General features: G+C 61.4%; 53 protein-coding genes (1 of these 53 running past the window's edge). 38 read left to right on the forward strand and 15 right to left on the reverse strand.

What is annotated here, in order from left to right; genetic code table 11:
- Positions 1-209 precede the first annotated feature (209 nt).
- From rpsT to PWJ82_RS01075, 3 genes are all read right to left on the reverse strand, one after another.
- Entirely contained in the window at positions 210-476 is a 267-nt protein-coding gene (rpsT, locus tag PWJ82_RS01065) for a 30S ribosomal protein S20 (protein ID WP_016442875.1), read from the reverse strand.
- 160 nt (positions 477-636) lie between these two features.
- On the reverse strand, positions 637-1,149 hold the full coding sequence (locus PWJ82_RS01070) for a PH domain-containing protein (protein WP_274734910.1): 513 nt from the start codon (positions 1,147-1,149) through the stop codon (positions 637-639).
- A 123-nt stretch (positions 1,150-1,272) separates the two neighbouring features.
- The gene (locus PWJ82_RS01075; RefSeq protein WP_274734912.1) at positions 1,273-2,301 is read right to left on the reverse strand and encodes an LLM class flavin-dependent oxidoreductase; all 1,029 of its coding nucleotides are present in this window, start codon (positions 2,299-2,301) and stop codon (positions 1,273-1,275) included.
- Positions 2,302-2,349: 48 nt separating this feature from the next.
- Between PWJ82_RS01075 and lepA the strand changes: the two genes are divergently transcribed.
- Genes lepA through hemW form a run of 3 tightly spaced genes read left to right on the forward strand, consistent with a single transcriptional unit; the run spans position 2,350 to position 6,389 of the window.
- A complete protein-coding gene (lepA, locus tag PWJ82_RS01080; RefSeq protein ID WP_274734913.1) occupies positions 2,350-4,203 on the forward strand; it encodes a translation elongation factor 4 in 1,854 nt (617 codons plus the stop codon).
- 2 nt (positions 4,204-4,205) lie between these two features.
- On the forward strand, positions 4,206-5,114 hold the full coding sequence (gene trmB, locus PWJ82_RS01085; protein ID WP_274734914.1) for a tRNA (guanine(46)-N(7))-methyltransferase TrmB: 909 nt from the start codon (positions 4,206-4,208) through the stop codon (positions 5,112-5,114).
- 6 nt (positions 5,115-5,120) lie between these two features.
- Positions 5,121-6,389, forward strand: a complete 1,269-nt coding sequence (gene hemW, locus PWJ82_RS01090) for a radical SAM family heme chaperone HemW (RefSeq protein WP_274734915.1) — start codon at positions 5,121-5,123, stop codon at positions 6,387-6,389.
- A gap of 31 nt (positions 6,390-6,420) precedes the next feature.
- Here the strand turns inward: hemW and PWJ82_RS01095 are convergent, their stop codons facing one another.
- From PWJ82_RS01095 to PWJ82_RS01105, 3 genes are all read right to left on the reverse strand, one after another.
- A complete protein-coding gene (locus PWJ82_RS01095) occupies positions 6,421-7,209 on the reverse strand; it encodes an SDR family NAD(P)-dependent oxidoreductase (RefSeq protein ID WP_274734916.1) in 789 nt (262 codons plus the stop codon).
- Positions 7,210-7,286: 77 nt separating this feature from the next.
- Positions 7,287-8,249, reverse strand: a complete 963-nt coding sequence (locus PWJ82_RS01100; RefSeq protein ID WP_274734917.1) for a DMT family transporter — start codon at positions 8,247-8,249, stop codon at positions 7,287-7,289.
- 225 nt (positions 8,250-8,474) lie between these two features.
- Complete coding sequence (locus tag PWJ82_RS01105) at positions 8,475-9,332, reverse strand: DUF3097 family protein (protein WP_274734982.1); 858 nt, start codon at positions 9,330-9,332, stop codon at positions 8,475-8,477.
- A 133-nt stretch (positions 9,333-9,465) separates the two neighbouring features.
- On the opposite strand from PWJ82_RS01105, the gene hrcA reads away from it, so the two are divergent.
- The 19 genes from hrcA to PWJ82_RS01200 all read left to right on the forward strand — a co-directional run bounded on the left by hrcA (position 9,466) and on the right by PWJ82_RS01200 (position 26,874).
- The gene (gene hrcA, locus PWJ82_RS01110; protein WP_016442866.1) at positions 9,466-10,485 is read left to right on the forward strand and encodes a heat-inducible transcriptional repressor HrcA; all 1,020 of its coding nucleotides are present in this window, start codon (positions 9,466-9,468) and stop codon (positions 10,483-10,485) included.
- A 110-nt stretch (positions 10,486-10,595) separates the two neighbouring features.
- Positions 10,596-11,708 carry a J domain-containing protein gene (locus PWJ82_RS01115; protein ID WP_274734919.1) on the forward strand — a complete coding sequence of 371 codons (1,113 nt, stop codon included), beginning with the start codon at positions 10,596-10,598 and terminating at the stop codon, positions 11,706-11,708.
- A complete protein-coding gene (locus PWJ82_RS01120; RefSeq protein WP_274734921.1) occupies positions 11,705-12,490 on the forward strand; it encodes a 16S rRNA (uracil(1498)-N(3))-methyltransferase in 786 nt (261 codons plus the stop codon). The genes PWJ82_RS01115 and PWJ82_RS01120 overlap by 4 nt, the downstream gene beginning before the upstream one ends.
- Before the next feature lie 6 nt (positions 12,491-12,496).
- The gene (locus PWJ82_RS01125) at positions 12,497-13,468 is read left to right on the forward strand and encodes a PhoH family protein (protein WP_274734923.1); all 972 of its coding nucleotides are present in this window, start codon (positions 12,497-12,499) and stop codon (positions 13,466-13,468) included.
- A 97-nt stretch (positions 13,469-13,565) separates the two neighbouring features.
- Complete coding sequence (ybeY, locus tag PWJ82_RS01130; protein ID WP_274733039.1) at positions 13,566-14,051, forward strand: rRNA maturation RNase YbeY; 486 nt, start codon at positions 13,566-13,568, stop codon at positions 14,049-14,051.
- Between the two features lie 6 nt (positions 14,052-14,057).
- Entirely contained in the window at positions 14,058-15,338 is a 1,281-nt protein-coding gene (locus tag PWJ82_RS01135; protein ID WP_016442861.1) for a hemolysin family protein, read from the forward strand.
- Between the two features lie 6 nt (positions 15,339-15,344).
- Complete coding sequence (gene era, locus PWJ82_RS01140; RefSeq protein ID WP_274734925.1) at positions 15,345-16,253, forward strand: GTPase Era; 909 nt, start codon at positions 15,345-15,347, stop codon at positions 16,251-16,253.
- Positions 16,254-16,256: 3 nt separating this feature from the next.
- Positions 16,257-17,870: an alpha/beta hydrolase family protein gene (locus tag PWJ82_RS01145; protein WP_274734927.1), complete on the forward strand. Its 1,614-nt coding sequence runs from the start codon at positions 16,257-16,259 to the stop codon at positions 17,868-17,870.
- A gap of 183 nt (positions 17,871-18,053) precedes the next feature.
- Positions 18,054-19,934, forward strand: coding sequence for a 2-isopropylmalate synthase (locus PWJ82_RS01150; protein WP_274734930.1), 1,881 nt, complete (start codon positions 18,054-18,056; stop codon positions 19,932-19,934).
- An 11-nt stretch (positions 19,935-19,945) separates the two neighbouring features.
- Positions 19,946-20,677, forward strand: coding sequence for a DNA repair protein RecO (gene recO, locus PWJ82_RS01155; protein WP_274733046.1), 732 nt, complete (start codon positions 19,946-19,948; stop codon positions 20,675-20,677).
- The gene (uppS, locus tag PWJ82_RS01160; protein ID WP_274733047.1) at positions 20,674-21,576 is read left to right on the forward strand and encodes a polyprenyl diphosphate synthase; all 903 of its coding nucleotides are present in this window, start codon (positions 20,674-20,676) and stop codon (positions 21,574-21,576) included. Before recO ends, uppS begins: the two co-directional genes overlap by 4 nt.
- A 74-nt stretch (positions 21,577-21,650) precedes the next feature.
- Positions 21,651-22,172, forward strand: a complete 522-nt coding sequence (locus PWJ82_RS01165) for a YbhB/YbcL family Raf kinase inhibitor-like protein (RefSeq protein ID WP_016442855.1) — start codon at positions 21,651-21,653, stop codon at positions 22,170-22,172.
- Between the two features lie 31 nt (positions 22,173-22,203).
- Complete coding sequence (locus PWJ82_RS01170; RefSeq protein WP_274734933.1) at positions 22,204-22,806, forward strand: hypothetical protein; 603 nt, start codon at positions 22,204-22,206, stop codon at positions 22,804-22,806.
- Positions 22,803-23,540, forward strand: a complete 738-nt coding sequence (locus tag PWJ82_RS01175) for a HisA/HisF-related TIM barrel protein (protein WP_274734935.1) — start codon at positions 22,803-22,805, stop codon at positions 23,538-23,540. Before PWJ82_RS01170 ends, PWJ82_RS01175 begins: the two co-directional genes overlap by 4 nt.
- A gap of 285 nt (positions 23,541-23,825) precedes the next feature.
- A complete protein-coding gene (gene infC / locus PWJ82_RS01180; RefSeq protein WP_081637319.1) occupies positions 23,826-24,494 on the forward strand; it encodes a translation initiation factor IF-3 in 669 nt (222 codons plus the stop codon).
- Between the two features lie 90 nt (positions 24,495-24,584).
- Positions 24,585-24,770, forward strand: a complete 186-nt coding sequence (rpmI, locus tag PWJ82_RS01185; protein ID WP_274734936.1) for a 50S ribosomal protein L35 — start codon at positions 24,585-24,587, stop codon at positions 24,768-24,770.
- Positions 24,771-24,807: 37 nt separating this feature from the next.
- Positions 24,808-25,191, forward strand: coding sequence for a 50S ribosomal protein L20 (gene rplT / locus PWJ82_RS01190; protein WP_016442850.1), 384 nt, complete (start codon positions 24,808-24,810; stop codon positions 25,189-25,191).
- A 77-nt stretch (positions 25,192-25,268) separates the two neighbouring features.
- Positions 25,269-25,982: a glycerophosphodiester phosphodiesterase family protein gene (locus tag PWJ82_RS01195; RefSeq protein WP_274734937.1), complete on the forward strand. Its 714-nt coding sequence runs from the start codon at positions 25,269-25,271 to the stop codon at positions 25,980-25,982.
- Positions 25,983-26,031: 49 nt separating this feature from the next.
- Complete coding sequence (locus PWJ82_RS01200; RefSeq protein ID WP_274734939.1) at positions 26,032-26,874, forward strand: TrmH family RNA methyltransferase; 843 nt, start codon at positions 26,032-26,034, stop codon at positions 26,872-26,874.
- Positions 26,875-26,991: 117 nt separating this feature from the next.
- Here PWJ82_RS01200 and PWJ82_RS01205 read toward each other — a convergent pair whose 3' ends face one another.
- Entirely contained in the window at positions 26,992-27,300 is a 309-nt protein-coding gene (locus tag PWJ82_RS01205) for a hypothetical protein (protein ID WP_274734941.1), read from the reverse strand.
- Positions 27,301-27,439: 139 nt separating this feature from the next.
- A complete protein-coding gene (uxaC, locus tag PWJ82_RS01210) occupies positions 27,440-28,891 on the reverse strand; it encodes a glucuronate isomerase (RefSeq protein WP_274734942.1) in 1,452 nt (483 codons plus the stop codon).
- 520 nt (positions 28,892-29,411) lie between these two features.
- Here uxaC and PWJ82_RS01215 point away from each other — a divergent pair.
- The 4 genes from PWJ82_RS01215 to PWJ82_RS01230 all read left to right on the forward strand — a co-directional run bounded on the left by PWJ82_RS01215 (position 29,412) and on the right by PWJ82_RS01230 (position 35,704).
- On the forward strand, positions 29,412-31,079 hold the full coding sequence (locus PWJ82_RS01215) for an MFS transporter (protein WP_126134496.1): 1,668 nt from the start codon (positions 29,412-29,414) through the stop codon (positions 31,077-31,079).
- Between the two features lie 148 nt (positions 31,080-31,227).
- Positions 31,228-32,307, forward strand: coding sequence for a phenylalanine--tRNA ligase subunit alpha (pheS, locus tag PWJ82_RS01220; RefSeq protein ID WP_126134495.1), 1,080 nt, complete (start codon positions 31,228-31,230; stop codon positions 32,305-32,307).
- A complete protein-coding gene (gene pheT, locus PWJ82_RS01225; RefSeq protein ID WP_274733065.1) occupies positions 32,307-34,850 on the forward strand; it encodes a phenylalanine--tRNA ligase subunit beta in 2,544 nt (847 codons plus the stop codon). The genes pheS and pheT overlap by 1 nt, the downstream gene beginning before the upstream one ends.
- Positions 34,850-35,704 (forward strand): SDR family NAD(P)-dependent oxidoreductase, encoded by an 855-nt coding sequence (locus tag PWJ82_RS01230; RefSeq protein WP_274733067.1) that lies wholly within the window; start codon positions 34,850-34,852, stop codon positions 35,702-35,704. Before pheT ends, PWJ82_RS01230 begins: the two co-directional genes overlap by 1 nt.
- Positions 35,705-35,811: 107 nt before the next feature.
- Here the strand turns inward: PWJ82_RS01230 and PWJ82_RS01235 are convergent, their stop codons facing one another.
- The 4 genes from PWJ82_RS01235 to PWJ82_RS01250 form a co-directional block, all read right to left on the reverse strand.
- Positions 35,812-36,291: a hypothetical protein gene (locus PWJ82_RS01235; protein WP_274733069.1), complete on the reverse strand. Its 480-nt coding sequence runs from the start codon at positions 36,289-36,291 to the stop codon at positions 35,812-35,814.
- A gap of 128 nt (positions 36,292-36,419) precedes the next feature.
- On the reverse strand, positions 36,420-36,791 hold the full coding sequence (locus PWJ82_RS01240) for a hypothetical protein (RefSeq protein ID WP_274733071.1): 372 nt from the start codon (positions 36,789-36,791) through the stop codon (positions 36,420-36,422).
- 101 nt (positions 36,792-36,892) lie between these two features.
- Positions 36,893-38,902, reverse strand: a complete 2,010-nt coding sequence (locus PWJ82_RS01245) for a DEAD/DEAH box helicase (RefSeq protein WP_274733073.1) — start codon at positions 38,900-38,902, stop codon at positions 36,893-36,895.
- A gap of 100 nt (positions 38,903-39,002) precedes the next feature.
- Positions 39,003-40,457 (reverse strand): MFS transporter, encoded by a 1,455-nt coding sequence (locus tag PWJ82_RS01250; RefSeq protein WP_016442838.1) that lies wholly within the window; start codon positions 40,455-40,457, stop codon positions 39,003-39,005.
- 207 nt (positions 40,458-40,664) lie between these two features.
- Between PWJ82_RS01250 and aspS the strand changes: the two genes are divergently transcribed.
- Positions 40,665-42,509 carry an aspartate--tRNA ligase gene (gene aspS / locus PWJ82_RS01255; protein WP_274734943.1) on the forward strand — a complete coding sequence of 615 codons (1,845 nt, stop codon included), beginning with the start codon at positions 40,665-40,667 and terminating at the stop codon, positions 42,507-42,509.
- Positions 42,510-42,574: 65 nt separating this feature from the next.
- Here aspS and PWJ82_RS01260 read toward each other — a convergent pair whose 3' ends face one another.
- Both PWJ82_RS01260 and PWJ82_RS01265 read right to left on the reverse strand, forming a co-directional pair.
- Positions 42,575-43,123 carry a DUF421 domain-containing protein gene (locus tag PWJ82_RS01260; RefSeq protein WP_016442836.1) on the reverse strand — a complete coding sequence of 183 codons (549 nt, stop codon included), beginning with the start codon at positions 43,121-43,123 and terminating at the stop codon, positions 42,575-42,577.
- Between the two features lie 7 nt (positions 43,124-43,130).
- The gene (locus tag PWJ82_RS01265; protein ID WP_274734946.1) at positions 43,131-45,758 is read right to left on the reverse strand and encodes an MMPL family transporter; all 2,628 of its coding nucleotides are present in this window, start codon (positions 45,756-45,758) and stop codon (positions 43,131-43,133) included.
- 131 nt (positions 45,759-45,889) lie between these two features.
- Between PWJ82_RS01265 and PWJ82_RS01270 the strand changes: the two genes are divergently transcribed.
- The 10 genes from PWJ82_RS01270 (at position 45,890) to PWJ82_RS01315 (ending at position 56,666) form a co-directional block, all read left to right on the forward strand.
- The gene (locus PWJ82_RS01270) at positions 45,890-47,233 is read left to right on the forward strand and encodes a replication-associated recombination protein A (RefSeq protein ID WP_274734948.1); all 1,344 of its coding nucleotides are present in this window, start codon (positions 45,890-45,892) and stop codon (positions 47,231-47,233) included.
- A gap of 111 nt (positions 47,234-47,344) precedes the next feature.
- On the forward strand, positions 47,345-47,965 hold the full coding sequence (gene rpsD, locus PWJ82_RS01275) for a 30S ribosomal protein S4 (RefSeq protein ID WP_016442833.1): 621 nt from the start codon (positions 47,345-47,347) through the stop codon (positions 47,963-47,965).
- 236 nt (positions 47,966-48,201) lie between these two features.
- On the forward strand, positions 48,202-50,883 hold the full coding sequence (gene alaS / locus PWJ82_RS01280; protein ID WP_274734949.1) for an alanine--tRNA ligase: 2,682 nt from the start codon (positions 48,202-48,204) through the stop codon (positions 50,881-50,883).
- Positions 50,883-51,374: a Holliday junction resolvase RuvX gene (gene ruvX, locus PWJ82_RS01285; RefSeq protein ID WP_016442831.1), complete on the forward strand. Its 492-nt coding sequence runs from the start codon at positions 50,883-50,885 to the stop codon at positions 51,372-51,374. The genes alaS and ruvX overlap by 1 nt, the downstream gene beginning before the upstream one ends.
- Positions 51,367-52,713, forward strand: coding sequence for an endolytic transglycosylase MltG (mltG, locus tag PWJ82_RS01290; protein ID WP_274734952.1), 1,347 nt, complete (start codon positions 51,367-51,369; stop codon positions 52,711-52,713). The genes ruvX and mltG overlap by 8 nt, the downstream gene beginning before the upstream one ends.
- A 155-nt stretch (positions 52,714-52,868) precedes the next feature.
- On the forward strand, positions 52,869-53,498 hold the full coding sequence (locus PWJ82_RS01295) for a prepilin peptidase (RefSeq protein ID WP_274734953.1): 630 nt from the start codon (positions 52,869-52,871) through the stop codon (positions 53,496-53,498).
- Between the two features lie 132 nt (positions 53,499-53,630).
- Positions 53,631-54,842, forward strand: a complete 1,212-nt coding sequence (gene aroC / locus PWJ82_RS01300; RefSeq protein ID WP_274734954.1) for a chorismate synthase — start codon at positions 53,631-53,633, stop codon at positions 54,840-54,842.
- Complete coding sequence (locus PWJ82_RS01305) at positions 54,839-55,369, forward strand: shikimate kinase (RefSeq protein ID WP_016442827.1); 531 nt, start codon at positions 54,839-54,841, stop codon at positions 55,367-55,369. The genes aroC and PWJ82_RS01305 overlap by 4 nt, the downstream gene beginning before the upstream one ends.
- Positions 55,370-55,497: 128 nt before the next feature.
- Positions 55,498-56,061, forward strand: a complete 564-nt coding sequence (gene efp / locus PWJ82_RS01310; RefSeq protein WP_016442826.1) for an elongation factor P — start codon at positions 55,498-55,500, stop codon at positions 56,059-56,061.
- Positions 56,061-56,666 (forward strand): transcription antitermination protein NusB, encoded by a 606-nt coding sequence (locus PWJ82_RS01315; RefSeq protein WP_274734956.1) that lies wholly within the window; start codon positions 56,061-56,063, stop codon positions 56,664-56,666. The genes efp and PWJ82_RS01315 overlap by 1 nt, the downstream gene beginning before the upstream one ends.
- A 131-nt stretch (positions 56,667-56,797) precedes the next feature.
- Here PWJ82_RS01315 and PWJ82_RS01320 read toward each other — a convergent pair whose 3' ends face one another.
- Positions 56,798-57,175, reverse strand: coding sequence for an RNA-binding S4 domain-containing protein (locus tag PWJ82_RS01320; RefSeq protein WP_274734957.1), 378 nt, complete (start codon positions 57,173-57,175; stop codon positions 56,798-56,800).
- 239 nt (positions 57,176-57,414) lie between these two features.
- Here PWJ82_RS01320 and mihF point away from each other — a divergent pair, with 239 nt between their 5' ends.
- Positions 57,415-57,671, forward strand: the 5' portion of a protein-coding gene (gene mihF / locus PWJ82_RS01325; RefSeq protein ID WP_016442823.1) for an integration host factor, actinobacterial type. Its footprint extends 52 nt past the window's final position; 257 of the gene's 309 nt are visible here — the first part of the coding sequence; its start codon is at positions 57,415-57,417; its stop codon lies beyond the right edge, outside the window.

Genomic DNA, 57,671 nt, shown 5'->3' on the forward strand with positions numbered 1-57,671 from the left:
TGGCCGGGGTGTTTTTATATGTGAATAAACAAGCTAAGGGCGGTGGGGGTAACATACCCCCCCCATTAAATAAAAATATTTTTAAAAAAACCACCCCCCACCGGCGCGCCCCCCCCGGGGCCCCCCCCCCCTTTTCTCTAAGCATCAGCGCGGTGGATATAACAGATACAGCCGCGCCGGAGGTACGGCCTGCACGGCCGGAGCACAGCCTACTTGGCCAGTGCGTTCACGCGCTTAGCGAGCTTCGACTTGCGGTTCGCCGCCTGGTTGCGGTGGATAACGCCCTTGGACACAGCCTTGTCCAGCTTGCGGGAGGCCGCCGCCAGGAGGGTTTCCGCCTCTTCGGCATTGCCGGCTTCCACGGCAAGGCGAGTCTTACGGATGTAGGTCTTCAGTTCCGACTTAACGGCCTGGTTGCGAAGGCGACGCTTCTCGTTCGTCAGAACGCGCTTCTTCTGCTGCTTGATATTAGCCAATGAAATATCTCTTTCGGTCAATCGCTAGGCGATAGATGAATATGGTCGGAGAGGGAAGCGTTCCTCGTAGGACTGCGGGCGTGGGGCACCCGTGGTTGTTACGAAAGAACAAGGACTTGCCACCCGACCGGTGAAAGTCCATCTCCAAACACTACCAGAATCAGGCGGTTTCGCGCGAGGTCCCGGTGTGAATCCCCTCTCCCGCACGCTTGTCCAATAGCGTATTCAGAAACGTGGTGACAGCGGGAAGATTCGCAATGCGGCGCAGAGTGACTGTGGTACCTGACGTCGTCGTCACAAGAAGGGAACCGGAGGTCCCGGTACCCGCAGGTTGCGCATCCACCCGTGCCACCGCGGCGAGCGGAAGATCGTGCCCGAGCTTCGTGAACACCCCGCGCCGGGTAATAATCCGGCGGTTGGTAATACTCACCGTGCTCATATACCACTGCAGCCACGGCCACCCGGCAATCGCAATAAGCGCGAGAACCCCGGCCGCCACCACCAGCCACCCGGCCAGCGGCTGCCACCTACCCGGCAGCGCTACCACCCCGAGCACCGCGAGGAACACCACCGCCGCGGCACCGAGCGCCCGCGGCAGCAAATGCCGGGCATCGGGGTGCATATGGACAAGGAGTTCTTCGCCGGTTCCGAGTAGTTTTTGCGACAGAGGCATACTCACCATCGTGCCACAAAGAAAACGCGGGCGTGCGAGGCGGCTGATAGCGTGGGGGAAAAGAAACGCGAAGCTGCGCGATATGGTACGACGCCGGGCCTAGCTGCCAGCTCCGTGCCTTCCTCAGCTATCCAAGCCGTAGCCACGCGCGGTGAGCTCCAAGCACGCCAGTGATTCTTCATGCGAGGTAGCCTGCACCGAGATCATCAGTTCATCGGCCTGTGCATCGCGGGCAAACTTTTGCAGGTAGTCACCTACCTCGGCCGCGTCCCCCACCGCGGTGTAGCGGAGCATATCGAGGATTTGGCGGGCCTGCGCACTGTCCATGACCGCATCAAGATCCGCATCGGATACATCGCGGCTCGGCGCCCCGCGCAGCAGCATATTCCGGACCCGGGCCCGCTTGACCCGCTCAAATTCGCGGGCGGCTGCCTCTGAAGTTTCTGCCGCCGTCACATTCACCGCCGCAATCACATAGGGCTTGGCCAGCTCCTCCGAGGGTTGGAAATTCTCCCGGTAGTGGGCGATAGCCTCGTGGAGCAGGCGCGGAGCGAAATGGGATGCAAAAGAATAGGGCAGGCCCAGTTGCGCGGCCAGATCCGCCCCGAAAAGCGAAGAACCCAGAATGATGAGGGGCACGTGGGTGCCCTGGCCCGGATAGGCCGCCACCCCCGGCACCCGGGAAGCATCCCCGAGGAAACCCTGGAGTTCCACCACATCACGCGGGAAATTCTCATAGGCGCTGGCATCGCGGCGCAGCGCGTAGAGGGTACGGCTATCGGTGCCCGGCGCTCGCCCGAGTCCTAAATCAATACGCCCCGGATACATTTCCGCCAGCGCCCCGAATTGTTCAGCAATGACGAGCGGGGAATGGTTAGGGAGCATCACCCCGCCCGCACCCAGCCGAATTCGGGAGGTATGCGAGGCAACGTAGCCGATGATAATCGCGGGGGAGGAGGAGATCACCGTGGGCATATTGTGATGCTCGGTGTACCACACCCGGGTGTAACCGGCGGCTTCGGCACGCCTAGCGAGGTCCACGCAGCGGTGCAGGGCCGCGGCCGGAGCTTCGCCGTCGTACCGCGTAGCGAAATCTAACACTGACAAAGGAACATTCATGGCAACTCCCGTGACCGATATATCCATATCCATTATGGTCCAAGGACTATACTTGAGCAGAGTTTATTGTGAAGGAGAGACGTGCCTATTTCTTCCGCTGAGGAATCGCGCGCCATTATTCCGGGCGCGACGGCGCCCGAGCGTATCCGAAATTTTTGCATTATTGCGCATATTGATCACGGAAAGTCCACGCTGGCTGACCGGATGCTCCAGCTCACCGGGATTGTGGAGCAGCGCGAAATGCGTGATCAATACCTGGACCGGATGGATATTGAGCGTGAGCGCGGCATCACCATCAAATCGCAGGCCGTGCGTTTGCCGTGGTCGGTGGAGGGGAAAGCCTACGCTCTCAATATGATTGACACCCCGGGCCACGTGGACTTTTCTTATGAGGTCAACCGTTCGCTGGCGGCCTGCGAAGGCGCGGTGCTGCTCGTGGATGCCACCCAGGGAATTGAAGCGCAGACCCTGGCCAATTTGTATATGGCCATGGAAAACGATCTCACGATTATTCCCGTCCTCAATAAAATCGATTTGCCTTCCGCGCAGCCGGAAAAGATCGCGGAAGAAGTGGCTTCCCTCCTCGGCGTAGAACCGGAGGAATGCCTAGCCGTTTCCGGGAAAACGGGGGAGGGCGTGCCCGAGCTCCTCGATCGGATCGTCGCGGAGATTCCCGCGCCCTCCGGGCGTTCGGACGGGCCGGCTCGTGCCATGATTTTCGATTCTGTTTACGATATTTATCGCGGGGTCGTTACCTATGTGCGTGTGGTTGATGGTGAGCTGACCACCCGCTCGAAGGTGCGTACCATGGCCACCCGCACTGAACACGAACTCCTGGAACTGGGCGTGATTTCCCCCGAGCCTACGCCCACCACCGCGCTGGGCGCCGGGGAGGTCGGCTACCTTATTACCGGTGTGAAGGACGTACGCCAAACCCGCGTGGGGGATACCGTGACCGGTGCGCGCGAGAGCGCTACGGAAGCCCTGCCCGGCTACCTCGATCCGAAACCGATGGTGTATTCCGGAATTTACCCGATGGACGGCTCCGATTTCCCGAACCTGCGCGAGGCCCTGGAAAAACTCAAGCTCAATGATGCTTCGCTGGTTTACGAACCGGAAAGCTCGGTGGCCCTCGGTTTCGGGTTCCGCTGCGGCTTCCTGGGCCTGCTCCACCTGGAGATTATTCGCGAACGACTCGAGCGGGAATTCGACCTGGATATTATTGCCACCGCGCCTTCGGTGATCTACCGGGTCATCACGGATGCCGGTGAAGAACTCACGGTTACGAACCCCTCGGAATTCCCGGAAGGGAAAATTCGGGAGATTTACGAGCCGACCGTGCGTGCCACGATCCTGGCTCCCTCCGATTACGTGGGTTCCATTATGGAGCTGTGCCAGGAACGCCGCGGGGCGCTCCAGGGCATGGATTACCTCACCGCCGAACGCGTGGAGATTCACTACGTGCTACCGCTGGCGGAGATCGTCACCGATTTCTTTGACCAGCTCAAATCCCGCACGAAGGGCTATGCCTCCCTCGATTACGATATTTCCGGCGAACAGCCCTCCGATCTGGTCAAGGTGGATGTGCTGCTCAATCACGAACAGGTCGATGCTTTCTCCGCCATCGTCCACAAGGACAAGGCCTACTCCTACGGCAATGAGATGACGAAGAAACTCAAGACCCTTATCCCGCGCCAGCAATTCGAGATCCCGGTGCAGGCCGCGGTAGGTTCGCGCATTATTGCCCGCGAAACTATCAAGGCTCTGCGTAAGGACGTGCTTTCCAAGTGCTACGGCGGCGACGTCTCGCGTAAACGCAAACTGCTCGAGAAGCAGAAGGAAGGTAAGAAGCGCATGAAATCCATCGGGCGCGTGGACGTGCCCCAGGAAGCTTTCGTTGCGGCCCTCACCTCCGAAGCACCCACCGGGAAGTAAATATGTCCGAGCGTCCCGAAGATTTACGCGCGGCTCGCCCGGATGCCGCACCGCAGCAGCACGACGGCGCAGCCGGGCCCTCCGCACCCGACCGCTCCCAATGGCGCATCCGCTCTTTCTCCCTGCGCGGTTCGCGCCTGGGTGCGCGCCACGAAGAAACGGTGGCCCGCCACCCCGAGCTTTTCGTGCCGCTGGCCCCCGGACCCCAGGCCACCACGGTAGCCCTGGATGCCCGCTGTGACCTCGGGCAAGTTTTCGGCCGCCAGGCCCCGCTCGCCGTGGAAATCGGTCCCGGTTCGGGCGAGCACGGTGTCTCCTTCGCCCAGCGCCACCCCGAATATAATGTGCTGCTCGTGGAAGCCTGGGCTCCCGGTGCGGCGCGCTGCGTGGCCAGTATTCTGCGGGCGGACGTCACCAACGTGCGGGTGCTGGAAGCTGACGCCGCCCAGGCCCTCCCGGTCCTCTTTGGCTTGGAATGCGCGGGCTTGGTTCGCGGGGAAGATGTGACTGCCTGCGGGCCGGCGCGCAGCGCCACCCACCCCAATGCCGCGAATCCGCGCGCCGAGCAGGTGTGGACATTCTTCCCCGATCCCTGGCGCAAAGCCCGCCACCACAAGCGCCGCCTGGTTGCCGCGCCTTTTGCCACGGTGGTGGCCGGGATGCTCCGGGAAGGGGGCACCTGGCGACTGGCCACGGATTGGGATAATTACGCCTGGCAGATGCGCGACGTCGTCGAAACATCCCCGTATTTCACGAATCCGCACGCCGGTGAACGCCCCGACCCCACGGATCCCACCCCGGAACGTGGCGGTTTCGCACCGCGCTGGGAAGAACGCGTCCTCACCCGTTTTGAGGAACGCGGTATCGCGGCCGGGCGCACCATTCACGATATTCTCGCGGTGCGGGCCTAGGCTCCGATGGCGTCCCTCCCGCACGGCGAGCCGGCTCCGGCCTCCGGCGCACTCCCAAACCCGGATGTGAGCGCCGGTTTTTCCGCCTACGTTCATATTCCTTTTTGCACGGTGCGCTGCGGTTATTGCGATTTCAACACCTACACTAAGGCGAGCTTCGGGCCAGGTGCGGGCCGCGATGATTTTCCAGCTACTCTCGCCCGTGAAATAGCGCTTTCACGGGAGGTTCTCGACACCGGCACCAACCGCGCCGCGCTGCGCACCGTTTTTTTCGGGGGCGGTACTCCCACCCTGTTGGATGCCGAGCAGCTCGTCGCGGTACTCGCGGAGCTGGAGTGCGCTTTCGGTCTAGCCGAGGGCGCCGAAATCACCACGGAATGCAATCCGGAATCCGTGGACCGCGAGGCCCTCGCCACCCTGCGTGCCGGCGGTTTCACCCGCATCTCTTTTGGGATGCAATCAGCTGTGCCCGAGGTGCTGCGCACCCTTGACCGCCAACACAGTCCCGGCCAGGTGGAACGCGTCACCGGCTGGGCCCGCGAGCTTGGTTTGGAGTATTCTCTCGATCTTATTTACGGGGCGCCGGGGGAGACGATGGCGCAGTGGCGCACCTCCCTCGCGGCCGCCCTCACCCTCGAACCCGCGCATATCAGCGCCTACGGGCTCATGGTGGAGCCCGGCACTAAAATGGGAATGCAGGCCCGCCGCGGTCTCATTAGCCTCCCCGATCCGGACGAGCTCGCCGATAAATACGAGGTCGCGGATGATATCCTCAGCGCGGCTGGCTACCGCTGGTACGAAATTTCGAATTGGGCCCGACCCGGTCACGAATGCCGCCACAATTGCTATTACTGGGAGAACGCGAATTGGTGGGGTTACGGCCCCGGCGCGCACTCGCATATTAATGGGGTGCGGTTTTGGAACGTTAAACATCCGAGCGCGTATGCGGATCGGGTCTGGGCGCGCGGAATAGGGAACAACGACGGCGCCGCCGCGCCACGCGCGGCGGGCGGGATAGCAGCGAGCCAGCCGGCCATTACGTCGCCGGCCCTGGAGCGAGAAATTCTCAGCCCGGCCGAACAACGCGAAGAAAAAATCATGCTCGGTATCCGGATGCATAGCGGAATTGATATCCCGCGGGGCGTGGACGCCGCGGTGGTGGAGGGCCTGGTCCGGGATGGTCTAGTCGAGGCAGAAACCGCGCGCGCCGGGCGCCTCGTTCTGACCCGGCGCGGGCGGCTCCTGGCTGATACCGTGACCCGGGCTCTTTGGTAGAGCTGATCCTGGTATGTGAAACGGATAGGCTTTAGCGGCCGGTGTAACCGGCATCCACGGCGATTACGGTACTCGTCACGTAAGAAGCCGCGTCGGAGAGCAACCACAGGGCCGGTTGCGCGATTTCGCGCGGGCTACCAAAACGGTTGAGTAAGGAAATCATGGGTGCGTATTCCTCACCGCTAGTTCCAAGAGCTTCTAAGGCGTCATGCAACATTGGTGTATCAATAGCACCCGGGGCAATGGCGTTAACGCGGATATTATGCGGGCCGTTCTCCACTGCTGCTACCTTGGTTAGGCCAATTACTCCATGTTTGGCAGAAACATAAGCAGGATTAAATGGTTGGGGTCGAATGCCGGAAACCGAAGCGGTATTGACGATAGCACCTCCATCACCTTGTGCGAGGAATTGCTTAATTTCGTACTTCATGCACAGCGCCACACCTTTGAGATCGACTTTCATGAGCTTATCCCAGTAGTCTTCATCGAATTCGGAGGTGAGTGCATTATCGGGCGCAGCAGCTGCATTATTGAAAGCTCCATCCAGGCGTCCGTAGGTTTCTACCGCGGTCGCAACCATATTTTGGACGGATTCGGAATCTGAGACATCTGTACATACCGCAATAGCTTTGCCACCAGCCTGCTTGATGGTAGCGACGGTTTCTTCAGCGCCGTCTAGATTGTAATCAGCGACGATGACCTTAGCGCCGGCTTCAGCAAAAAGAATCGATGCTTCGCGCCCGAGCCCGGAGGCTCCTCCCGTGACGATAACGCTCTTATCGGAGAGAACCGGGAAAGTGGTGACATTGTTAGTCCGCATAGCTACTCCTTCGTGATAAGGGACCTTAGTCGCAATCTATCGAAGGGTGGCTGCAGTGGTCGTCCGGCACGGAGTTTTTACGCTACGGGCCTACGCCGAATGCGTAGTGACGGCCGTTTGATGCCGAGCCGGTAGCGGCGCTTGGGTGCCCGCCCGATGAGGAAAATTCCGAGCAGCATAATAATGGCGCCCAGCCATTGCAGAGTGGAGAGCCGTTCGCCAACCAGCACCGCGGAAAAAATGATGGCGCTCAGCGGCTGAATCAAAATAAGGGTAGCGGCCACCGAAGGATTAACCAGCGGCATACTTGCCTGGCAGAACAACCACCCCAGCACCTGACTGGAGAGCGCAATAAGAATCATCCAGCCCCAGGAACTAGCTGAGAGCGCGAGGGTGAGGGGACCATGGGTGACAATGAGCAGCGGGGTGGACACCACCGTGGTTACTAGGCAGACGATCGCCATAGCGGTGCCCTGATGGTGCGGAGAATTAGTGCGCCCGGTGAGGACCACGTACACGGTATAGGTGAGGCCCGCGAGTGCAGAGAGGATAATGCCGCGTATCAGATCGGATCCGCCGGCGCCGTCGAGGATGCCCGAAAGCAAGAAAATCCCGCCGAGGGAAAAAGGCGCTGCCACGAAAAACATCCACGGGACCCGGTTGCGGAAGAAAATCCAGGCGACCAGAGGTACCGCGAGGGCCTGCACGTAATTGACCACCACCGCGGAAACCGACGGGCCGGCCAGCAGCACCGAAGGCGTCCACAAGGCCATATCCACCCCGAAGCACACTCCGCATACCGCGTAGAGCAGTAGATCAGTGCGCCGCATTGGCCCGTACTGGCGCCATTCGTGGATGACCATGGGCAGCAGGGCAAGGAAAGCTAAGCCGAAGCGGAAGAATACAACCGTGGTGGCATTTTCTCCCGATAGCGTGATAAAGGGAGAGACAAGTCCCACGAGAACCGAAGCAACGGCGAGGGTGCCGCGCGGGGACGCAACCGCGATTTTGTCCACGAGTGAGCGGCGCTGGAGGGCCACGTGATCACAACTCCTGATAGGGGTGCAGAAGAACCGAAACAACGAGGGCAGCGGCTCCGGTCGGGACCAGATAGGCGCCACGCAGCAAGGATATACCCTGAGGGCCTCAGGATTGTAGCTAGGTTCGCGCAGCGGTTCCGGAAGGGGTGCTAATCGCGCTTATTGCCGGGATCGGAGAGGTGTAGTTTGTGGCTCCACCCGGGCGTGGGCGGGTGCTTCTTCCCCCTACCGGGTGCCGGCAGCGGTGACGAAATCGATGAGTTCTTCCATGCGACCCAGCAGTGCGGGTTCAATGTCTTTATACGAATGCACGCAGGCGAGAATACGGGACCAGGCCCGGCCAATATCCTCGGGGGTCTCGTGGGGCCAACCGAGGCGGCGCAGGGTGCCGATCTTAATATCTTCCCCGCGCGGTACCTCCGGCCAGGCCCGCAAGCCCACGGTGGTAGGTTTAATCGCTTGCCACACATCAATATAGGGGTGTCCTAGTACCAGTACTCCCGGGCCGGCCACCCGCGCCGCGATCCGCGATTCCTTAGAGCCGGGAACCAGGTGATCCACCAGCGCCCCCAGGCGGTGCTCATTGTCAGGGGCAGTTTCCTTTACCACGGCCTCCAGATTATCCACCCCGAGTAATTCTTCGACCACCACTCCTTCGAGGGCTAGATCTTCACCCCAGATCTTGGCCACCAGTTCGGCGTCGTGCTTACCTTCCACCCAGATACGTGAGGCGCGCGCGACGCGTGCCCGTGCCTGCACGTGAAAAGAACCGGAGGCGGTCAGGAGCCGGCCGCGCGGAATCTCCACTTTCGGGACGGTGATCTCCACTGGCTCCCCCTCGATCCAATAGCCTTTGCCCAACGGGAAGGAACGGCGCACCCCGCCGCGGCCCTCCAGTTCCATCTGCCAGCGCCCGGCAACTTTCCCCACCGAGAGCACTTCGCCCACAAAACCGGAGGCCACGTCTTCAATGAGGAGGCCGGGCGCGGCCGGGACGGGGCGGGAGGTGCGGCGGTGGTCGTGCGGATCGCGAGCGAGCACGTCGTCGCCGTAGCGATCAGGCATTCCGGTAGCAGAGAACATCACGCTCTAAGGGTATGCGCTCAGGGTCCGCCCCGCGTAGAATTAGCACTCGAAGGTATAGAGTGCTGAGTGGGGCTCGGGGTAAGGCTACGGGCAACGCCGCGGTTCCACGGCACAGGGAGGAAGGATACAGGTGGCGGCAGAAGATCGGCGCGGGCGCGTTCTTGAGGCGATTGTGCGCGATTACGTCACCACCCGCGAACCGGTGGGGTCCAAGGCTCTCGTGGAACGCTACGCTCTGGGAGTTTCCCCGGCCACCGTCCGCAATGATATGGCGGTCCTGGAAGAAGCTGGGCTGCTCACCCATCCGCATACCTCGGCCGGGCGCATCCCTACCGATGCTGGCTACCGGGCTTTCGTGGACTCCCTCACCACCGTCAAACCGCTCTCCCGGGCAGAACGGCGCGCTATTAGCCAAATCCTGGATGCCGCTGTGGATCTTGATGATGTGCTGGATCGCGCCGCGCGCTTGCTGTCCCACCTCACCCAGCAGGTCGCGGTTATCCAATACCCGGCCCTGGATAAAGCTCTTTTGCGCCACCTGGAACTTATTTGGCTCGGCGCTACCCGCATTCTCCTCGTGGTTATTACCAGCGCGGGGCGGGTAGAGCAGCGCGTTATTGCGGTGCCTGCACACCTGGAGGGCCTGGATGTGGATGCGGTAAGCCGGGAGGTGACCGCCCGCTGTAACGGTCAGCCGCTCACCACCGCAGTTGGAGTGCTCGCGGAGATCGCCGAGCGGAGTGAACCGGAAGTCTCCGCAGCTCTGCGTGATATTGCGGCGGCGCTCACCACCGCGGTGCATACCGGCGCGGAGGATCGCCTCACCATGGCCGGAACCGCCAATCTTTCCCGCCATTCGGTGGATTTCCTCCACTCGATTTCCCCGGTGCTGGATGCCCTGGAAGAACAGGTAGTGCTCTTGCGCCTCCTCGCCGCGATGGAAACTGATGTGGCAGTATCCATCGGAGTGGAAAATGACCATGAAAACCTGAGCGAAACGTCGGTGGTTTCCTCAAGTTACGAAGTAGCCGGGCATGAAGTGGCCCGGGTGGGCGTGGTTGGTCCTACCCGGATGGACTATCCCGGGAATATCGCGGCGGTGCGCGCCGTTGCTCACTATCTATCCGGTATTCTATCCGGGCAGTCATAAGTGCGGTGGTACCACAGCAGCTGGGAGCACGGCCTTTGAACGGGCACTCATCAGCTAGGTAGCACGCCGGGGCGCAGGCGGGCGCAGAACATAACAAAGACGGGAGAAATGTGGCTGATTTTTACGAAACCCTCGGGGTGGAACGTGATGCGAGCCAGGAGCAAATCCGCAAAGCGTACCTGCGCCTTTCGCGCAAATTACACCCGGATCACGCCGGTCCGGAAGCCGCTGAACGCTATAAGGAAGTCAATGAAGCGTATACGGTGCTTTCCAACCCGGACTCGCGCCGTCAATATGACCTGGGCGGGCGCGGCGGGGGAGCCGGAGCCGGCGGTTTTGGTTTCGATATGAACGACATCTTCTCCACCTTCTTCGGGGGAGCGGGTATGCGCGCCGGCGGCCCGACCCCGCGAGGGGAACGTGGGCGTGATGCACTTCTCGGTTTGAGCATCGAACTCTCCGACGTGGTCTTCGGTGCCCAGCGCCAGATAAGTGACTCTTTCTTCGCTGTATGCCCTACATGTGCGGGCCGCGGTTGCGCGGCCGGCTCCCAGCCGGTGACCTGCGGGGCCTGCCAAGGCCAGGGGATGGTCCAGCAAGTCACGAATTCTCTCTTCGGTCAAATGGTGACCCAGGTGCCCTGCCACACTTGCGAAGGCCACGGTACCATCATTGCCGACACCTGCCGTCCCTGCCACGGCACCGGGCGCATTCGCCAAGAAAAAACCCTCACCGTAGATATCCCGGCTGGCATCGAGAACGGCATGCGCATCCGCCTGCGCGGCCAGGGCGATGCCGGAACCTTCGGCGCCCCGGCCGGCGATATTTTCGTGGAAATCCGGGTGGAAGAACACCCCATTTTCCAGCGGGTGGGCGATGAACTCCTCGGCGAGGTCCAGGTGCCCATGACTTTCGCGGCCCTGGGCGGCAACGTCACCATACCCACCCTGGATGGGGACCGGGAGTTGGAGATTCCCGCCGGGACCTCCTCCGGCGTAGTCCTCACCCTCAAAGGCCTGGGCGTGGCTCGCTTGCGCGGTAAGGGCCGCGGGGATATGCGGATTACAGTCGCGGTGAAAACCCCCACCGACCTGGATGAACGCCAGCGCGAACTGCTGCGCGAACTGGCCGAACTGCGCGGGGAAAGTGTGCAGGATGCCCAGCTATCCGAGCAGGGCAAATCCTTCTTCGATAAATTGCGCGAAAGGTTGAGTTCGCTGTGACGCTCCCGCTTTTCTTCGCCGACTTCCCCGCCACCCGGCCCGGGGGCGGAGCCGGCGCCTGTCTCCGGGTGGGCCAGGAACTGAGCCTCACCGGTGAAGAAGCTCGCCACGCCAGCGTGATGCGGATCCGGGTTGGCGAGGAAATCCTGCTCTCCGATGGGGAGGGCCGGCGGGCCCGCTGCACGGTGAGCGTCGTCGCCAAAAATGATGTGCGCGCCCGTGTTGAAGAAGTGAGCGCGGAGCCGAAACCGGCCGGGCCCATCACCCTGGTGCAGGCCCTCGCGAAGGGCGGCCGCGACGAACAAGCGGTGGAAACCTGCACCGAATACGGGGTGTGGGATATCGTCCCGTGGGAAGCGGCCCGCTGCGTCGCTTCTTGGAAAAATAAAGAGGAGAAGGGCCGAGCCCGCTGGCAGGCGACGGCACGCGCCGCGGCGAAACAATCACGGCGCAGCTACATTCCGCGTATCCGTTCTTTAAGCACGACGGCGCAGCTGCCCCAGGCCCTTACCGGGAACACCGTGTTAATCTGTCATGAGGAAGCCGACGTTACCCTGGCTGAGGCGGTGGCCCGCGGAACGGTGAGCTTCGCGCAAGTGGCCGGACCCGTGGCCGTGATTATCGGTCCGGAAGGCGGAATCGCGCCGGAAGAGATGGAGTCCTTGCAGGCGGCGGGCGCTATCCCGGTGCTCCTGGGCGCGCATGTGCTGCGCAGCGCCTCCGCCGGGGCTTACGCCCTGGCAAGTATTGCCACCGTGCGCGCGCTGGGCGCGCTACTATAGGACGTAATGACGCACACAGAACACAGCCAGCGCACCATTGTTGTGCCGGACCGAGTTTCCATGATTCAGCTGCTCGGGCATCGTGATGACGTCCTGCGGACCTTGGAAGAACGGCTGGCCCCCACCACTATTCACGTGCTTGGCCACCGGATCACCCTGACCGGCTCGGCTGCCGAGCTTGATTTTGCCGAATCACTCATCGGGGAATTAATCGACGTCGTCGCCGAAGGTGAAATCCTCACCCGGGACGCAGTCGCCCGCGCAGTTGATATTGCGCGCGCCGGCGTAGCGCATCCCACCACGCTGCTGCACACCGATATTTTATCTAACCGCGGCAAAACCATCCGGCCGAAAAGCCTGGGCCAGAAGGCGTACGTGGACGCCATCGACACCCACGATATTACTTTCGGGATCGGCCCGGCCGGCACCGGGAAAACCTATCTTGCCATGGCCAAAGCGGTGGTGGCTCTCAATGAGGGGCAGGTCAAACGTATTATTTTGACGCGCCCGGCGGTGGAAGCCGGAGAATCCCTCGGTTTTTTGCCCGGATCCCTCACCGATAAAATCGATCCGTATCTGCGCCCGCTTTACGACGCCATGTATGACATGCTCGACGTGGATTCCATCCCGAAACTCATGGCCGCGGGCACCATTGAGGTGGCGCCGTTGGCATATATGCGTGGGCGCACCCTCAACGATGCTTTCGTGATTTTGGACGAGGCGCAGAACACCACACCCGAACAGATGAAGATGTTCCTCACCCGGCTCGGCTTCAACTCTAAGATGGTGGTGACAGGCGATATCACCCAGGTTGATCTCGGTGCGAATAAAGTGTCCGGATTGCAGGTGGTGCGTCGGATTCTACGTGATGTTCCGGGGATTCATTTCTCGGAGCTGAGCTCGGCGGACGTGGTGCGCCACCGCCTGGTTGCCGAAATTATCGATGCTTATGCTCGCTGGGATTCCCGGCAGCGTTAGCGCGGGTGATAGGTGTGAGTAGTGGCGTGCGTTGCAACTCTAGTAGCGGTAGAACTGTTTCGAGGAAATTTAGGGAACGGTTGTCAGGAAAGACCACATGATTGAAGTAAATGACGAATCGAGTTTTAGTCCGGCTGCGGATCTGGAAGAAATATCGGAGCTAGCTACCTACGTCCTCGATAAGATGCGGGTGCATCCCATGGCGGATCTATCTATCGTGCTCCTCGATGAGGATGCCATGGCGGATCTTCACGTCACGTGGATGGATCTGGAAGGTCCCACCGATGTGATGTCCTTCCCGATGGATGAGGTGCGCCCGGCCCCACCGGGTGAAGAACCGCGCCCGGGGATGCTCGGCGATATTGCGGTATGCCCGCAGGTCGCCAGCCGCCAGGCCCACGCCATGGGGCACTCCACCGCGGAAGAAATTCTCCTCCTCGTCACCCACGGGATCTTGCATCTGCTCGGCTACGACCACGCAACCCCGGAAGAAAAAGACACCATGTTTGCTTTGCAACGCCAACTCCTCCTCGTGTTCCTATCGGAACGCGGGGGAGGCGATCCGCGCCCCACGGAGGTGTAAGAAAGGATGGATCACTTACCCGTGGCAGCGGGAACGCTGCCCTCCGCCCCGTTTTATATCGCCGCAGGCCTGTGCCTTCTGCTTTCCTTGTGGTGCACGGTTGTCGGCGCCGCCCTCGGGCGCATGACCCGCACCGAAGCCGCGGAAATGTACGCGCATAAGGAACGCGGTTCGGCACGTGTGGTGGCAATTATGGCTCGCCGCCCAGCCGCCTCCATGGGCATCGCGGTGGTGCGGGCCCTGCTCATGGCCAGCTACGGAATCTGCTTTACTTTTGCCCTGGGAACGGATGTAGCTGCCTGGTGGCAGATCTTCCCTATTTTCTTCGGCGTGACGGTGCTTGCTCTCCTCGCTTTTGCTTTCTTCAACCCCCTGAGTTTCGGGGTGGAACGCCACCAGCGGGTACTGCGCAAAGCCACCTGGTGGCTTTCCCCGCTCACCTGGTTGCTCTCACTACTCATCAGGGAACGCGAATTTTCACCCGAGGAAGCCGAACAACGGCAAGAAGACCAGCTCGCGGTTATGGTGGAACGCGTGGCTGAATCCGAGGCCTTGGATGATGCCGAACGCGATATCCTGCAATCGCTTTTCGATATGGGGAACACCCTGGTGCGGGAGGTTATGGTCCCGCGTACCGATATGATCGCGGTGGAGGCGGATGAAACCCTCGACCGCGCCATCTCATTGTTTACTCGCTCCGGATTCTCGCGGGTGCCCGTGTACCGGGAATCCATTGATGACGTTATCGGGGTGCTCTACCTCAAGGATGTGATCCGGCGGGTGCACCGGCGCCACCAGCACGATGACCTGCGGGTGGCCGATCTGGTACGCGAACCAGTTTTCGTTCCGGAAACTAAAATTATTGATACCCTCATGCGGGAAATGCAGGCCGATCAGGTTCATATCGCCCTCGTCGTGGATGAATACGGCGGTATCGCCGGACTCGTTACCATCGAGGACCTCGTGGAAGAACTTGTGGGAGAAATTTCTGATGAACACGACCGGGCCCTCCCGGCCGTGGAAGAGCTCGAGGCGGGTAGTTTCCGCATCCCGGCGCGTATGCCCATCGATGACCTAGGTGACCTCTTCGGAATCGAATTGGAGGACGACGACGTTGATACCGCCGGCGGGCTCTTCGCCAAGAGTATCGGGCGGGTTCCCATCCGGGGAGCCGAAACCACCGTGGCGGGAATTCACATGGTTGCTGACCGTTTCGAAGGGCGCCGGCGCCGGTTATCGACTATTATCGTTGCGCGCGAAGAAACCGACGATGATGGTGAGGACTAGAACACGATGACGGTGGAGAACACAGAATTTCGGGCCGGGTTCGCCTCGGTGGTGGGCCGCCCGAACGCCGGGAAATCAACCCTCACCAATGCGATGGTGGGCAAGAAGGTAGCGATTACCAGCGCCCGCCCGGAAACCACCCGGCGTATTATTCGCGCCATTGTGACTCGGGATGCAGGTCAGGTGATTCTGGTTGATACCCCCGGGATGCACCGCCCCCGCACCCTGCTGGGTGAACGCCTGGGTGATATGGTGCGCGATTCCATCGCCGATGTAGACACCATTGTTATGTGTCTTCCCGCTAATGAAAAACTTGGGCCGGGCGATAAATACCTCCTCGATCTGGCGGTGCGCGCGAAAGTCCCCATGATCGCCGCGATTACTAAAACTGATCTGGTGAGCCGCGAAGCCCTCGCGGAAAAGATCGCGGCCGTGGCGGCTTTCCACGATTTTGTGGAGATCGTACCGGTCAGCGCCGCCACGATGGATCAGGTAGAGCTCCTCACCGAGCAGATTATTAAACAGCTTCCCGTCTCCCCGCCGCTATATCCGCTGGATGCCATTACCGATGAAACCGAAGAAACCCTTATCGCGGAGCTTATCCGCGAAGCGGGCCTGGAAAAAATGCGCGAAGAACTTCCGCATTCCCTCGCGGTTACCATCGATGAAATTATTGAGGACACCGCACCTAACGGCGTCCCGCTGGTGCGCATCCATGCCTCGCTACACGTGGAACGCGATTCCCAAAAAGGGATTGTTATCGGGCGCGGGGGTGCCCGCCTGCGCCAGATTGGGCGCGATGCCCGCAAAGCCATTAAGGCGCTGCTCGGTACTCCGGTCTATCTCGATTTGCACGTGAAAGTTTCCAAAGACTGGCAGCGCGACCCGAAAATGCTGGATCGACTCGGGTTCTGATACGTGCGCCTCACCGATCTTCCCTACACCCCGCCCACCGAGAATCCGCCGCCGGGGCGCACCCTGGTGCCGGCCAGCGCAATGGACGGCACGGAACATCCAGAACGCAGTGCGCGGCGGGGATGGCGGCGCTGGCTTCCCACCCATAAACGTTTCGTCACCTGGCTGATTGTGGTGCTGGCCGCCGGGCTCGTCGGGAGCGCTTTCGGCCCGGGCTGGAATCCGCAACCCATGACCGCGGCGATCGCTCCGCAAACTTCGGATACTACAATTTTCACCGGGGTTCCCACCGCGCGGCTGGGAACATACGAGGTGGCAAGTAGCACGGTCACCGTTACTTTGCGGGATGGCACTCCTATTCCCGCCGTCGTCAAACGCCCGGTGGGTGCGGGACCGGTAGTACCGGGCATGCTTTTTATTCACGGTACCGGTACCTCCTCCGCGCGTGATTTCGGGCGTGAAACCGAAGCTATTGCTTCCACCGGGATTGTCACGGTGGTTCCGGAAAAACGGGTAGCGAACTACACGACGACGCATCGCGACTACCTCCAGCTCGCCGCGGATTTCGAGGACGTCTACCGCGAGATGCTCTCCTGGGATGACGTTGATGCGCGCCACTCGGGCCTGTACGCAGTATCCGAAGGCTGCTTCGTGGCACCAATTGTCGCCACCAGCGCGAGGGCGGTGAATTACGTGGCGCTTATCAGTGCGCCTGTGCTGCCGATCCGCCAGCAGGGGGCCTACGCGGCCGACGCCTATCTGCGGGAAATTCACGCGCCGGAACGCCTGCGCGCCGCTATTCCGAAACTTATCGGCCAGGATTTCGGTCCTGATACCTTCCGCTATATCGATTTTGATGCGGCTCCGTATGAGAAGCGGATGACCATGCCGGTTCTCATGCTCTACGGCACGGCTGATAATTCCATGCCGACCATCCAGGGTCCGCAGATGATGAGCGAGTACCTGGAAGAGGCCGGAAACAGCGCGCTTACGGTGCGCTATTACAAGGACGCGGATCACGGCCTCCAGATCAACCGCAGGCAGCTGTCTCGGGCAGCTATGCAGGATACCGCGGATTGGGTTAACGGTTTACCTTTTACGGCGACGGCGCAACCGCGGGTGGCCGGTGACCAACCCCGGCAGGCCTTCGTGGCACCCACCCTCACGGCCGGCGGATGGTTCACCGCCCAAACGGCGCTCTATATCGCACTGGGTGGTGTGGCCCTTCTCGGACTCAGCATTGTGCTGGTGGCGGTGTGCTGGATTCCGGTGCGCGGGCATCGACTCTCGAATTTCTCCGGATCGGGGGCAGCTCTCAATCTCGCTTCGCTTTCCGTGGTGGGTGCCTGGGCGGTCTTCCTCGTGTACCTGGTGGCCGTTGCCCATATCGCGCTCACCTACTCCCATAATCTCCTCATCGTCCAGGGCGGTTTTGCTCTTGTCCACCTGGCGGCGCTGGGTGCGGCATGGATGCACGTGCGGGCCGCTTTCCGCAGCTGGAAGGCTCGGCCCGGCATGGGGCGCATCGCGCGCGTCACCACACTTCTCACCCTCTGCGCCCAGGCGGTCCTGCTCCTGAGCTTGGGGTACTGGAACGCCTTCCCGGCGGTACTCTAAGTCTCACATCTCGGACAAATCTGTGCGTATTCAGCTAGTTGAGGGGCTAGAGTTATCGGTATGGGTTTCTCTCGCCTTCTCCTTATGAGCCGCCGCGAGCTTATTCGGCTTCTCGCGGCGGGTTAAGCTGCGCCGTCGTTCTTAAATTTGACCGCCACACAGAGAATAAAAGGTGACCACCCCATGAAAACTTCCGGATACACGCACCGTCAGCGCCCCTCGGGTATGCCGTTCTACAAGTACCGGCCTTTCCTTGACACCAATCCGATTGCGCTGCCGGATCGTACCTGGCCCAATAATCGCATTACCAAGGCGCCGCGCTGGCTCTCCACCGATCTGCGCGACGGCAACCAGGCCCTTATCGAACCGATGGATATGATCCGCAAGCGGCGGATTTTCGATCTGCTCGTCAAGATCGGCGTAAAAGAAATTGAGATTGGTTTCCCGGCCGCTTCCCAAACCGATTGGGATTTTGTGCGCTCCCTGGCGGAGGACGGTGCGGTTCCCGAAGACGTAACAGTTTCGGTTCTTACCCAGTCGCGCCCCGAACTTATTCACCGCACTATCGATGCGCTGGCCGGATTCCCGCGTGCCACCGTGCATCTGTACAACGCCACTTCGCCGGTTTTCCGCGATGTAGTTTTTGGATCCTCCAAGGAAGCCATTCGTGAATTGGCCATGGCCGGAACCCGGGAAATTGTGGCCTACGCCGAAAAAGTTCTTCCGGATGATCTTATTTTCGGCTTCGAATACTCCCCGGAAATCTTCGTGGACACTGAAATTGATTACGCCCTTGACGTGTGCTCATCCGTCATGGATGTGTGGCAACCGGATGCCGAGCGCGAAATTATTATTAACCTGCCCACCACGGTGGAACGCGCCACCCCGAACGTCTACGCCGATCAAATCGAATACTTCTCCCGTCATATTCCCAAACGTGAGTACGTGGCGCTTTCCGCACATAACCACAATGATCGCGGCACCGGGGTAGCCACCACTGAATTGGCCATGCTAGCCGGTATCGACCGGGTGGAGGGCTGTCTCTTCGGGCAGGGGGAGCGCACTGGAAATGTTGATCTCATTACGGTCGCCATGAATCTTTATTCCCAGGGAATTGATCCGGAACTGGATCTTTCCGATATTGACGCCATCGTGGATGTGTGCGAAGAATGCACCGGGATTGAGGTGGGGCCGCGGGTGCCCTACGCTGGCTCACTCGTCTACACGTCCTTCTCCGGCTCCCATCAGGACGCCATTAAGAAAGGCATGCAGCGCCGGTCCGCAGATTTGGCCGCAGCCGGGGGAGACGAGCGGCAAGTTCCCTGGGCGCTGCCCTATTTGCCCATTGACCCGAAAGATGTGGGACGCACCTACGATGCCATCGTGCGGGTCAACTCCCAATCCGGCAAGGGCGGGGTGGCCTACCTTATGCAAACCACCCGGAACTTGGATCTGCCGCGGCGCATGCAAATCGAGCTGTCCCGCATCGTGCAGACCTGGACAGAACATACCGGAGAAGAAGTCAGTGCGGATACCCTCTGGGATATTTTCGTGGATGAATACCTCCCGCTCTCGCAAGGGTACGGGGAGCAGGAGCTTGCGTATGCTGCTGCGACGGAGCCGGCGGGCGCTACCGGAGCGAACTCGGCGGGCACGGTAGCGAAACCGGCCGGCGCGGCGGAGCTGCGCGGGGTACCGGGTAAGGCCAGCACTCCGTGGGGACGTTACCGTTTGCGCGCTCTGGAATTCACAAACCACAGCGGTGGGGTAACCGATATTAGCGCCGTCGTTGAAACTCAGGCTGACGGCGTGCAGCATAGCCTGCACGGCAGCGGCAACGGGCCCATCCACGCTTTCGTGACCGCGATGGAACAGCTCGGTGAATATATCCGTGTGCTCGACTACGCCGAACACACCCTGAGCGAAGGTACGGATGCCTCGGCTGCTGCGTATGTGGAATGCGAGATTGATGACCAGGTGCTATGGGGCTGCGGTATTCACACCTCCACGACACGCGCCGGCCTCAAGGCGATTATCTCGGCTGTCAATCGCGCGCACCGCTAAACTGGGGGCCAGTGAAACTCTATCGGGATGAAGGAATAGTCCTGCGCACGCAGGACCTGGGGGAAGCGGATCGCATCGTCACCCTGCTGGCACGCGCGCACGGTCTGGTGCGGTGCGTGGCCAAAGGGGTGCGCCGCACCCGTTCCCGATTCGGTGCGCGCCTGGAACCCTTCACCTATGTGGATGTGCAGCTCTACCGGGGGCGCAGCCTCGATATAGTCACGGAAGTGGCCACCCTCAATCCCTTCGGGCGTGCTATCGCGCCTGATTTTGAAGCTTACGCGGCCGCGAGCACCATGGTGGAAGTAGCAGAAAAACTCGGAGCGGAGGGGGAACCGGACCGGGCCCACTATCGCCTCCTTCTCGGGGCACTCAATTCCCTGGCCTCCCGCCAGCATGCCCCCTACCCGATTATGGATTCCTACCTGCTGCGCGCCATGGCGGTATCCGGGTGGGGCCTGGCGGTGACCTCCTGCGCGCTCTGCGGTAGCGGTGAGGATCTCGCTGCCTTCCACGTACAAGCCGGTGGAATGGTGTGCCGGCGATGCGCCCCGCGCGGGGCGGCCTATCCGGGGGAGGATACCCGGCGTCTCCTCGCCGCGCTGGCCCGCGGGGATTGGGACGTTATTGACGCGCTCGCCGGCAGCACCGGGGAAACCGCGCACGGCTATATTTCCGCGTACGTGCAATGGTATTTGGAACGCAAGGTACGTTCCTTGCAGATCGTGAGGTCGGCATCATGACAGAAGCGCACCCGAAGCGAGCCCAGCTGGACCATCTCCCTCACCTGGAGCGGCCTACTCCGGCCCACCGGCCCGGCATCACGCCCCCGCCCCTGGGGCGGGTTCCCGAACACGTTGCTATCGTCATGGACGGCAACGGGCGCTGGGCAAATGCCCGCGGGCTGGCGCGCACCGAAGGGCATAAAGCCGGTGAGCGGTCCCTCATGGATGTGGTGGCCGGCGCCCTGGAAGTCGGGATCGCGGAGCTATCCGTCTACGCTTTTTCTACCGAAAACTGGCGGCGTTCACCTGCCGAAGTTCGCTTCCTCATGGGATTTTCTCGCGATATTATCCGCGCCAACCGCGATCAACTCCACGACTGGGGAGTGCGGGTGCAATGGGTGGGCCGCGAGGGCCGGCTGTGGCGTTCGGTGCTGCGTGAGATTCGCGCCGCGGAAGAACTGACCGCGGGAAATACCCGCATGGTTCTCAACCTGTGCATTAACTACGGCGGACGCGCGGAAATCGTGGATGCGGTGCGCGCGGTAGCAGAGCGGGTAGCCAACGGGGAACTCAAGGCGGAGCGTATTAGCGAAGCAACCCTGACCGCCCAGCTTTACTCCCCGCGGATGCGCGACGTCGACCTCCTTATCCGCACCGGCGGGGAATACCGCACCTCTAATTTCCTCATGTGGGAAAGTGCCTACGCAGAACTGTACTTTTCTCCGCTACCGTGGCCGGAATTCGAGCGGCGCGCCCTGTGGGATGCCTGTGCCGCCTTCGGGCAGCGCGAGAGGCGCTTCGGTGGCGCCGTCGATAAAATTGCGCCTCAAGATACCGGCACCGGTGAGGCAGGCGCGCCGCGGGGCGCGGGCGCCGTCGCCGAAAATATACCCGAGGGTACGGGCACGGAACGCTAGACTGGGACCTAAGCGTGCCCGCCGCGCGGACGCGGCGCCCCACGCACGCATAAGCACACGCATAAGGAGCGGAAATGACCACCCACGATCCCTACGCCGGAGTGCCGGCCGGAAGCGTCGATCTTCACCTCACCTCCGATGATTTTGCGGAAGGCGAGGCCCTTCCTGAAAGTGCCACCGGGGCGGGTAGCACCCCGGGCGGCGCGGACCGCAATCCGCAACTGGGCTGGGATACCCCACCGGAGGGCACGGTCAGCCTGCTTGTCTCCTGCTATGACCCGGATGCTCCCACGCCGTCGGGCTACTGGCACTGGACGGTAGCGAATCTGCCCGCGGATACCGCCGAGATTGCAGCCGGTGGCTCCGGTGAGCTTCCGGCACCTGCCCTCACTTTGAAGAACGACGGCGGAACTCCGAGTTTCCAGGGTGCCGCACCGCCGGCCGGCCACGGCCCGCACCGCTATATTTTCGCGGTGCTCGCCCTCGACACCGTTTTGGATATCGATGCGGAAACCCGGCCCGCGGTGGCGTACTTCCTGGCCCGCGAACACGTGCTCGGCCGCGGCCTACTCACCGGCACCTGGGAAAATAACTAAGGAAAACGAAGCGCAAGGGGAGGATAACTCAATGACTGACGTGCGCACATACGCGGTACTTACGCCTTTTGATAGCGCGGATGCCCTCGCGGCGCTCTGCGCGCTGCACGGTCTGGAGGTGCAGGTGGTAGCCACGGATTCCGGGGCGCTGGTGTACCGCCAGCTGGCAACGCCCGTCTACGATGAGTGGGATATCCGCAATATCACCGGCCCGGATCCCGATGAGGAACCCGCCTCCCTTTCCGATGATGCCCCGGCGGTGGCCGGAATGCTCTCCCGCCTCAGCCCCTACGGCTCCATCCTTATTGATGTGAATCTGGATAAGGAATCCACCGGTTTTGAGCCGGGCGTATCCGGGATGGTGCGCGCGCGGCGTTTCTTCGCCGGCAAAGCCGATGAGGAAATTGCCTCCGGCCTGCTGCTCAACTCCCTGGATCCCATCGTTGAGGAGCTCATGCTGGGGGAGCGCTCCATTACCGACTGCGCGGCTTTGGATTCCGCGAAGCTCACGCAACAAGATATTGAGAAAATCCTAAACAAGATGGCTCGCGGGGAAGGCGCGGGAGATACGGACGGCGAGGCCGGCGAGGCTGGAGAGTCCGGCGAAGAACCCGGCCGCGGGGGATCGCGATGAGCTGTGAGCTGCTCGTTGCGGTAGATATTCGGGCAGGGCGTTCCGCGCGGCTGGGTACCGGCCCGGAAGCGTGGAGTGACCCGGCCGCGGCTATCGCGGATTTCCGGGCGGCAGGGGCGCAGTGGATTCACCTGGTGGATCTCGATCTGGTATACGGCACCGGGGATAATTTCGCCCTGCTCGAGCGCCTTATGGAGAGCCACCCGATGCACTGGGAGCTTTCCGGCGGCATCGACACCCCGGAGGTGCTGGAGCGTGCCCTCGCTACCCGCGCGGAGCGCATTAATCTTGCCACCACTGCCCTGCGAGATCGTGCGTGGGTAGCGCGGGTACTGGCGCAGCACGCGGATCGGGTGGCGGTTTGTCTTGATGTCGACGGCGCCCGGGTGGTTGCGCGCGGTGCCGGTACTGATGTCGGAGGGTTACGGGAAGTTATAGATTTTCTCGACGACGCCGGTGCGCGCCGCTACATCGTCACGGACCGGACCCGAGACGGTGCCCTCGCCGGGGCTAACCTTGAGCTACTCGAGCGGGTCACGGAACTGAGCCAGGTGCGTATCACTGCCTCAGGCGGGATGGCGACGCTGGCCGATTTGCGCGCCGTTCGGGAGCTGAGCGAGCATAGCATGAGCGCGGATGGTAATTCGCCCGGCCCCGTCGACTCGGTCATCATCGGCAAAGCTTTCTACGAGGGAAACTTCACCGTTGCCCAGGCTCTCGCGGAGCTTTCCTGAGTGCTGAGTCCTGTATCTGCGGGGTACAGATGCGCCGTCGCATGTGGGGAGAATAACCCGCGGTGTTATCTGTAGCTCATGTGTCTGTGCTACACTAATACGGTCAATCCGGCATTCTGCCGGAACGCAAGTGGAGAAATCCCACCTAGCCGCCCGCCCGGGCGCTACTTCGAAAAGGAATTTTCGGAAAAGATAAGTACCGGGTCATATCAAAGGGTAGCGGGTTCGTAACATGGCCGTTTGGCGTGCCGTGTCACCTCGGGAGTACTCCGTGCGTTGTCCACGTTGAGGAACAGAGGAACTGCAATTAACAACGAACCGCGTGTAAATGATCGCATCCACGTCCCTAAGGTGCGCCTTGTTGGCCCCAGCGGTGAACAGGTCGGTGTGGTGCGCACGGAAGATGCGCTCCGCCTGGCTGTAGAGGCGAACCTCGACCTGGTGGAAGTTGCTCCGAATTCCAATCCGCCGGTCGCGCGCCTCATGGACTACGGGAAATACAAGTACGAATCCGCCCAGAAAGCTCGGGAAGCACGTCGTAACCAGGCCAATACTCAGATCAAATCCATCCGGATTGGGCTGAAGATTGACGGTAATGACTACAACACCAAGAAGTCGCAGGCGGAACGTTTCCTGAACGCCGGGGATAAGGTCAAATTCGATCTTCGTTTCCGCGGCCGTGAACAATCCCGCCCGGAAATGGGTGTGCGCCTGCTCTCCGGCCTGGCTGAAGAGCTCGCGGAAATTTCTACTGTGGAAGCAGCACCTCGCGCTGACGGGCGCAATATGTCCATGGTCCTTGCGCCCACGCGGCGGAAGTCGGAAGCCAAGTCCGATCAGCGGCGGCGTCGTGAAGCGGAACGCGAGAACCGGCGCGCGAAAGCCGCCAAACGCGCGGCCGAACGCAACGCAAAAACCTCTGAAACGGAAAACAACGCAGCAGCAACCGAATAAGTTGACTTGTGAAAAGCGGGCCCGCCGGCGGGGCGATCTGGGAGATCAAAATTTGCCCCCGGGCCCCAGGGAGGATGAACAAACCCCAACATGAAGACGCACTCCGGTGCGAAGAAGCGTTTCCGCGTGACGGGAAGCGGCAAGCTCATGCGCGAACAGCGCAATAAGCGCCACCTGCTGGAGCACAAGAGCTCCACCCGGAAGCGTCGGCTCTCGCGCGACCAGGTTGTGGACAAGTCCAACCTTCGCGAAGTTAACCGTCTGCTCGGCCGCTAGATTCGTCCGACGAAAAGTTTTGTAAAAGGAGAAAAACATGGCACGCGTCAAGCGCTCCGTCAACGCCAAGAAGAAGCGTCGCACTACCCTCGAACGGGCGTCCGGCTACCGCGGGCAGCGGTCCCGCCTCTACCGTAAGGCCAAAGAACAGGTCACCCATTCCTTCGTCTACAACTACCGCGACCGCAAGAAGCGGAAGAACGACTTCCGCAAGCTGTGGATCACCCGCATCAACGCGGCCGTGCGCGCCGAAGGCATGACCTACAACCGCTTCATCCAGGGCCTGGGCCTGGCCGGAATTGAAGTTGATCGCCGTCAGCTCGCTGAAATGGCCGTCAATGATCCCACCGGTTTCACCGCGGTGGTCAACGCCGCCAAGGCTGCGCTTCCGGAAGACGTGAACGCACCCAAGGTTGCCTAAGCTTTTTCAAGAGTGACCTATCAGCGGCCCGAGTGACGAAATCTCGTTACTCGGGCCGCTGCGTTTAGACTACAATCATGAAACTTTTCGCCCATCGGGGCCTGTGCGCCGACGCACCCGAAAACACCATGGCCGCATTTCGGGCTGCTTACCAGGCCGGATTCACCTGGATTGAAACGGATGTGGATATCACCGCAGACGGCTCTCTCCCGCTCTGCCACGATGCGACCCTCGAACGCACCACCACCGGCCACGGGCGTGTCGATGCGCTGCGTGCCGCTGACCTGGACACCCTGGACGCCGGATCTTGGTTCAGCCCGGGCTTCGCGGGGGAGAAGATTCCCACCCTCGCCCAACTCGTTGATTTTGCCCTCGAGGCCGGGATAAGCATCAATATCGAAATGAAACCCTGCGTGCAGGGTGGCCAGCAAGCCCGTGCCCTCGTGCGCGCGGTAGCGGAACAGGCCCGCAGGCTCGGCACCGAGCGAGCCCTGGTTTCCTCCTTCTCACACCTGCAACTGGCCGAATTCGCGCGCTACGCCCCTGAGATTCCGCGCGGTGCACTCGTTGATCGCGCGAGTTTCGGGCCGGATTGGCGCACCGTTCTTGACCTCACCGATTCTCGCTATCTGCATGTGAGTGACGACGCCGTGACCGCGGCCGTGGTCACCGAGGCCCGGGCCGTGGGCCGAGATGTGCACGTCTACACAGTCAACAGCCCCGAACGCGCCCGGCAATTGGAACGCTGGGGCGTGGCCGGTGTTTTTACCGATGGCTTCGTGCGGCCCTAGCTGCTGCCGACCACCTGCAACCTACTCCCTACAGAAAAAGAAACGACCCGTGAAAAGCACACCCGCATCGCATACCCAACTCACCCGCGCCGCCCGCCTACACCGGCCCCAACAGCGCGAACGCTTCCGGCAAACCCTGGTGGAAGGCCCCGGAGCGGTTCAGGAACTCCTCGCACACCGCGCGAATCTTGTTCGCGACGTCTACTATACGAAAGCCAGCCTTATCTCCAACCCGGACTTGGGTGGGCTCATCAAAGAAGCCGGCGTCTACCACCACCCGCTTAACGCCGATGAGATGCAGGCTCTATCCGAAGATGCGCGCGGTGTGGTGGCCGTTATCGACATTCCGGAAACTCCGGCGCTCACCCCCACGGTTAAGAACGCCAGGCTAGTGCTGGCCACCGCGAATATTCAAGATCCCGGAAATGTGGGCGCCATTATTCGGGCCGCGGACGTGGCCGGATGCGATGCGGTGCTCCTTGGCCGGGGTAGCGTAGAGCTATGGTCCCCGAAAGTTATTCGCTCCTCAGCCGGTTCCATCTTCCATCTCCCGGTTCTCGATTCCATTAACGTGGGCAAGCTCGACGGTGTGCTTGAGCGCGCAGGCATCAGTTTCCTGGCAGCCACCGGCGAGGGGGAGTGGGATCTGGCCACCCTGGTGGCCTCGGCTAATGACGCCGCTTATCTTGGGCAACCGCCCCTTGGCCCGGACCTTACCCGGCCGGTGTGCTGGTTACTGGGCAATGAAGCGCACGGCTTCGCGGATGTGGATGCCAATGTGGATGCGACCGTCGCCATCCCGATCTACGGGAAAGCCGAATCCTGCAATGTTGCTATGGCCGCCGCGATCCTTTCCAGTACGACGGCGATGATCCAGCACCGCCCTGAATAAACGTACGAGGATATAAGTAAGCGGGCGGCGAAGAGCTTTCTTCGCCGCCCGCTACGGCTCACCCCGAGGAGGGCGCGCCATCACTATTTTGGTGGATTTTACTGATGAATGGTGGATTTACTTGTTATCGGAGAGGTTCTCTTTGATGTCCTCGAACTTTTCCTTGGCAGCATCACCGGCATCGGAGGCGGCATCCTTGACCTTTTCGCCAGCATCTTTCGCCTTGTCACCGGCCTCAGAAGCCTTCTCCTCGGCCTTATCGCCGTGATCCTTGTCCGTCAGTTCGTCCTTGATGTCCTCGAACTTTTCCTTCGCGGCATCACCCAGTTGGCCCGCCTTATCAGCGGCCTTCTGGCCGAATTCCTTAGCCCGATCAAAAGCTTCGGTTGCGCCTTCTTTAATCTTGTCCACAAATTCGTTCGCCATAGCGACTCCTTTCCATTGATTAATGAAACAAGTCGATCATAGCAAAGTGGTGGCCGTCACTTCATGTTAAGGTGGTTAATGCACTCGGCCGTGCGCGAACGTATCGCGCACGGCCGAATTCTCGGTTCCAGATAGCTACTTACTTCGCGGTGGTCCCGCCCAGCTTGGAGGTGTCCACCCGGAAAGCCCGAGCCGGAATCGTGGTGACGAGTGCTTCGGATACCTCGAGAGCCTCATCAAGCTCCAGGCGATGTTCGGCAACCATACGGGCCAGGTACACGGCGTCCATCCGGCGTGCGACGTCGTGCCGCGCGGGAATGGAAGCGAAGGCGCGGGTATCGTCAATCATCCCGGAGGTCTTGTAGAAAGTACCGTAGGGGGTGACCTGCTCGCGGTAACGCAAAATCGCATCCGGCTCATCGATGAACCACCACGGTGCGCCCACGTAGACGCTCGGGTAGTAGCCGGCCAGCGGAGCCAGTTCGCGCTGGTAGACATCTTGATCGATGGTGAAGAAAACAACCTGGAAGTTCGGATTGTCCCCGTACTCGGAAAGCATGGGACGCACGTTATTCGTGAACTCCACAGCCATGGGCACATCGCCCCCGACATCCGCGCCCAGGCGCTCAAAGGCCGCCTGGTGGTGGTTGCGGTACACGGCCGGGTGGAAGGTCATCACCAGGCCGTCCTCGCAGGCCAGGCGAGCCTGGTCGTTGAGCATATGCCGGCGCAGCGCAGCGCCGTCTTCCGGCGAAATCTTGCCGTCCAGGGCGAGCTTGTAAAGTTCGGCCGCCCGCGCCTCGGGTAGGCGTGCCGTGCCCGGATCGCGATGCGAATGATCGGAGGAGACCGCACCCATTTCCTTGAAGAAGAGGCGGCGCTTGCGCATGGCCTCCACGTAGCCCGCATAGGTGGACACATCCTGATCGGCCGCCTGACCGAGCGCCTCCACATTTGCCTTGAAGTCCGGGGTGGCCGGCTCGAGGTACTTATCGGGGCGGAAGGTGGGCGGAATATAGCCTTCCCAGGTGGGATCCTCGAGGAGCTGCTTGTGGTAGCGCAGATCGGAAACCGGATCATCGGTGGTGGCCATCATCGCCAGGTTGAAACGCTTGTACAGCGAGCGGGGGAGGAACTCCTCCGTCTTGAGCAATGCGTTGATGTGATCGTAGATCTGGTCGGCAGTTTCTTCGGAGGGGCGCACATGCACATCGAAGACATCCACAAATTCGGATTCAAACCAGCCCTGCACCGCGGTACCGCGCAAGGTCCACCAGTTCTTGCAGAACAGGCGCCAGGCCGCGCGGGACTTTTCGGGGGAAAGCGGGCTTCCTACCGGTACGCCCAGATCGGCCAGATCCACCCGGCCCACCGCGTGCAAGAGGCGGTTGGTGTAGTGATCCGGGGTCAGGAGCATGCTCGTGGGATCGGTGAAGGGGGTATTGAGAGCGAGCCATTCGGGGGGAACGTGGCCGTGCGGGGAAATGATGGGATGCTTCTTGGTGACCTCGAAAATTTCGCGCGCCAGTTTCCGCTGCGTCGGATCGGCCGGGAAAAGCCGATCCGGATTGAGAGTGAGGGGCGTCGACATTGAATCCTCCTATTTTTGAGCCGGGCGCGGGGCTTTCCCTCGCCTCGGCTTTCTTCTTTTAAGGTACTCCACCGCGCCAGGTGGCACGCGGGCACAGAGACCGGGGGCGTGACCATCGGCGACGACGCCGCGGCCCGTACCCTCACTTTACGCGAAAACACGCGGTTTTCGGGAGAGTATTTGAAAGCACGAAACGGGAATTTCTAAATGTGAAAAATATCATGGTGGGGGCGGAGGGGTGCGCGCAAGCGCCGTCGTCGTGCAAAAAACCGCGATAATCCGCGGTTTTCAGAGAATCTCCCCGGTGGCACGTCACTCGTCCACGATATGAACCGGGAGCTAGATAACTGCTGGAAAGCCTTGGAAACTTATAAGCTTTTGATGCGAAAGAGCGGTAGTGATAGCTTCGCGGCAGTGTAGCGCGGTAACAGCTCGCGCGGGCACAGAAGCCGAGCGTGAGCGCGGTAAGAGTCGATGGCGAACCACAACCGTTCCTCCTTTCACAGAAAGACAAAAGAAAATGGGAACACACAATAGCGGCGCATTAGACGCCGATAAGCGTGGTGAGCTGGAGAAACTCTCCAAGCTGCGCGTGTACACCGCCAAGCCGATCACCATTGGTCGCGGTATTTGTTTCGGGCTGGTGGACCTCATGGGTGGTGGGTGGAATACCATCATCTCCGGTCTGCTGCTCTACTTCTTCACGAACTACGGCGGGGTAACGGCTACCCAGGGTGGTCTTATCCTCGGTGTAGCTCGTATCGTTGATGCTCTTATTTCGGTATTCATCGGCCCGCTCACGGACGGTTTCTACCGCACGAAGCTGGGGCGGCGTTTCGGGCGGCGCCACTTCTTCCTCATGATCGGCGGCCCACTGCTGCTTCTCATCTTCCCGCTGCTGTGGATCCCCTTCGGCGGGTTCTGGTACTACCTCGTTATCTACCTGCTGATCGAAGTTATTATCGCGATCATCCTCATTCCGTGGGAGACGCTGCCCACCGAAATGACGCGTAAGTACGAAGAACGCACCACGCTTTCGTCCATGCGTATGTTCTGCTCGGCTACGGGTACTTTCGTGGTGTTCTTCATCCCGGCGCTGGTGCGCGGTAACGTCTCCAACCCCTGGGCCTACCTCGGAATCGGTGGCGCCTTCGCGGTGCTCTTCGCTATCGGTGTGTTCACCACTTACGCCACCACGTGGGAGCGCCCGCTCACTCCGGAATTCGTGGCCGAACTTGACGCCATGCCGAAGATGAACGGTTTCCAGATGCTCAAGCACACCGCGGTGGAATTCACCTCGGTGTTCCGCAACTCTTCCTACAACAAGCACCTGACGGTGTACCTCTTCTCCTTCACCGGCAAGGATGTGTACGCTTCGGCGCTCACCTTCTTCGCCGTCTACGCGGTGGGAATGAGCGAATCCCAGGGCTTCTGGCTGCAGGCCGTGTCCATCGTGGGTATCCCCATGACGATTTGGGCGATGTTCCTCATGCTCTCGCACGGGCCGCGTTTCCTGTGGGCCTTCTCCTTCACGCTGATCCTCGCCTCGCTGGCGGGTGTGGGTGCGATCTACCTCATCGGGCCGGAAAGCAACGCCTTCATCTACCTGCTGGCCACCGCGGTCATCTACCAGTGCGGGCGCGCGCTGCTCGAATACACCCCGTGGAATGTGTACCCCTTCATTCCGGACGTTGACTACATCATGACCCGCGAAGACCGCGCCGGTATCTACGCGGCCGTTATGACCTTCGGGCGTAAGTCCACCGGTGCGCTGGGAACCTTCCTCGTTGGCTGGTTCATGGATCTGGGCGGTTTCGTCAATCCGCTGGAAAAGGGCACGAACCTGGCGGCCTCCGGCTACACCCCGCTGCACGAAGGTGCCTGCAAGGTAGATGCCTCCGGCGTGCTGGAAAGCTCCTGCCAGGTGGCTCAGTCCACCGGCGCTTCCCATATGATCGCCTTCGTGACGGTCATTCTTCCCGCGATCCTCATCGGGGTGGCCTTGCTTGTTTCCCGCTTCGTCAAGCTGGATAAGCACACCCACGCCATCCTCATGGATGAGATCCATCGTTTGGAAGCGGGCGGGGCGAAGGAAGACGCCACTCCCGAAGCCCGCAAGGTTGCTGAAGACCTCACCGGGCATTCGTGGGACAAGCTCTGGCCTGAGGTTCCCCTGAGCCAGCGCTAAATTTAGGAACGACGCCGGCGCCGCGTACCGCGGCGCGAGCGGCCTTCCAGTTACCTCACAGCGGGGCCGAGTCCATCTCGGCCCCGCTGTTACGCACTTTCGGCGAGTTTGACTAGAATTGACATGGTTAACAACAAGAAAGGCAGCTATGTCCTCACAGCTCAGTCCCCTGGACGAAGCGGGAGTACAGGCAGCCGTAGCGCAGGCCCTCAGTGCTTTTGCCGCGGCTACCACTCTCGAGGAGTTGAAAGCCGCGCGGCTGGCGCACAGCGGTGATAACGCTCCGATCACTCACGCAAATATGCAGATCCGGAACCTCGCCAAAGAAGAAAAGCCCATTGCCGGCAAGCTTCTGGGCGCGGCCCGCAAAGACATCCAGGCGGCCCTCGCCAGCGCCACCGCCCGCATTGAGGAGGCGGAAGCGGCCGCGGCCCTCGCCACTGAAACGGTGGATGTTACCGTGCCGACCAACCGGTCCCCGCGGGGGGCGCGCCATCCGCTCACGGTTCTCAGTGAGGATATTGCCGACTTCTTCATTGCCATGGGCTGGGAGATCGCCGAAGGCCCCGAAGTGGAACACGAATGGTTTAACTTCGACTCCCTGAATTTCGGGCCCGACCACCCGGCACGCCAGATGCAAGATACCTTCTACGTATCGGGTGTCGTCGACGGTGCCGGTGCGGTAACCGAGGAACGCAACCTGGTGTTGCGCACCCACACTTCGCCCGTGCAATCCCACGCGCTACTGCGCCGCGGGGCTCCGCTCTACATCGCCTGCCCGGGCAAGGTATTCCGTACCGACGCGCTGGATGCCACCCACACCCCGGTTTTTCACCAGGTGGAGGGCTTAGCGGTCGATAAGGGCTTGACTATGGCCCACCTGAAAGGCACCCTTGATCACTTCGCCCGCCATATGTTCGGCCCCGAAGCCAAGGCGCGCCTGCGCCCCTCTTTCTTCCCCTTTACCGAACCGAGTGCCGAAATGGACCTGTGGTTCCCGCAAAAGAAGGGCGGCCCGGGGTGGATCGAATGGGGCGGCTGCGGCATGGTCAATCCGGAAGTACTGCGCAATAACGGTATCGACCCGGATATTTACACCGGATTCGCTTTCGGGATGGGCCTGGAGCGCACCCTGATGCTGCGCAATTCCATCGCTGATATGCGTGACATGGTGGAAGGTGATGTGCGCTTCTCCATGCAATTCGGAACCACCGGGAGGGGAAACTAATGCCACTTATTCCGCAGGAATGGTTAGGCTCGCACGTGGAGCTGCCCGAGGATCTTACCCCGGCGCAGCTGGCTGCCGCGCTGGTAAAAGTCGGCTTGGAAGAAGAAACAATCCATCCAGCTACTGTTACCGGCCCGCTGGTTTTCGGCCGGGTTCTCACCCGCGAACCGAAGAAACAAAGCAACGGCAAAATCATTAACTACTGCCGCGTGGACGTAGGCCAGTACAATGACGAGCCCGGTACCGGCCGGGAGCCCTCTGAGCTGCCCTCGCGCGGCATCATTTGCGGGGCCCATAATTTCGAGGCGGGCGATACCGTGGTTGTCTCCCTCCCCGGCGCGGTGCTACCGGGTGGTTTTGAGATCGCGGCCCGCAAAACTTACGGCCATATTTCCGACGGCATGATGTGTTCGGAACGTGAACTGGGGCTCTCGGATGAAAGCGCAGGAATTATTGTGCTCGACGCCGCGGCCGCCAGCCGGGTGGAACTGGGAAGTGACGCCCGGCAATTCCTGGGCTTGCCCGGGGAAACCCTGGAAATTAACGTAACCCCGGATCGCGGTTACTGCTTCTCCATACGCGGAGTAGCCCGCGAATACCACCACTCCACCGGAGCATGCTTCACCGATCCGGGCCTGCCTACGCAGCCACTCCCGGAGGCGACTCCCACCGGTTTTCCGGTGCGGGTGGAAGATAATGCGCCCATTCATGGCCAGCCCGGCTGCGACCTTTTCGTGACTCGGGTGGTGCGCGGGGTGGATCCCGAAGCGCCCTCCCCGGCCTGGATGGCACGCCGTCTCCAGCAAGCCGGCCAGCGCTCCATTTCGCTGGCGGTCGATGCCACGAATTACGTCATGCTGGACCTGGGCCAACCGCTCCACGCCTACGATCTGGATAAGATCCGCGGCGGCGGGCTGGTGGTACGCCGCGCCACGGCCGGTGAAAAACTCACCACCTTGGACGACGTGGAACGCGTCCTCGATCCGGAAGATCTTCTTATTACGGATAGCGATGGAGCACGGGTTCTTGGCCTGGCCGGCGTGATGGGTGGTGCGGACACTGAGATCACCGCCGAAACGCGCAATGTCCTGGTAGAGGCAGCGCATTTTGACGCGGTATCGGTGGCGCGTAGCGCCCGGCGGCATAAGCTCCCCACCGAAGCATCCAAGCGGTTCGAACGCGGGGTGGATCCCGCGGTGGCGGCGGTGGCCGCGCAGCGCGTCGTCGACCTTTTGGTGGAATACGGCGGGGGAGAAGCTACCGATGAAGTATTCCACTACGGCCAGGTGCAGCCGCTGCCCGCGCTGGCTTTCCCGATTGCGGATGTGGAACGCCTGACTTCATTGCGACTGAGCGCGGATCGTATCGCGGATATCCTCACGGATATCGGTTGCACGGTGGAACGTAGCGGCGAGGTGTGGAGCGTGCAGCCTCCGACCTGGCGCCCGGACCTGGTCGGTTCGGCTCATCTGGTGGAGGAAATTGCGCGCCTGGAGGGCTACGACGCAATTCCAACCGCCGTTCCCACCGCTCCGGCGGGGCGCGGCCTGAGCCCCGCGCAGCGGCAGCGCCGCGATATTGCCCGTACCCTAGCTGAAACCGGGTGGGTGCAAGTACTTACCTATCCCTTTATCCCGGCCGCGCGTTTCGATGAGCTCGGGTACGCCGCGGATGATGAGCGACGCACCGCTATCGCCTTGGCTAACCCCCTGCAAGACGATGCCAATCTGCTACGCACGTCCCTGCTCGACACCCTCATTCCGGTGGCCTCGCTCAATGTGAAGCGGGGTAATCCGGCGGTGGCAGTGTTCGAGATGGGCACGGTGAGCCGTCCGGCTGGCATTAGCCCGGCTCCGATTCCGGCAGCGGGCCAGCGCCCCTCGGAAGCAGAAATTGCTGCACTCCACGCGGCTATTCCTGCTCAACCCCATCACGTCGCCGGGGTCGCCTGCGGTCCGCGCACGCCCGCGCGGGCCGGTTACCCGGTAGAAACATGGGATTGGCGTGACGCGGTGGAAGCCGGGCGGCGGGCTGCCGGTATGCTTGCCGACGTTTCGGTACGCGCCGCGAGCCAGGCCCCTTGGCACCCGGGGCGCTGCGCGGCCATTCTCAGTGGCGATCAGGTAGTTGGCTATGGTGGGGAACTTGCTCCGGCCGTCTGCAAGGCCTTGGATATTCCGGCGCGCTCTATCGCCTTTGAGGTGAATACGGATGCGGCGCTTCCCGATACCGTGGAACCCGCCGCGGTGAAGCCGGTATGGACCAGCCCGGTTGCCAAGGAAGATCTCGCCTTTATTGTTGATGCCGACGTGATTGCCGGTGATGTACGGGCGACCATCGAGGCAGCCGCGGGGGAGATCCTCGAGGGCATTGAACTCTTCGATGTGTTCACGGGCGATCCCGTACCGGAAGGCAAGAAGTCACTGGCGTTCTCGCTGCGTTTCCGCACCGATCACACCCTGACCGCTGAGGAAACTGCCCAGGTACGCCACCGGGTCGCACGCCGGATGCGCAAGGACTTCGGCGCGGAGTTGAGGGCGTAATGGCGCAGCAGGAACTGGAGCGCGAAGAATCGGGCGAGGCCGCGGCGGCTAGCGTGGAGCGGGCCGGTTTAGAACCCGCCCGCCGGATTCTTATCACCGGAGCCTCCCGGGGCGTGGGCAAGGAGCTTGCTATTGGCTTAGCGGCGCCCGGGCGCACTCTCATTTTGCTGGCGACCAAGCTCTCCAATTTGGATGGTACCGCCACCGAATGTGAGATCCGGGGTGCCCAGATTATTACCCTCGGGTGTGATCTAGCCAAGGAATCCTCCATTCGAGAGATGTTGCGCATCCTCCTGGAGGAAGGCGCACCCGATATGGTGCTCAATTCTGCCGGGGTGTACGGGGAAGAGGAACTTCCCTGGGATACCAGTCTGGAAGATTTCCAGCGCACCATCGCCATTAACGTGGAGGCGCCGTTCCAGCTCGCGAAAACGTTGGTGCCCATTATGCTGGAGCGTGGCGGGGGGAGAATTCTTGATCTTTCCGCCACCGCGGCCTCGCACGATTCTGCGGATGCGGTATCGTATTACGCCTCGAAAACGGCGCTTTTGCGGCTGGCTGCTTCTTTGCATCTAGCCGGGTACCAGCGTGGCTTGCGGGTACTTTCCCTCAATCCGGGAGCGGTGAAAACCGATATGACGGCCTCCATGAAACGCTATCGCGACCGCACCGAATGGGTACCGCTCGGGGAATCGGTAGCTATTGCCCAGGCATTTGCGGCCGGCGAGCTCGACGGACTTTCCGGCACCCAGGTGCGGGCTGGAACGGACTCCCTGGAAAAGCTTCGCGAGCTCTCCGCGCGTGGGGTATCCGGGCGGGCGCGCCGCCTGCGCCTAACCGGATGGGATGCCTAAATCTCTCCGGGTCCAGCAATGAGGGCTAGGGGCAGGCAATGACTAAGGGCGGGAGTCTCCTGCAATGGAGGCTCCCGCCCTCGCTTTGTACCCAGAATAACTAGTGGTTAGTTAGCCCCGAATTTTTCCCCGCAGACCTTGGCTGCTTCGCCCATAATGGCCTGGTCTTCCTGGGAGAGCAAAAGGACCTGCGCGGCGATATTACGCTGGCCCTGCTCGGAAAGGCCGCGGTTGAGCGCTTCATCAACAGTGCACTCCACCAGCTGGGGGAGCATCGCCTTTTGGGCTTCCGGAATATCCTGCGTGTTCTTGAGTAACTCCGAAGTAGCGGCGAGCATACCGGCGCTCACCTCATCGCGGCTAGGTGCCGGACCATCCGTTGCGATAGCTGCCGGGCCCTTATCGGTGATCGGCGCGGCAGGCTCAGCGGAGCTTTCAACCGGTGCCGACGGCGCGGCCGGTGCCGACGCGGCTACCGATGTTTCCGGAGCCGGCGTAGCCGATTCCGATGTATCGCTCTTACCCGAACAAGCGGCCAGATTCACCACGAGGCATACCGCGGCAACGCCGCCCAAAAATTTACGCATCTTCACTCATTTCCACGCGGAATAAAACAAGTAGATACTATCAGCTACGCGGCATTCACCCGCGGGCTGCCCGCGTGAGGTATACCGCCTAACGCGCGGGTAGCACAAATGGGTAATAAGGCGTGGGCTTAGCCCTGGGGCTGGCCAACGAGCTTCGTCACGCAACCTTCGGTGATTTTTTGGAGAAGCTCATCGTCCTGTTTCGGAACGTCATTAAATTTATCAGCGTCACCCGTGGCAATGATCTTGAGGCCCTCCGCGGAGACGCCCTGTTCGATAGCACCATCGGCTATGCATTCAACAAAGTTAGAAAGCATGGCTTCCTGAAGGCCGGCCGGGGCCGACGTGCCCGTCTCCTTGATAGCGGAACTGAATCCTTGGTTCAGCCCGGCTACGATCTCATCACGAGAGGGCGCGGCATCCTTTCCGGAACCGTTGGAGCAGGCTGTTAGAGTGATCGCGGTGCAGAGCGCCGCCAAACCGGCAAAGATTTTACGCATGGAATTCTCCTCAGAAGCGTGGTAGTGGGTGAAAGTTTATCCAGCCCACCACCACTTTACCGGGAGAAGGTTACCAGCGCGTGAACACTAAGCGGCGACACCTATGAGCGACGCCACCCGCGTCCGCCGCGGCGTTCCCCGCGATCATGCCGGTCATGGCGCCGGTCTGAGCGCCGCTCAGCCCGGTAATCCGAACCGTACTCACCTTCGTCACCGCGGTTGAAGCTGCCGCGCCCGCGCCCGCGCCGATCCCCGCGCGCGGTGCGATCCGAACGGCCGTGGCCCCCACGGCGCGCGGTGGGAGCACCGCTGTCCTCGGAGATACGCAGGGCTCGCCCGGAAACCTGGGCTTCGGAAATGCGCCGGCGGGCTTCCGGAGAAAGCGGCACCCCGATTTCCACCAGCGAGAACGTGGGATAAATATCGATATGACCCAGGTCCGAACCGCGCAGGCCACCTTCGTGGGTGAGTGCGCCAACGATAGCTCCCGGCCGCACCCGATCCTTATGCCCGACCTCGATGCGGTAACGCTTCCCGCCCTTGAATTCACGAGCTTCGCGACGCTTCTTCTTGAAGGAATCGCGGCTATCCTCCCCGGTGAAGCTTTCCTCTTCATCCGCGGAAGGCCCGGGATCGCGCACGCCCAAGGCCAGCAGGGCAACGATAATATCCTCGAGGCTCATCGGCTCGGGAGCGTCACTCGCTGCTTCGGTAACGTCCTCATCCGTGGGGAGGGAGGCGTCACTCGCGGCTTCGGTAACGTCCTCGCCCGCGGGGAGGGGAGCGGAGGAGGCTGCGGCGTCGTCGTTCTTAAGCTGCTGCGCCTCTTGTTGCGCGGCCAAGAATTGCTCGAGTACCTCGCGGTAGACCCCCAGGCGCCCGGCATCGAAACGGGTGCGAGCCTGCTCCATGAGTTTGGCGGCGCGCAGTTTCGAAACCTCGGCCGGGGTGGGAAGATCGATTTCTTCCATCTTCGATTTGGTGGTCTTCGCGATGCGGCGCAGGCGCGGGAGTTCCTTCGGGGTCACGAACGTGAGTGAGCGACCCTCGCGGCCAGCGCGGCCGGTGCGGCCGATGCGATGCACATAGGTATCGGCTTCGCGCGGCACATCAAAATTGACAACCAGCCCGATGCGTTCCACGTCCAGGCCGCGCGCGGCCACGTCCGTGGCGATAAGAACATCCAGGGTGCCGTCGCGCAGGCGCGAGACCAAGCGTTCGCGATCCTTTTGGGCGACGTCGCCGGACAGCGCCGCGGTGGCCACCCCGCGGGTACCCAGCTCAATCGCCAAGTCCTCGGCGGTGGCGCGGGTGCGCACGAAGACGAGGGCGGCGTCGGCCTCAGAAACCGCGAGTACTCGGGCGAGGGCACCCACCTTGCGGCGGGCCGGAACCACGGCGAACTCCTGGGTAATATTCGCAACCGTCGAAGCCGGGGGAGTAACAGTAATTTCCTCCGGGTCGTGCAGATGAGAATCCGCCACGCGGCGAATCGCGGGAGGCATCGTAGCGGAGAAAAGCGCCGAGACGCGCTCCGCGGGCAGATCCGAGGCGATCTTTTCCACGTCCTCCGCGAAGCCCATGCGCAGCATTTCGTCGGCTTCGTCCAAAACGAAGTAGGAAACGTGATCGAGCACAAGCGCGCCGCGATCAATGAGATCCATAATGCGCCCGGGCGTGCCCACCACCACGTGCACGCCGTTTTCAAGGGCGCGCAGCTGCGGCGGGTAGGGCGAACCACCGTACACAGCCAGCACCTTGGTATCCGTGCCGCGGGCAAAAGATTCAATGGCGTCCGCGCCCTGGAGCGCGAGTTCGCGCGTGGGGGCGAGCACAAGTGCTTGTACGACGGCGCTGCTAGTATCCACCCGTTCCAGGAGCGGCAAACCGAACGCCGCAGTTTTCCCCGTTCCTGTTTGGGCGACGCCGATAACGTCCCGCCCGCTCAGCAGGAGCGGAATGGCCTGTTCCTGGATCGGGGAGGGGTGTTCAAAGCCGAGAGCATGAATAGCGGTGAGCGTTTCCTCGGAAAGCCCGAGGTCAGCGAAAGTCGCCGGAGTGGCGGTGGAGGAAGAATCAGACGGCGTGTGTTCACCGAGATGTTCAGACATGAATTCCTAACATAGGCACAGGGGGCGCAAACGCGCCGCTACTAGTTTACTCCGGGGTGCAAGTCCGACGGCGGATATGCGCGGTGAGCTTGCCCTCTGTTCACGCGGCGCTGGGATCCTCGCTGAGCATATCCGAGCCGCTCAGTTGTTCTCCACCCGGGCCGACGCCGCTCAGGCGTTGCGATTCGGCAAGATTGGCCGCGGCCTCGCTGCCCGCGGGCGGCACAATGCGGCTGGCCACCACCGCACCTGCGATAGTCAGTGCAATGGATACCGCGATTCCAGCCATAAGCGCAATATCCTGCGGCGGGGTAAGAACCGAATAGATAATGCCAATAATCGCGGCGACGAGCGATGTTCCCATGGAGTCTGCGACCTGGAGCGCAGAGGAGGTGCGCCCTTGACCCGCCTGAGAGGTGCAGGCGAGTGCATGCACGCTCAGCGCTGGGAAAGCGAAACCGCAACCGATACCGGCAATGGCCCAGCCAATAATGACGAGACTTCCGGGAAGTGCGTGGTGCGAGCCGGCAAGCACCAAGGCAAGCCCGATGGCATCGGCAATCGAGCCCCATAGCGGCAGGCGTAGACGCAGCGCCGCGTTAGTAATACGCCCGGAGAAATACGAGCCCACCGCCCAGGTAATTGAACCAACCGATAAAATAAGACCGGCTTCCACCGGGCTCCACCCGTGCACATCCTGGAGCAGCAGCGGCAAAAACATCTCGATTGCCACGAATGTTCCCAGCAATACACGGGTGGTAATAGTGGCGGGAAGCCCGCGTTGCGCACGGAAAGTCCCGCGCGGGAAGAGCGGGCGAGCGCAGAAGAGCAAGCCAACTCCACACACCCCGATAATGGCGAAAGTGTGCGCATTATGCGAGGTTGCCCCGCTCATAATTTGCAGGCAGGCTACCAGGGCGCCGGTACCGAAAGCTGGAATGACCATGGTGCGAATATTCATCGGCTTCTTGACGCGATCAATATCCGGGATTTTGTTCATACCGATAAAGAAGAATGGCCCAATGAACAGGATAGTGGCCGGTACGAAACCGAAAATCCACCGCCAGGACATTGCCTCAACGATGATGCCGGCGAGCAGGGGGCCGAAAAGCGAGGGGAGGACCCAGGCAGCGGCGAAAGCGGTGAAGAATCCAGGGCGACGACGCGGCTGCACGCTATTGCCCACGATGGTGTAGAAGGGCACGATAATGAGGCCCCCGCCCAGGCCCTGGATGGCGCGCCCGGCCACGAAAATCTCCATGCTGGGGGAGACGGTACAGATCGTGAGCCCCAAGGTGAGAAGTACAACGCCGGTGTACAGGCAGGAATGTGGGCCTTTGGAATCGGACCATTCCCCGGCGAGTGCCGTTGTCATCAACTGGGCTGCAAGTACCACACCGAGCGCGAGAGCGTAAAGGTTCTGACCGTCGAAAGCACGCGCGACGGTAGGCATGGCCGTGGTGACCGCCATGCTCTCAAAAGCAACGAGCGAAATAAAGCCAACGGAAAAAATACGGAAAAGGCGTTCGCGCTCCGGAGATAGATACCTGCTCATTAGATCAATTACACCAGCGGGAGGGGGAAGAAAGGAAGAGGAGGAGCTCAAGAAAGGCGGTGGTGTGTGCCACCGTTAGGGTCTAAGCCTAACTTTTGCCCCGAGTGCGCCGCGGGTTCTACCATGGATCTGGTGCTTGCTCGTCTCGCAAGCATCTCAGAACGGCCCGTCTAGCCGTTTCCCACGATAAGAAAGAGTGACAAAAGCGTGTTACGTACTCGTTATGCAGGCTCGCTGCGAGCAAGTGATATTGACAGCGAAGTGACGCTGACCGGGTGGGTGGATCGCCGCCGTGACCACGGGGGTATCGCCTTCATTGATTTGCGCGATGCCTCGGGTATCGCACAGGTGACCGTCCGCGAAGAAATTGCGCACGAGTTGCGTAACGAATTTTGCATTAAGGTGACCGGGATTGTGCGTGAACGCCCGGAAGGCAATGCGAACGCGGCCCTGGCCACCGGTGAGATCGAGGTGGAGGCCACGGACGTTGAGGTCCTCAGCCCCGCCGAAGCCCTGCCCTTCCAGGTCTCTGATCACGCCGAAGGCTCCGGCAAGGTTTCCGAAGATATTCGCCTCAAGTACCGCTACCTGGATTTGCGTCGCTCCTACGAACAGAAGGCACTGCGGCTGCGCGCGAAGGTCAATCAAGCGGCCCGCCGGGTGCTGGACGGCCATGATTTCGTGGAGATTGAAACGCCGACCCTCACCCGTTCCACCCCGGAAGGCGCCCGCGATTTTATTGTTCCGGCGCGCCTCAACCCGGGAACCTGGTACGCCCTGCCGCAGTCCCCGCAGCTCTTTAAGCAGCTGCTCATGGTGGGCGGGATGGAACGCTACTACCAGATTGCCCGCTGCTACCGCGATGAGGATTTCCGCGCGGATCGGCAACCGGAGTTCACCCAGCTGGACGTGGAGATGAGCTTCGTTGATCAAGATGACGTTATCGCGGTCGCCGAAGAAGTGCTGCGTGAGATCTGGAAGCTCATTGGCTATGACCTGGCCACCCCGATTCCGCGGATGACTTTCAAGGACGCTATGGAAAAGTACGGTTCGGATAAGCCGGACCTACGCTTCGGGCTAGAACTTATTGACCTGACCGAGTACTTCAAGGACACTACTTTCCGGGTCTTCCAGAACCCCTATGTGGGCGCGGTGGTTATGCCCGGCGGGGCCTCCCAGCCGCGGCGCACCTTCGATAAGTGGCAGGAATGGGCCAAGGCTCGCGGTGCACACGGTCTGGCCTACGTCACCATCGCGGAGGATGGCACCCTGGGCGGTCCGGTGGCCAAGAATATTACCGATGCGGAACGTGCCGGCCTGGCCGAGGCGACCGGCGCCAAGCCCGGGGATTGCATTTTCTTCGCCGCGGGTGAGCCGACCTTCTCCCGTGAACTGCTGGGCGCGGCCCGCTTGGAAATTGGCCAGCGGGTGGGCCTTATCGATGAAGATGCCTGGGCTTTTGTGTGGGTGGTGGATGCCCCCATGTTCAAGCCGGCCTCGCAGGCCGCGGCGGAAGGCGATGTGGCCCTCGGTTCGCGCTGGACCGCGGTCCATCACGCTTTCACCGCTCCTAAGCCCGAGCACCTCGATACTTTCGATACCGATCCGGCCGGCGCGCTCACGAATGCTTACGATATCGTCTGCAATGGTAACGAGATCGGCGGCGGTTCCATCCGTATCCACCGTCGCGATATCCAGGAGCGTGTCTTCAAAGTCATGGGTATCGATAAGGAGGCCGCGGAGGAGAAATTCGGTTTCCTCCTCGAGGCTTTCAAATTCGGTGCGCCCCCGCACGGTGGGATTGCTTTCGGTTGGGATCGCATTGTGTCCCTGCTGGTCAAGGCCCCTTCGATCCGCGATGTTATCGCTTTCCCGAAGATCGGCAACGGTTGGGATCCCCTCACGGATGCTCCCGCGGAAATTACCGCGCAGCAGCGTAAGGAAGCCGGTGTGGATGCCACCCCGAAGGCTCGCTCTGGCGCGGTGGATGCCGCCACCGGGGCGCCCCTCGCGGAGGAGGCAGTAGCGGCCGGTGAGCCCAGTGCAAAGTAGCGGCCCGGCTGCCGCATAGCGGCGGTCGCGAGCCTAGCGGTATAGCGGGAAGACGCCGAGCGTGCTCAGATGCGCTCGGCGTCTTTCACACCCGCGAGCAGGCGTGGATCAAGCGTGGCAGCCGGCCCGGTGAGCACCGATAGCTGCCCATTGGGTTCAAGGATGACAGCTGCGACGTCGTCCACACACGCAACGCCGCGCAAGCGCAAAGCCATCATGATTTCTTCCGTGGTGGTCGAGTGCCGCCGCGCGGCGGGTGTGAGTTCCCCGCGCGCCCAGATAACGACGGGCCGCGCGTGCACCCAGGCTTCCCCGCGGTGCGAGAGCGCGATAAAACGCAGTAGCGCTTGCATGAAGAACAGGGTGAGAAGGGCGACGACGCCGCCGGCCAGGGTGGGAGTATGTCCGAGTGTCACGCGCCCCGCGATCGCCCCAATAACGACGACGGCCGCCATATCCGAGGTGGAAAGCCGGCTCACCACGTTTTGCCCCAGGGCCCGCAAAATCACCACGAGGAAAAGGTAGATAAGGCAGGTGGCTACTGCGATAGCGCCAGCCTGTAACCAGGTGATGCCCAGGAGTTCAGCTAGATTCAGGTGATTGATTTCAGACATGCCTCCATTATGACGCGGCGTGCCGGCCGCGTGGCATCGGCGTTACGGTGCTCGCGTGTGCGGGGGTATTGGGGGTATCGGTGCTTAGCGACGTGGAACCCGTGAGAAGGGCCTTCGGCTCATCATCCGTGGCGGTTGCCGGCTCGTGGTGTTCGAGGGTGCGATGCCCGCCTTCGGACACCCCAAAACGCTGGTAAATACGCGATAGCCAGCGTGGCGCCCACCAATTCCACTTGCCCAGCACCGTCATGGTGGCCGGGACCAGGAGGATACGGCTGAGGCTAGTATCCGCGATGACGGTGATGGCCAGCAGTACACCCACTTCCTTAATGGCGAGCATCTGCCCGAAGCAGAAGCCCACGAAGACCGCCACGATAATCGCGGCCGCGGAGGTAATAATCCGCCCGGAGCGCTGCAAGCCCAGCGAAACCGCCCGATCATTCGATTCCCCGGAATCCCAGTATTCCTTCATGCGGGCCACCAAGAACACTTCGTAATCCATGGAAAGTCCGAATCCGAAGGCCAGGCCGCAAGCCACTACCACCGCCGTAAGTCCATTCGTTTCCGGTAGACCCAGCAGGCCGTTATCGAAGAGGAAAGCGGTGAGCCCGAGGGAGGCCACCAGGGAGAGCGAATTAATAATGATGGCCTTGAGGGGGATGAGTACCGAACCTGTCATGAGGAAGAGCAAAATCAGTACGGCGAGCAGCACCACCGCGAAGGCAATGGGTGCACCTTCGCGCAGCACCTCATTGAAATCAATCTGGATGGCGGCGCTGCCACCCACCAGAATCTCTGTATTTGCGGCGCTTGCCGCATGCGTGCGGATATCACGAACGGTGTTGCTGGCCTGGGCGGAGGTAGGATCCCCACCGCTCACAAATACCCCGAGGTTATGCCAGCCGTTATCCATTTTCGTGGATTCCCCGACCTTGGATACCGCAGGCAGCCCGGCGATCCACTCGGATTGCTCGCGCAGCGCGGCATCATCACCCTTGACAAGGACAGTAATGGCCGGCTGGCTCAAATCCGGGTAGTCACGTTTCAGTATCTCCTGAGTGGTACCCGGTGAGGAGCTCACCGGAATATATTCACTGGTATCCGTGCGTAATGTGGTGTCCTTAATAGGAATAATCATGACCACGAGGATGGCCGTGACCACAGTCATAATGACCCACGGGCGACGCTGCACCCAGCCGGCGATACGGGAGAATACCCCGTGATCGGTATGGGTATCACCCACCGCGCGCATAAGGTGCCCCAATCCGGGAATCTTCGCGAGCGCGGAGGGCTGGGCCAGCCGTGGCCCGGCAATGCGTAATAGCGCCGGTACCAAACTCACCGCGGAAATAACCGCGAGCAGCACGACGACGAAACCGCCCATGGCTATCACCCGAATAATGCGGGAATTGAAGGCCAGCAGCCCGGCAATGGCGAAAGCAATGGTGACGGCGGAGAAGATGACGGTGCGCCCGGCGGTGCGAACCGTGGTGGCCAGCGCTCCTTCCATAATGGTGGCCAGTTCCTTTTTCTCCGGGCGGGCACCCGGTCCGTAGCGCTTTTCGATACCGCGGGTGATTTCTTCGCGGTAGCGGGAGACTACCAGCAGGCCGTAATCAATGGAGAGTGCCAAACCGATAATGGATACCACGTTGAGCACGAAGGAATCCACATCCGCCATGAAAGTGAGGAGCCAAATACCACCCAGGGTAATAATGATGGCCACAATAGCCCCGGCCAGCGGCATGAGGGCGGTGAGGACACCGCCGAAGACCAGCACCATGAGGATGAGGGCAACCGGGAGACCAATGGCTTCCCCGCGCACCAGATCGTGACGGGCCACATCGTTAATGGCGGTCATTGCCGCGTTCGCGGAGGTGGCATCCACCTGGACAGAGTTCGTGGCCGCGAAAGCATGGAGAGCCTTCTCAACATCGGCTTCGGTGGCCTCGGTATTCGCCTTCGAGGTGAAGGTGATGACGAGGGCGAAGCCGTCCGCGGCACGCAAACCGGCTGTTTCCTCGCGTGCCTGGGTGCGTGCGGTGCTCATGCCTTCTTCACGGGCGGAGGTGACGATTTCTTCCTCGCTGGGTTGGCCCGCCTGGGCCGCTGCGGCCGCGGCGCTCGCCTCCTGGGTGGCACGGGCCTGAGCTGCTTCGCGGGGCATTCCGGCGCGCATAAGCTGCGCGGTGGCGGCCTCAATCTGGGCGGTGAGTTGCTGCTGGGCCGCCGCGGCGGCCTTCTGGTATTCAGCGCGCGCCTGCTCCTCAGCCTTGGCTGCGCCTTCCGCTTCGGCTTCTCGCACGAGGGAGGGGGAACTCAGAGCGCTGGAAACGCCGGGTATTTTCGCGATCTCCTCACTGAGATCAGCGACAGCAGAGGTCAGCTCCTGCGGATTCACAGCTCCGTGGATGACGGCCACCATGCGGTAATCACCCTGGGAATCGGTGAGTTCCAGGACGCGGGCGGATTCGGTGCCGGTGGTGAGGCCCTGGGTGGAGGACATACGGGAGAACAGGCCTCCCTGGCCGAAACCTGACAGTGCGGCGAAACCGGCAACAACGGCGCACAATATCCAGGTGATGATGACTCTCCACGGGTGGCGAATAGAGGCACGCGCTAACAACTCTGTCATGTCTCTATTATCGCTCATTTTCCCGAAAAATAGCGGTTTTTAAGCCATTTTTGAACGCTTGACCTGGATCTTTTGCGGTGACTTCAGTAGTCGGAGCATGAGCCTAGGTGCAGAGCTCGTAGACTGGGAGGGTGGATCTCTTTGAAAGTAGCCAGGTTGATGCTCGCGGGGTGCCCGATTCTGATACCGGCCCGCTGGCGGTGCGGATGCGCCCGCGCACGGCCGCCGAGGTGGTCGGTCAGGATGAGGTGCTCGCCCGCGGCGCACCCTTGCGCCGCCTCATTGACGCGGAGGCCGGGTCTGCGCCGTCGTCCGTATTTTTATGGGGCCCGCCCGGGGTGGGGAAAACAACCCTCGCGTACCTTATTGCCCGGTCAGGCCACCGTGATTTTATTGAGCTATCGGCGGTGAGCGCCGGGGTGAAAGACGTGCGTGCCGCGGTGGATAGCGCCCGGCGCAAACTGGTGAGCAGCGGTACCGAGACCGTGCTTTTTATTGATGAGGTGCATCGCTTCTCGAAAACACAGCAGGATGCGCTGCTGCCGGCGGTGGAAAATGGGTGGGTGATCCTGGTGGCCGCGACCACCGAAAATCCCGCTTTTTCCGTAGTGGCACCGCTGCTCTCGCGCTCGCTTCTCGTCACGCTACGAGGTTTGAACGACGACGATATCCGCGCCATCATCAACCGGGCCCTCACCAGTGAGCGCGGGCTGGGCGGGGCATATACCCTGGACGAAGATGCGGAATATAACCTGGTGCGCCTGGCCGGGGCGGACGGGCGGCGTAGTCTCACCCTCCTGGAAGCCGCGGTGGACGGGGCGCGCGCCCGCGGGGAACACCGGGTGAGTGTGGAAGATGTTGCCCGGGCGGCCGACGGCGCTACCGTACGTTACGACCGTGACGGTGATGAGCACTACCAGGTGATTTCCGCCTTTATTAAATCGATCCGCGGCTCGGATGTGGATGCGGCGATGCATTACCTGGCGCGCATGTTGGAAGCGGGGGAGGATCCGCGGTTCATCGCGCGCCGCCTCATGATTTCCGCGGCTGAAGATGTGGGGATGGCCGATCCGTCCGCGCTGCAAACCGCCACCGCGGCGGCCCAGGCCGTGGCTCTGGTGGGCATGCCTGAAGCGCGGATTATCCTCGCGGAAGCCGTGGTCCACCTGGCCACCGCCCCAAAATCAAACCGGGCCTACCGCGCCATTAATGCCGCTATTGCCGATGTGCGGGCTGGGAAAAGCGCCCCGGTACCCCTCGCGCTGCGCAATGCCTCTTTCAAAGGCGCAGCTGAACAGGGCTACGGGGAGGGATACCGTTACGCCCACGACTATGAGGAAGGTATCGCTCCCATGCAATTTATGCCGGAGGGCTTGGAAGGTACTCGCTATTACGAACCCACCACCCGCGGCTACGAGGCCAATATCACTCCGAGGCTGGCACATAACCGCGAGGTGCTCGGCCGGGAGAACTGATACACTAGTTCGGTTGCTTTGCGAGAAGTAACACCTGGGGTCTTAGCCGATTGTGTTGGCCCCGAACCGGCGCCGCCCGGCGCTGGAACGTACATCTACAGGAGATTATCAATGGCAGGAAATCGTTCTCGTAAGGCCGTGCGTCAGTCGCGTGCCCTGGGCATCGCCCTCACCCCGAAGGCGGAGCGCTATATGCAGCGCCGCCCCTACCGTCCCGGTGAGCACGGCCGTGGCCGCACCAAGGATTCCGACTACTCGGTTCGTCTCAAGGAAAAGCAGCGGCTGCGCGCCCAGTACGGCATCCGCGAAGCGCAGATGCGCCGCGTATGGGAAGAAGCGCGCCGCCAGGATGGTCTGGCCGGTGAAAACCTCGTGGAGCTGCTGGAAATGCGCCTGGATGCCCTGGTGCTGCGCGCCGGCTTCGCGCGTACCATCGCGCAGGCTCGTCAGGTTGTGGGCCACTCCCACGTTATGGTGGACGGCAAGATCGTCAACCTCCCGTCCTATCGCGTGACTCCGGGTCAGGTGGTGCAGGTCAAGCCGAAGTCGCAGGCTTCCCCGCAGTTCCTCGTGGCTGCGCAGGGTGCGCACCGCGATGTGCTCCCCGCGGTTCCCGAATATCTCGATGTTGATCTGGAGAAGCTGAAGTTCACTCTGGTGCGCCGCCCGCGCCGCGTGGAAGTTCCGGTCCAGGCTGACGTCCAGATGATCGTCGAATACTACTCCCGCTAAAGATGTGGGACTTGAGGAAGGGTGCACCCGGAAAGGTGTGCCCTTCCTTTATTTCATAGCTTTTAGCTATGTGAAAGCGATGCTCGCCGCTGCTTGTCGCGCCCACGCAGGTAGCTGCGGCGTCGTCGTAAAAAATAAGCCACTCCCGCCCGCGCCTCGAAAATACCGGGCGGGAGAGCCTGTACCATAGGTGCGTGGTCGGAACGGCCACATAAGCCATAAGGAGACAAATACGTATGCGCACCGCTGAGATTCGCCGGCGCTGGCTGGATTACTTCGCGAAGCACGACCATCATATTGAGCCGTCCGTGCCCCTCGTGTCGCCCGATCCCTCCATTTTGTTCACGATTGCCGGCATGGTTCCCTTCATTCCTTATATCGTGGGAACGCAGCGAGCTCCGTGGCCGAGGGTAGCCTCGGTACAGAAGTGCATCCGTACCAATGACATCGATAACGTTGGTAAAACCACGCGGCACGGTACGTTCTTCCAGATGTGCGGCAATTTCTCCTTCGGGGACTACTTCAAAGAAGGCGCTATCGACCTGGCCTTCGGGCTGCTGTGCGCGCCGCTGGAAGAAGGCGGCTACGGCCTGGACATCGAGCGCATGTGGGTGACCATCTGGGAAGAAGATGAGGTCTCTTTCGCTAAGCTCGTTGAGGTGGGCGTCAATCCGGCCCATATCGTCAAGCTGACCCGGGAAGAAATTTTCTGGTCCACGGGCCAGCCTGGACCGGCCGGTCCCTGCGCGGAAATTCATTACGACCGCGGCCCCGAATACGGCCCGGACGCCGTGGGCGGGACCGTGGACCCGGGCGGGGACCGCTACCTGGAAGTGTGGAACCTCGTTTTCGACCAGTACCGGCGCGGGGAAGGCTCCGGAAGCGACTACCCGCTGCTCGGGGAACTGGACCAAACCGCTATCGATACCGGCGCGGGCCTGGAGCGTATCGCCTTCCTGCTCCAGGGTAAAAATAATATGTACGAAACCGATGAGGTTTGGCCGGTTATTGCCCGCACCCAGGAACTCACCGGGCGTACCTACGGCGCGAATGAAGAAGATGACGTTCGCATGCGCGTGATCGCCGACCACGTGCGCTCGGCCATGATGCTTATTAACGACGGCGTGCGCCCGGGTAATGACGGACGCGGCTACGTGCTGCGCCGGCTCATGCGGCGCGCCATCCGTTCGGTCCGTTTGCTCGGGGTGGATGCCGCGGTCCTCGGTGACCTGGTGGAAACCTCGAAGAACGCCATGAAGGAGTCCTACCCCGATCTGGAGGAAAACTTCGGGCAGATTCACCAGGTGGCGGTGGAAGAAGAAGCTGCCTTCCGGCGTACCCTGGCCACCGGCGAACAGATTTTCGCGGCGGCCGTGGATTCGGCAAAGAGCACGCCGCATACCGGCAAGGTGATTATTCCCGGCTCAGCAGCTTTCACGCTGCACGACACCTACGGATTCCCCATCGACCTCACCTTGGAAATGGCGGCCGAAAAGGGCGTGGCTGTGGACGAAAAGGGCTTCCGGGCCCTCATGACCGAGCAGCGTGAACGCGCGCGGGCAGATGCGCAGGCGAAGAAGACCGGGCATGTGGACGCGCATGTCTACCACGAGATTCTCGATGCGCAGGGCGGGCCCACCTCCTTCCTCGGCTACTTCGAAAAGGCTGCGGAAGCACGCGTGGTGGGCATCCTTGAAAACGGGGTGCCGGTACCCGCGGTCACGGCGCCTTCCGATGCCGATGTTATTTTGGACAAGACACCCTTCTACGCCGAAATGGGCGGGCAGCTGGCCGATCACGGTACCATTAGCGTCGCCGGGGGCGGTATGTTCGACGTCGTTGACGTCCAGGCGCCCGTCAAGGGATTGCATGTGCATCGCGGTTCGCTTACCGAAGGGACCATCGCGGTGGGTGACATCGTCCACGCGCAAATCGATACCTTACGTCGCCACCGGATCGCTCAGGCGCATACCGCAACCCATATGATCCACAAGGTGCTCCACGAATTTATCGGGGAGCAGGCTACCCAGGCCGGTTCCGAGGATGCTCCCTCGCGGCTGCGTTTTGATTTCCGGCACGGTTCGCAAATTCCGGTGGACGTGATGACGCAGATCGAGGCGCGTGCCAATGAACGCCTCCAGGACAACCTGGAAGTCACGTGGGCGGAATACCCGATTGAAGAAGCCAAGAAACTCGGGGCGCAAATGCTCTTCGGAGAGAAATACGGCGATATCGTGCGGGTGGTGTCCATTGATGATGCCTGGTCGCGGGAATTCTGCGCCGGCACCCACGTGGCCAATACCGGTGAAATCGGGATGATTACCGTGTTGGGTGAATCCTCCATCGGTTCCGGGGTGCGCCGAATTGACGCGCTGGTGGGTGAAAGCGCCTACGCGCAGGGGGCACGTGAACGCGCCCTGGTTTCCCAGCTCACAGCGATGATGGGGGTGCGCCCGGAGGAACTTCCCGAGCGTATTGACACCATGCTCGGCAAGCTGAAAGCGGCTGAAAAGCAAATCGCGGCGCTGCGTCAAAAAGATATTGTGGGGCAGGTGGACACGGTTATTTCCCAGGGTGTGCACCTGGGTAGCCGCACCCTCTATCGCGCCCATCTTGGCGTGGTAGACAGCGCGGATGACTTGCGGGTACTCGCGACGGAGATCCGCGGGCGGTTGGCCCCCTCCGAGGATTTCATCGTCATTATTACCGGGATTAGCAATGAGCGGCCCCTCATCGTGGTGGCGGCTTCCGAAGCGGCGCGCAGTGCCGGGATAAAGGCCGGAGCGTTGGTTTCCCGCGCGGCCAAGATCCTGGGCGGGGGCGGCGGCGGTAAGCCGGATCTCGCGCAGGGCGGTGGTTCGGATGTGACCAAGCTGGATGATGCCCTCGCGGTTCTGGAAGCGGAGCTGCGCGGCTAATGCGGCGAGGCGTGCGGATCGGAGTGGACGTAGGACGGGCGCGTACCGGCGTGGCCAGTTGCGATAGTGACGGCATCCTCGCCACTCCGGTCGCCACGCTCCCGGCGAACGGCACGGATGTAAGTGAAGTTGCTCGCGAGGTGCGCGAGCGCGGCGCCATGGAAGTCATCGTGGGGCTGCCGCGCAATATGGACGGGAGCGAAGGGGCCTCCGCACGGTATTCGCGCAGGTGGGCGCGGCGTTTAGCCCGGCGTATCGCTCCGGTTCCGGTGCGCTTATTCGACGAGCGGCTCTCCACGGTGGCCGCCCATGCTCAATTGCATCAGGCCGGGCGCAGCTCGCGGAGCCACCGTGCCGTTGTTGACCAGGTTGCGGCGACCGTTATTCTTAATAATGCGTTGGAAGCAGAGAGGCTCACCGGCGCACCGGCCGGCGAACTTGTGGCGGCACAGACCGAAGCGCAAAGCGAAGCGAAAGGCGATAATGAGTGACGTTTTTGACCGCTTGAGTGCGGATGACGCCGACATCCCGCGCCGTCGCCAATCGGGTGCGCGGCGCAGCTCTCACGGAGGTGGCTCCCAGCGCGGCACTGCGCCGCGAGGCGGGGCACGCGGAAATCATCCCTACGGACGCGGCTCGCAGGGGCGCGGAAGTTCCGGGCGGGTACCGGCGGGGCGTGGTCCATCGGGGCGAAATTCAGAAGGCCGCAATGCTGCGGAGGCGAGGCGTCGGGCTGCTGCGCGGCGTACTGAGCGTGCCCGCTTGCGCCGACGTAAGCGCATCACCACCGGAATTATTACTGTTTTGCTTGTCACCGCGCTCACCGCTGCGGCTGTTATTTTCTTCCCGCGCCTGCTGCACAGCTCTGATACCGTGCGTGACTACAGCGGAGAAGGAACCGGCCAGGTGGTGGTGCGGATTCCAGAAGGGGCTACCGGGCGCCAGATCGCCGCGGTACTCGCCGAGAAAAATATCGTGGCCACCGAAGGCGCATTTATTGACGTATTTTCCCGGGATCCGCGCTCGACGGGCATCCAGGCTGGGGCTTATACCCTGCGTGAACAGATGTCGGCATCGGCCGCGCTTTCCGCGCTACTGGACCCGGCCAATGCCGCCACGATTAAAGTGACGATTCCCGAAGGATTTACCAAATGGCAGGTGCGTGACCGGCTCGGTAACCTCATGGATATTGATGTCGGAGTGGTCGAAGATGCGATGAACGACGCCGCTGCCATCGGCCTACCCGCGGAAGCCGGCGGGAACGTGGAAGGTTGGCTGGCGCCAGCCACCTATGATTTTGATCCGAATACCACGGTGACCGAGGCACTCCAGCAGATGGTAGAAGTTCAGGTGGGGCGCCTGGAAGCCAGCGGTGCGGAACGGAGTCGGTGGCAGGCAGTGCTCACTACTGCGTCCATCGTGGAACGCGAAGGGCATCCGGCAGATTACCCGAAAATTGCCCGTGTCATTGAGAACCGACTCGGGGATAATGCCCCGGAAGTAGCGGGGCGCCTTCAGATGGATTCCACCGTGCTCTACGGGGTTGGCAAATCCGGCGGGGTACCCACCCGGGCTGAATTGGATGCGGAGAATCCCTATAACACCTACCGGGTGAAGGGCCTACCGCCCACCGCTATCGGGGCACCCGGTGTGGAAGCCATTGAGGCGGCGGTTAATCCGGCCGAAGGTAATTGGCTCTATTTCACCACGGTCAATCTGGAAACCGGAGAAACGAAATTCACGGCCGATTACGAGGAACAGATGCGTTTCCAGGCCGAGTTCCGCGAATGGTACGCCGCACACCCGGACGGAGAGAAAAAGGACCACTAGCGTAGCCGCATATAGGTACGACGGCGCAGTGACACTCTGGCACATATCGATGTGTCGGTGCCAGATTTTATCCCCAGGCTGCCCAAAGTGCTGTGCTATCCACAGGGCGCAGGCTGGGGCTGGTTGAGGTGCCGGGGAATCCGTAACCTGGGCGCATGCCCTTCTTTTCCCGCGAGCGCATTCTGCGCGGCACCCTCAGCCCACCGGTAGCGGTGTTGCTCATGCTGGGTCTGAGCCTGTCCTGGACGGGCTTGGGATGGTCGCGTTCGGTAGGTGCGCTTGGCGGTGGGAAACAGGTTATTGAAGCGGGTGCGGCTAGCTCTGCCGGCGCGTACCTGGGCGCCGGAGCGTTCCTGAGTACCGGTGTGCTTGCGCTTCTTTGCGAGGCCGTGTGCGGGGCGTGCCTGGCACTTGCCGCGGTGGTGGACGCGCGGGTGCAGCTCCTTCCCGATCCGTTGCTGGCCGCGGCCGGGGGAGTGGCACTCACGGGAATAGCGCTGCGCGGGCAGTGGGAGAATATCGGTATCGGAGCCGTGGCCGGCCTGGGCGGCTATGTGACGCATCGCCTCGCGCAGCTCGGGTGGGGTGATGTCAAAATGCTTATCGTGCTGGGATGGTGGACGGGCTCACAGCTCGGTCTGGTCTTGCTTCTCAGTGTTGCGGGCGCGGGTATTTTCGCCGCGGTACGGGTGTTGAGCGCCCGGCTCACCCTGGCCGATGCGGTACCGCTCGGGCCCTGGCTCATGGGCGGTGGCGCCCTCGCGTGGCTGGCCGGGCTAGGATAGGGAGGCGCCCGTCTCCTCGGCACCTCCGGGTCATAGCGGGCGAACTGGAACCCGTCACCGCTGTAGTATCAGCACGGGTGGCCGAGATCGGTAACGGGAACTATGTACATAAGGGAACGGGGAAGGACGCGGATGATTCGGTGGTCAACAGCGGGGGAATCCCACGGAGCAGCCCTCGTGGCGCTTATTGAGGGAATCCCAGCGGGCTTGAGCCTGAGTTCAGATACCATTCGGGATCACTTGGCCCGCCGCCGGCTCGGCTATGGGCGCGGTGCTCGCCAGAAATTCGAACAGGACAAACTCCACGTTCTCACCGGATTGCGGCACGGAGCCACACTTGGGTCGCCGATCGCGCTCGTCATTGAGAATTCGGAATGGCCCAAATGGGAAGCGGTTATGTCCGTTGATCCGGTTCCACCTGAAGCCCTGCTGCGCAATGCCGGGCGGGGAGATAGCCAAGAACTTGCCCGGAATAAACGCCTCACCGCGCCCCGGCCCGGACATGCTGATCTCACCGGCATGAACAAATATGACCACAACGATGCTCGAAACGTCCTTGAACGCGCTTCGGCTCGGGAAACTGCGGCCCGGGTGGCCCTGGGTGCTATTGCCCGCGAGTACGCGAACCAAAGCGCCGGAATCACTATCCTTTCCCGCGTGGTGGCGCTCGGTAGCGTGAGTGATACCTCAGGGATTGTTCCTGGGCCAGCCGATGCTGCAGCTCTTGATATCTCGCCGGTGCGCTGTCTGGATGAGGATACTGCGCGGGCCATGATGGAGGAAGGTGATCGGGCGAAGAAAGCGGGGGACACCCTGGGCGGCGTCGTCGAAGTTCTCGCCTATGGCGTGCCGCAGGGACTGGGTAGTTACGCAACACCTTACGGGCGACTCGACGCGGAACTGGCCCGGGCCATGATGTCGATTCAAGCGGTTAAAGGCGTGGAAATCGGAGATGGATTCGCTACCGCAGGCCGGCTCGGCAGCCAGGCCCATGATGAGATCGTGCGCACAGCAGAAGGCGTGCGGCGCCTGACCAATCGTGCGGGTGGAATCGAAGGCGGCATGTCCAATGGTGAAACGATTCGGGTACGGGTCGCTTTCAAACCTATTTCCACCGTCCCGCGGGCCCTGCGCACCATCGATACTGAAACCGGGGAAGCCACTACCGCGCTGCACCAGCGCAGCGATGCAAGTGCTGTGGTTCCCGGGGCGGTCATCTGCGAAGCGATGATGGCGCTGGTTCTCGCGGAAGCAATCCAGGATAAATTCGGAGGCGACACCCTAGGCGATACCCAGGCGGCGGTGCGCGCCTACCTGGATCGCATCCCGGAGGAACGCCGATGAGCGTGCGGGCAGTCTTGGTCGGGATGCCTGGAGTGGGCAAATCGACCGTGGGAAAGCTGCTGGCCAAAGATCTTCAACTTCCCTTTGCAGATTCGGATGCGCTTATCGTCAGCGAAACGGGGCAGAGCATCCCGGAGATTTTCCAGACGGTGGGAGAAGAAGGATTCCGCAGGCTAGAAGCCGATATTATCGCGCGTACCCTCGCGAATTTTGACGGTGTGCTCTCCCTGGGAGGAGGCGCTATTTTGAGCGGTGCCACCCGGCAAGCACTCCGGGGCTATCCCGTGGTCCTGATCGAAGCACGTATGGATATTCTGGTGCGGCGTATCACCGGCTCGCGCACTCGCCGCCCGCTCCTCGAGGATAATCCTGCGGCGCGGCTACGCGAACTCGACCGGGAACGCACTCCGCTCTACCGCGACGTGGCAAGCGTGACGGTAACTTCCGACGGGGGTTCGCCGCACCGGGTAGTGCGCCGGATTCGCGCGGCCTTGGATGTGTGCAGTGAGGCCGCGAAGGAAAAGTAGCGCGAGGCACTCGAGATAAGAGCGACATCAACCGGTGGAAGTGCAGCAACGGCCGAAAATATGGCCGCGTCGCAAAGATGAAACTCCCCGTGTAAACTTGGGGAGGACTATTTGTGAAAGGATACCTTGTGGCAACAACCAATGATTTGAAGAATGGCATGGTCCTGGTATTCGACAACCAGCTGTGGCAGGTTGTTGAGTTCCAGCACGTCAAGCCGGGCAAGGGCCCCGCTTTCGTGCGGACCAAGCTGAAGAATGTCCTCTCCGGTAAGACCGTAGATCGCACCCTCAACGCGGGCATTAAGGTCGAAACCGCCACCGTGGACCGCCGCGATATGCAGTACCTCTATCATGACGGCACCGATTTCATCTTCATGGATGAGGATACCTACGAACAGGTTCCGGTTACTGCTGAGGTCATGGGTAATCTGGCGAACTTCCTGCTGGAGAACCAGAAGGCCATCGTTGCTTTCCACGAAGGTAATGTACTGTTCGTGGAACTCCCCGCATCGGTGATTCTCGAAGTGACGGAAACCGAACCGGGTCTGCAGGGTGACCGTTCTAATGCCGGCACCAAGCCGGCTACGGTGCAGACCGGGTACGAACTCCAGGTGCCGCTCTTCCTCAATATTGGGGACAAGATTAAGGTTGATACGCGCACCGGTGAATACATTTCCCGGGCGAATGACTAATGGCTAAACAGAAGAAACGCCGGTCCACAGGCCGTTCCACTCAGCGTCATCGCGCCTTGGATGTGCTTTTCGAAGCTGATGAAAAAAACATCACCTCGGAAACGGGTATCCTCGAGCTGCTTGCCGAGCGTCAGCGTATCTCTACCGCTCAGGTTCCCATCGGGGAATTTGGTTCGCAGATCGTGACAGCGTACGCGCAGCAAATGTCGCAGGTGGATACCCTCATTGAGGCTTCCTCGGAGGACTGGTCACTCGAACGCATGAACGCGGTGGATCGCAGCGCTTTGCGCGGCGCGGTTGCCGAACTCATGTACCTGGGGACCTTCCGCGGCGCCGTTATTGTGGAATGGACGAACCTCGTGCGTGAATTCTCCACGGATCGCTCGGTCGGTTTTGTGATGGGCGTGCTCAACAAGGCTGCCGATATTCGCGAACGCGAGGAAAGCGGGAACGCACCTATTCTTCAGAACGACGCCGCCGCTAGCGCGGTAGAAGCTGGCGAAAAAAGCGACTCTTCGGAATCCGATGAGGCCGGCCTGATCGCCGCTATCCGCACCGGTCAGCTGGATGACCCCGAAGCCGCGCGGGTCAGCACCGAAGAATAAGAGTTTCCCGGTCCACCAGTAACTCATGGCGAGTTTCCGTGAATTGACATCACGGAAACTCGCCATTTTTGTGCTTGATATACGGCTTGTGCTGTTAAACGATGGCGGTGAACCCCTGAACTCCCGGAAGCTTACCGGCGGCCATAATTGGAATTGCGGCCGAACAATCGGTCGAGTTCGCGCCGTTCTTTCTTGGTGGGCCGGCCGCTGCCAGGATCGCGCCGCATAACAGGTAGATAAATTTTTTCTCGCACCGGGGTAAGATCCTCGTAATTCTCCCGAGCTAGCGGAGCGCTCGTCCGCTTGGTAATAATCCCGGTAACTTTAAGAATCCGATCAAAACCTTCCACCCGGTAGCGCACCACATCACCAACATGGACCTTCGCGGCGGGCTTGGCCGGTTCATCGTTGATGCGCACGTGGCCCGCCTTGCATTCAGACGTGGCCAGCGAACGGGTTTTGCACTGGCGCACACTCCAGAGCCATACGTCAATCCGGGCTGTTTCCATGGCTGTAGCCTACCCGGAAGCCGCTGCCCGCCGCGAACTTCGTCACAAGCCGCGGCGCTGACCTGCCGCGATGGTTTTATAAAAAAACAAGGGCGTGGCTCCTTATATTATTTAGGACTATTTCGCTCTACGCTACTAACAAGACGAGGAAGTTTCGTAGCGTCAGCGTCGCCGTGACTGATGTTGACGGAATTGTTATGAGCACCAGGGTATATCTGATGCGCTAGAAAGGGGACACTGTGGAGGTACCACCACTTACTCCGGAGCAGCGTCTCGCCGCTTTGGATAAGGCCGCCGAAACACGGCGGCGCCGCGCGGAACTATTGCAGCAACTGAAATCAGGGCAGCTGCACCTTTCGGAGGTTTTGGCTCAGCGCGATGATCCGGTCATTGCACGCACCCGTGCCAGCGTGTTGCTGCGGGCACTTCCCGGTATCGGTGAAGCCAAGGCCGCGCGGGCCATGGCCGATATTGGGATTGCTCCTTCCCGGCGCGT

It is taken from the genome of Actinotignum schaalii (assembly GCF_028864145.1).
Taxonomy (GTDB): domain Bacteria; phylum Actinomycetota; class Actinomycetes; order Actinomycetales; family Actinomycetaceae; genus Actinotignum; species Actinotignum schaalii_B.

Coding starts and splice junctions, on each gene's coding strand:
- PWJ82_RS01230 (WP_274733067.1), top strand. CDS start 34,850: ATGGCGCAGCAGGAACTGGAGCGCGAAGAATCGGGCGAGGCCGCGGCG.
- pheS (WP_126134495.1), top strand. CDS start 31,228: ATGTCCTCACAGCTCAGTCCCCTGGACGAAGCGGGAGTACAGGCAGCC.
- PWJ82_RS01315 (WP_274734956.1), top strand. CDS start 56,061: ATGGCTAAACAGAAGAAACGCCGGTCCACAGGCCGTTCCACTCAGCGT.
- PWJ82_RS01150 (WP_274734930.1), top strand. CDS start 18,054: ATGAAAACTTCCGGATACACGCACCGTCAGCGCCCCTCGGGTATGCCG.
- PWJ82_RS01095 (WP_274734916.1), bottom strand. CDS start 7,209: ATGCGGACTAACAATGTCACCACTTTCCCGGTTCTCTCCGATAAGAGC.
- PWJ82_RS01070 (WP_274734910.1), bottom strand. CDS start 1,149: ATGCCTCTGTCGCAAAAACTACTCGGAACCGGCGAAGAACTCCTTGTC.
- PWJ82_RS01260 (WP_016442836.1), bottom strand. CDS start 43,123: ATGTCTGAAATCAATCACCTGAATCTAGCTGAACTCCTGGGCATCACC.
- rpmI (WP_274734936.1), top strand. CDS start 24,585: ATGAAGACGCACTCCGGTGCGAAGAAGCGTTTCCGCGTGACGGGAAGC.
- uxaC (WP_274734942.1), bottom strand. CDS start 28,891: ATGTCGACGCCCCTCACTCTCAATCCGGATCGGCTTTTCCCGGCCGAT.
- alaS (WP_274734949.1), top strand. CDS start 48,202: ATGCGCACCGCTGAGATTCGCCGGCGCTGGCTGGATTACTTCGCGAAG.
- PWJ82_RS01235 (WP_274733069.1), bottom strand. CDS start 36,291: ATGCGTAAATTTTTGGGCGGCGTTGCCGCGGTATGCCTCGTGGTGAAT.
- PWJ82_RS01295 (WP_274734953.1), top strand. CDS start 52,869: ATGCCCTTCTTTTCCCGCGAGCGCATTCTGCGCGGCACCCTCAGCCCA.
- pheT (WP_274733065.1), top strand. CDS start 32,307: ATGCCACTTATTCCGCAGGAATGGTTAGGCTCGCACGTGGAGCTGCCC.
- rpsD (WP_016442833.1), top strand. CDS start 47,345: ATGGCAGGAAATCGTTCTCGTAAGGCCGTGCGTCAGTCGCGTGCCCTG.
- PWJ82_RS01170 (WP_274734933.1), top strand. CDS start 22,204: ATGACTGACGTGCGCACATACGCGGTACTTACGCCTTTTGATAGCGCG.
- aroC (WP_274734954.1), top strand. CDS start 53,631: ATGATTCGGTGGTCAACAGCGGGGGAATCCCACGGAGCAGCCCTCGTG.
- PWJ82_RS01305 (WP_016442827.1), top strand. CDS start 54,839: ATGAGCGTGCGGGCAGTCTTGGTCGGGATGCCTGGAGTGGGCAAATCG.
- ybeY (WP_274733039.1), top strand. CDS start 13,566: ATGATTGAAGTAAATGACGAATCGAGTTTTAGTCCGGCTGCGGATCTG.
- PWJ82_RS01250 (WP_016442838.1), bottom strand. CDS start 40,457: ATGAGCAGGTATCTATCTCCGGAGCGCGAACGCCTTTTCCGTATTTTT.
- PWJ82_RS01165 (WP_016442855.1), top strand. CDS start 21,651: ATGACCACCCACGATCCCTACGCCGGAGTGCCGGCCGGAAGCGTCGAT.
- PWJ82_RS01125 (WP_274734923.1), top strand. CDS start 12,497: ATGACGCACACAGAACACAGCCAGCGCACCATTGTTGTGCCGGACCGA.
- rplT (WP_016442850.1), top strand. CDS start 24,808: ATGGCACGCGTCAAGCGCTCCGTCAACGCCAAGAAGAAGCGTCGCACT.
- PWJ82_RS01075 (WP_274734912.1), bottom strand. CDS start 2,301: ATGGATATGGATATATCGGTCACGGGAGTTGCCATGAATGTTCCTTTG.
- trmB (WP_274734914.1), top strand. CDS start 4,206: ATGTCCGAGCGTCCCGAAGATTTACGCGCGGCTCGCCCGGATGCCGCA.
- PWJ82_RS01105 (WP_274734982.1), bottom strand. CDS start 9,332: ATGTTCTCTGCTACCGGAATGCCTGATCGCTACGGCGACGACGTGCTC.
- PWJ82_RS01215 (WP_126134496.1), top strand. CDS start 29,412: ATGGGAACACACAATAGCGGCGCATTAGACGCCGATAAGCGTGGTGAG.
- PWJ82_RS01245 (WP_274733073.1), bottom strand. CDS start 38,902: ATGTCTGAACATCTCGGTGAACACACGCCGTCTGATTCTTCCTCCACC.
- hemW (WP_274734915.1), top strand. CDS start 5,121: ATGGCGTCCCTCCCGCACGGCGAGCCGGCTCCGGCCTCCGGCGCACTC.
- PWJ82_RS01320 (WP_274734957.1), bottom strand. CDS start 57,175: ATGGAAACAGCCCGGATTGACGTATGGCTCTGGAGTGTGCGCCAGTGC.
- PWJ82_RS01195 (WP_274734937.1), top strand. CDS start 25,269: ATGAAACTTTTCGCCCATCGGGGCCTGTGCGCCGACGCACCCGAAAAC.
- PWJ82_RS01265 (WP_274734946.1), bottom strand. CDS start 45,758: ATGACAGAGTTGTTAGCGCGTGCCTCTATTCGCCACCCGTGGAGAGTC.
- mltG (WP_274734952.1), top strand. CDS start 51,367: ATGAGTGACGTTTTTGACCGCTTGAGTGCGGATGACGCCGACATCCCG.
- uppS (WP_274733047.1), top strand. CDS start 20,674: ATGACAGAAGCGCACCCGAAGCGAGCCCAGCTGGACCATCTCCCTCAC.
- PWJ82_RS01175 (WP_274734935.1), top strand. CDS start 22,803: ATGAGCTGTGAGCTGCTCGTTGCGGTAGATATTCGGGCAGGGCGTTCC.
- PWJ82_RS01240 (WP_274733071.1), bottom strand. CDS start 36,791: ATGCGTAAAATCTTTGCCGGTTTGGCGGCGCTCTGCACCGCGATCACT.
- PWJ82_RS01135 (WP_016442861.1), top strand. CDS start 14,058: ATGGATCACTTACCCGTGGCAGCGGGAACGCTGCCCTCCGCCCCGTTT.
- PWJ82_RS01205 (WP_274734941.1), bottom strand. CDS start 27,300: ATGGCGAACGAATTTGTGGACAAGATTAAAGAAGGCGCAACCGAAGCT.
- ruvX (WP_016442831.1), top strand. CDS start 50,883: ATGCGGCGAGGCGTGCGGATCGGAGTGGACGTAGGACGGGCGCGTACC.
- era (WP_274734925.1), top strand. CDS start 15,345: ATGACGGTGGAGAACACAGAATTTCGGGCCGGGTTCGCCTCGGTGGTG.